This is a genomic window from Nitrospirota bacterium (assembly GCA_035873375.1).
Lineage (GTDB): Bacteria > Nitrospirota > Thermodesulfovibrionia > Thermodesulfovibrionales > JdFR-85 > BMS3Bbin07.
On record JAYWMQ010000044.1, the window covers coordinates 1 to 44697 of the forward strand.

The window sequence follows — 44697 nt, forward strand, 5'->3', positions numbered from 1 at the left end:
TATGCCTATTTGCGCTTCCTCTTTGAAGAACTGCCCGGTGCCAATACAGAGGAAGATTACAGGGCTCTTCTGCCCCAGTACGTTAATCGTGGCTCCATCGTCCTTCTTGGTTAATCACGTGGGGTTTATTTGACGCTTACTGTGCAGATGGCAGACAGGTGACAGGAGAAATATCAAGCATGATAGATATCCAGTTTTCTGTATATCATTACAAAACGGATGATATATAACTACTGAAACACAGTAAGTACTTAGAAATCAAGAAAAAATCTGTTGCCCCTGCCTACCCGTTGACTTTTATGGTTTGATATTTTTCGTGGTGATTTTGGTTTTATACAGAAAACTGGATATTAACTGGTTAGAGCTTAATTGTCATGCGTGAACTATTTTTAGAAATGATCGAATTAATGGATTCCGCTCTCCAAGACTATGTAGGAGCCTTGCCCCCTCCCGCGAAGGTAAATATTGGTCCGGGATGGGTATATCGCTTTGAGAATAAAGATATACACCATGCAGTGGTGCTTAAGCTTGTTTTCGTCCTTAGTTCGTTACGTGCGGCAATGACCCTGCTTGATCATGGCTATGTATGCCAACAAGCCGCACTTCACCGACTAATTGATGAGGCAAACGAGGATATCCTATTCCTAGTTTACGCTGTTACAAACGATAAGATTACTGATCTGCATCAGCGTTATCTGGGGGCATTCTGGGCGGAGGAATTCGCTGATCATAGTGATCTAACCGGATCACATGAAAGCCGCCCGATGATTCCTCGTAAAAAAATCCGGGCCTATTTGGCGCAGATCGAGGGTCATCCGATGGACGTCAGCAGGGCTTCAACCCTCGCCAAAGTTATGAGCAAGACATACTCGGGGTTTGTACACGGCGCCGCACCGCACATTATGGAGCTTTATGGAGGTAACCCCGGAAGATTTCACACAAATGGGATGGTTGGAACTCCCAGGATTGAGGAATACGCCAACGATTTATGGAATTACCTTTATCGTGGCCTTCTTTCGTTAATCTTTGCTGCAAAGATGTTTGGTTCCCAGGAGCACGTCGATTTATTGGTTACGCGAAAGAAGCAATTTGAACAAGCTATGGGAAAAGACTATGGGCCTTAGCCGCTCTAACAATGCGGCCCAGTCCGACGCGCGTACCGCGCGCGGCTGGCCTTAATCGTTATCTGAACGGAAGTTATGAACAGTTTATTTATTAGTTATCCAATAACGGACAAAGATATTGTTGGGAACCTCCGGCATGAATTAAGCGAGTTCGGAGTCACTGCGTGGGCATATTCATATGACAAGACGTTAGGCGAAGATGTTTGGGAGGAAATAAAAAAATTAGTAAACCAAACAAAAGTAATGGTTTTTATTGTCTCAGACAACACTCAAAACGCAGAAGGACAAAAAAGAGAACTGGATTTATCTCTAAATAAATTTAATCTATTTCCTAAAGAATATGCTATTTTCCCAGTATTGGTTGATAACTATAAATTTGAAGACTTGCCTAAAGAGCTCAAAAAGATAACAATTAGCTCAAGTTGGGCATAAAAGGAAAGTGAAAAGGCTCCGGGGTCGCATCTTAAATATTAAGTTTTGATATTGCTGTGGGTTTCCTTACAAACAAATACTTAATATTTAATATTTGACCTGTACTCTTCTGTCTTAACCAAGAGCGCATTAAAACGAGTTCTTATGTCTGGAGAAATATCTATCATGGTAGATACACAGATTTCTTGTTATCATTACAAAATGCATGTTAACCAGCCTAATAAGTATAGAAAACCAACAAAATACTTGTCAATTGTTATTTCAATCATTTAAACTTTGTAAAAGTACAGAAAACTACATACTAACTGGTTATGGCAGAGAAAAAGGTGACATTTGAGACTTCTATACGCTATACTAATAATGTAATTACAATGTAACCACATTATAGGAGGCTTGAAATGTCTACTGTCAAAACTAAAGTCATAAGGATTGGGAATTCCAGGGGAATCCGCATTCCAAAAGCAATTCTGGATCAATATCATATCAATGATGAGGTTGAGCTGGAGACTAAGGATGATTGTTTGATCATTAAATCATCTCATACCGCAAGAGAAGGATGGGATATAGCTTTTCAGAAAATGCATAAAGATCAAGAAGATGTATTAATAATTGACGATAACATAAAAAATGAATTTGATGAGAAAGAGTGGGAGTGGTAGTTAATAGGTTTGATATCTATCTTGTTTCATTAGATCCGACCCTTGGAAGTGAGATCAAGAAGACAAGGCCATGTGTTGTAATATCTCCTGATGAAATGAACCATAACATCAAGACTGTAACTATTGCTCCTATGACGTCATCCACCAAGAAATATCCTACAAGAGTACCAATCGAGTTTCAAGGGAAAAAGGGACAAATTGTTCTTGATCAGATCAGAACTGTCGACAAGACAAGATTAATAAAAAAAACAGGACGATTAAAGAAGAACACATATGAAAAAGTAGCGTCTACTCTTCAAGAAATGTTCGAATTATAAGAAGCCCTAACAACAGCGTGGAGTTGAATGCAGACCAGTAGTGACTTTTTTAGGTAACAGCAGTTTATCTGAGAACTTTCGGGACGTTGTTGTGTACTATGCAAAACTATTGACAGACAAGAAAATAAAACTGCAGGATTAAGCGGACAACGGAAGGGACATCCTGTTGACCTCGTTGTCTTCTTACTTTTCCTTGTTATTATCAGATACGGCAAAGGTAGAAACTCCTACTTGGCAAGCAACCTCTGCCACTGGGATACCATAATAAAAAATCTGTTTGACAGTAATCTATTCTATCTGATATTGTTAATCACACAATAATTGAAAGGAGGTGAACCGGATTGAATGCAGTCTTTGATGTCAGGATTTTCAAGACGGGTTTTGGCTGAGGTAATGTTAAAAACCTGGTCGAGGTTTTCCGGCTGACGGGACTGTGCTATCTGTTGTTCACGCTCTTTAATTACTCACAGAACTTCTGATTTCCTCACACCTGTTATTCTCATCCTATATCTTCTGTCAGCCGGCAGAAAAACGTATCTCAATTATGAACATAATGCCGGGAACTGTTATTTTGTTCCTTGTAACACAACTCAAACAATTGAGGGGTACTGAACCGGCTGTTACTCATGGTCTGCAAAAACCATAGATCAGGGCAGACAAAAACGTGCTGGCAGATTCGATTCCCCCTCCCCCTCTCCGTACAAAAACGAAAAAATGGAGATATGAATGAAAATAAAAACAATCATCCTGGCAATTCTTCTTTTACTGGTATCAGGTTTATCATATGCAAAGGATAGACAGGGTATCGTAACATTTAAGATAAACCTGAATGCCCAAAAGCGTTCAAACAATGCAAGGTTGTGGCTTCCATATCCACTTTCAGGGGAATATCAGAGGATTGAAAACTTAACGATTGAGGGCAACTTTGATAATTCATCGGTATATCGTGAGCCAAAAAGTGGAGCTATCTATCACTTCAGCGAATGGCAGGGTGTTTCAGACGGTAAAAGACTGGTGATGAGTTTTAAGGTGAAGGCTGAAGAGAGAATTGTAAAGGATTTAAGGGATACAAATGACCCTGTGCCGGAAGAAGTAAAGAAGTATCTTAAATCGAACCGGTGGATACCAACAGATGGCAAGATAAAAGAACTTGCTGACAAAATAACAAAAGACGAAAAAGGCATCCTTGAGAAATCCAGAGCAGTCTATGACTGGGTTGTTGAAAATACACGCAGAGATCCGGGAGTAAAAGGATGCGGCCTCGGCATAGTTGAGCAGATGATGATTAAGCGAGGGGGGAAATGTGTTGATATCAGTTCAATATATATTGCACTTGCAAGGGCTGCCGGTGTGCCTGCAAGGGAGGTATTTGGCATCAGACTCGGTAAAAAAGCCGAGCAGGACATCACCGGGGGTTATCATTGCTGGGCAGAGTTCTTTCTGCCCGGGACTGGTTGGATACCGGTTGATCCTGCTGATGTAAGAAAGATAATGTTAGTTGAAAACCTGAGTTTAAATGAAGCAGAAAAATACCGGGAATACTATTTTGGCGCAGTTGATGAGTTCCGGATCACTCTTGAGAGAAGTGGAAGGGGATTAAACCTTTTACCACTGCAGGAGAGTGGCCCATTGAATTATCTTATGTACCCTTATGCAGAAATAGATGGAAAACCTCTTGATTCTCTGGATCCGAAAAGTTTTAGTTACACTGTCACGTTTAAAGCTATTTGAGCTGTCGAGATGTAGGACGTAATAGGCATGGTCAGCTCACCATCCGCGCCCTCTGCGGTGAAAAAGAAAACCACAGAGGGCGCAAAGGCGGTAAGAGCGTTACGGAGTTACCGGCATCGGTGAGGTCGTGAGGTCGAATACCTGAATGGGAGTAGTGGAGCAAGGCGCATAATAGCGGGGATTATCAACACATGCTTCAGATGTCGTGACACCCAACTGGTCAAAGATGTTACTTCCCCATGCCCACACAGTGCCATCCTTTTTAAGCGCAATAGTATGACTGCCTCCACCTGCGATGGCGGCAACATCAGTGAGTCCGGTAACCTGTAAAGGCGTGATGGAGCAAGTAGGGCCAAGCTCACATCTTTCGGTTGTTTCCGATCCCAGCTGGCCGTAGTCGTTTCTTCCCCACGCCCATACAGTACCATCGCTTTTAAGCGCAACTGTATGCTCACCTCCGACAGCAATGGCGGCAACGTCCGTGAGTTCGTTTACCTGCACCGGCATGATGCTATATATCGTTGGCCCGTCTCCCAGCTGTCCATAGTTGTTGCTTCCCCATGTCCAAATCGTACCGTCGGATTTAAGCGCAATGGTATGAAAGCTTTTGGTAGCGATAGCAGTGACGTTTGTGAGGTCAATTACCTGCACAGGTGTGGAGCTGTCTGTTTTCGTTCCGTCTCCCAGTTGGCCAGTGTAGTTGGACCCCCATGCCCATACCGTGCCGTCAGTTTTAAGCGCTATGGTATGATAAATTCCGGCAGCAACAACGGCAACCTCAGCAAGGCCGTTTACCTGCACCGGCGTGATACTGTCTAACGTCGTCCCGTCACCCAGCTGACCGGATCTGTTATCTCCCCACGCCCATACTGTGCCGTCAGTTCTAAGCGCAACTGTATGAGCATCTCCGGCTGCAACGGAAACAATGGAACATGTAACCGTTATATCGATTATGTCCGCGCCGTTTATTGTTCCGCTGCTATTATTAACGCTGCAAATCTGGCTATCCGGCTGGGTTAAAACCGTGACATCATAGGTCTCGCCATCGGCAAAAGTGGTAGAGAAAGTGAAATCACCGTTTGCCGTAATCTCAAGATCATCCCCACCGTTGTTTTGAAGAACAACCGTTTCACCATCGGCAAGCCCGCTTACTATGCCGCCCACGTTGTAAGAAACGCCGGAATAGTGATACTTATGATGTTCCCTTTTCATCTCCTTGGAACGCGCCTCTGCAACACCGCCGACAATCCACAAACCGGCAAAAAGAAGAACAAACAGACCTATAAAAATATTGAACCAGGTTTTTCTCATCTCGACTCTTCCTTGGATAAAGAACATTTAATTACAGGTGTATAGACTAAAGGCTGACGCACAGCGCAGGCGCTTGCGCCGCGTGAGACTGTCAGGGAATTTTGATTTGATTAAAGCAAAGACTGTGTAAGAGTCCACTCCCGGTGGCGGAGGCTCCGCTTCCATGGATGTGTGTGTCATGGGGGTTGTGGAACCCGCCCCCACGATGATATCCGAATAAACATGCTTTCCCATGCGTACAATTTGCGAATAATTGTATGTCATATTATCTTCCCGTAGGGGCAGGTTCCAAACCTGCCCTTTTTAATAAATTCCACCCATTTAAAAACCAGCACATAAGATTTATCCTCCAGCCTAAATACCTGACTTAAGGGCTTTCTTACCCTATACTCCCTCAGCGGTGAAGAAAACCACAGAGGGAGTATAGGCGGTAGGCGTTACGGAGTCACCAACACCTGTGCAGGTATTGCGCTACAATCGTACGTCTTGTGGCATTTTTCGGTTGTTTCAACCCCCAACTGTCCGAAATCATTTTTTCCCCACGCCCACACCGTGCCATCGATGTTAAGCGCGAGGGTATGACCATATCCGGCCGAGATGGCGGTTATGTCTGCAAGATCTCTTACTTCTACCGGGATGCTGCTACTAATGCTTGAGGTTCCATTTCCCAGTTGGCCGAAAACGTTACTTCCCCAGACCCACACCGTACTGTCGGTTTTCAGCACGACAATATATAGCGCCGATCTTCCTCCTTGCGAAATAGCAGTGACATCCGTTAAATCGGTCATTTCCACTGGTGTATTATTCCCCCATCCCCATCTCCAGAGTGTGCCATCGGTTTTAAGCGCGAAGGTAGTGCCTCTTCCTGCAAAAATGGCGGCAACGTCCGTGATGCCGATTACTTCTATTGGAGTAGTGCTGCAAGGAGTAGAATAGGTGCATGTTTCAGTCGTTGTTAGGCCCAGCTGACCGTCTCTATTATTTCCCCATGCCCACACCGTGCCATCCTTTTTAAGCGCCACGACATGGCTTCCTCCTACTGAGATGTCGACAATGTCCGTAAGGCCGCTTACCTGCACCGGAGTGGTGGTGATATATGTTGTCGTCCCATTTCCCAGCTGGCCATAGAGGTTTCCTCCCCATGCCCAAAGCGTACCATCGTCTTTAAGCGCGAAGGTATTCGAAGCACCTATGCCTCCTGTAGCAATGTCGACAACGTCTGTAAGGGCACTTATCTGTATCGGGACTGGGCTGTCTATCGTCGTTCCGTCTCCCAGCTGGCCGTATTTGTTATATCCCCACGCCCACACCGTGCCGTCGGTTTTAAGCGCAATGGAATGGCTCCCTCCGGCAGCGATAACAGCAATATTTTCTATGCCGGTTACCTCTACCGGGCTGGTACTACTTGTCGTAGTTCCGTCTCCCAGCTGACCAACACGGTTAGATCCCCATGCCCACACCGTGCCGTCGGTTTTAAGCGCAATGGAATGGCGCCCTCCGGCAGCGATGGCAACAACGTCCTTCAATATGTCTACGCATTTAATCTGTATGTCCGTTACGTCTGCGGCGTTAATCCTCCCACTGGCAACGCTGCATTTCTGGTCGAATGGTTGAGTTAAAACTGTTATATCGTAAATGTCCAGGTCCGTAAGCTCTGTAGCGAAAGTGAACGGACCGTTTGCCGTGATCGTGAGATCGTCTCCGTCGTTGTTTTGCAGTACCAGCGTATCGGTAAGACCACTCACACTGCCGCCAACGCTATAGGTGCCGGTTACTTTGCCTTCCCGTACCGGTATAGGCGTGAAACTGCAAGATATATCATCCTGAGCACCACATGTATCAGATGCCACTGCTCCTAATTGGTTGTTACTGTTACTTCCCCATGCCCACACTGTGCCATCGGTTTTAAGCGCGAGGGTATGGGAATATCCGGCAGCGATGGCGGCAACGGCAGTAAGTCCGCTCACCTGCACAGGTATGGTGGAACAGTAAATAGAGGAATAAGAGCGGTCGCCGCCTGATGAACAAACTTCAGTCGTTGTTACCCCCAACATGCCTGCACCGTTAGCTCCCCACGCCCACACCGTACCATCGGGTTTAAGCGCAAGGGAGAATCCCCATCCGGACGCGATGGCATCAACGTCCGTGAGGTCGCTTACCTGTACAGGCGTGTAGCTGTCATCTGTCGTCCCGTCTCCCAATTCTCCGAAATTATTACGTCCCCATGCCCACACCGTGCCGTCGGTTTTAAGCGCGAGGGTATGGGAATATCCGGCCGCAATGGCTGCGACGTCAGTAATGCTGGCCAGCTGGGGACTGTTAGTGTAGATACCTCCCCATGTCCACACTGTGCCGTCGGTTGTAAGAGCGTTGGTACGACGATCTCCGGCCGAGATGGCGGTTACATCCGTAAGCACAGGTTCCAGCTGATCAATTCCATTAATTTCCCACATCGTCCCATCGGTTTTAAGCACTATGGTAGAGGACCAGCCAGCCGCGATGGCGATTACGTCCGTAAGTCCGCTTACCTGTATCGGAGTGGTGGAGCAAGGCAAATAGGAGAAGCATGTCTCAGATGTCGTGACACCCAGTTGGCCTTTTTCGTTAGATCCCCACGTCCAGACCGTGCCGTCGGTTTTAAGTGCAACGGAATGGAGATATCCGGCCGCGATGGCGGTTACGTCCGTAAGGCCGCTTACCTGTATCGGAGCCGGGCTGTCTATCGTTGTCCCGTCGCCAAGCTGGCCGTATTGGTTACCTCCCCACGCCCACACCGTGCCGTCTGATTTGAGCTCAAGGCTATGGGAACTTCCGCCGGCAATGGCAACTATCTCCGTCTCATCCGCGCTGTCATGATCATGCTTGTGTTTCATACCCATTGACCCTATCTCTTCAGTGCAGCCGGCAATCCACAAACAGGCAAAAAGAAGAACAAACATACCCATAAACAAATTAAACCATCTTTTTCTCATCCCAAGTCCTCCTTATAATATAAAAAATATTTGAAGAAACAGAGCCAACCTTTCAAGTGGACAGACTAACGGCCGACGCTCAGCGCAGGCGCTTGCACCGCGTGAGACTGTCAGGGAATTTTGATTTGATTAAAGCTTTAATTAAAGCGAAGACTGTCGAAACCGATACGCATTAATACAAGGCTGTTAATATACTTCAACTTTCAGCCGGAATACCTGAGGTTACAAAAAGTGAAGACACAATAATAGCTCATCATTACCTCGCAAGTTCTATACCGTTTACGCAACTCTTTGATTTTATATGCTTTTTAGAATCTACCAGATTTCCTAAAGGAGAAAGTGTAAAGTTATCCGACGACGTTGAGCTGGAAAAATGACAAATTATGCTTGAGCTCTCTAATGGCAAAAGGCTTATCAGTGGCTATCTATAAGACGGGTTTACCGACACTAAAGACCCTTTTTCAGCAAGGCCCTCGCCTTCCAGGCCCATTTCCTGTCCAGTTTACGCTTGAAACGTGGGGCAGCTTTAAAGACCTCTATCGATTTTTTCAGATAACGCATGCCTTCTTCCTTCATACCCAGCTTCAACTTGACAAGACCCATCTGATAAAGCCCCCTCGAACTTGAAGAGTGTATCTTCTCAAAACTCTCAAGAAGCGGCAGCGCACTGCTGTAGTCGTTGTTGTCGATAAAGACCTCGGCCATCAAAAGATACGGCTCTCCGTATTTGAGTCCTGGTGAGGCCTCCAGGGCAGCGGCAACATATTCCCAGCCCTTCCGTATATCCCCGTTTTTTGCGATCGAGACACCGTAGTAGTAGTTGAATTCAGGATCATCAGACATCTTGTTTGCCGCCCTTTCAAAATATTCGACGGCCTTACCGTATTTTTTCTTCTCGAACATAAAAATGCCGAGTTCTTTCAGAGAACGGGCATCATGAGGATTTATTGCCACAATCCTCCGGAGTTCATTTATCCTTCCCGCTCTATTGAATGCCTTGAAAGGGTCGGGGACAAAACCGAAATAAGTCCTGTCTATAGTGAAAGATATGAGGAGTATCACCAGAAGCGCAATGATTGGGTTTCCCAGCATCCAGTAGAGGATATAGAAAAGGAAGAACTTGCTCATCATCTGCTTTCTCCCTGGACAGGCATTGCATTCCGCTGTGTAACACCGGTCCCTTTTTCCCTTCGTATGAGGTCGTTCCTCCTCACTCCTTCCGGAACCCTGATAATGACCACATCCCCGTTTCTCGCCGAGTTTATATCTGCCCCGTCCTTATCCTTCATCGAATCGATCTCAAAGTTTTTTTCTTCCAGTCCAGGGGAAAGGTATTCAACGGGGTCCCCCGCATCAAGTCTGTTCCTCAGGCCAACGCTTGCGGTATTGCCGTTGATATCAAGGATAGTCCCAACAAGTTCATGGCTCATTCTATACCCCTCACCGTCAAAATTATAATCTTCGTCCGGCTGTTTCCCAAAAAACATGCCTGTAGTATATCCCCTGCTGCTGAACATCGAGAGTTCCCTCAACCATCCCGGATTCAGTCTGTACGCGCCGCCGTCTTTCAGGGAATCAAGTGCCTCCCTGTAAGTCTTTACAACGCCCGCAATATAGTTTATTCCCTTCATCCTGCCCTCTATCTTGAGACTGTCAACGCCTGCCTCCGCAAGAACGGGCAGGTGTTCGATCATACAGAGGTCTTTTGAACTCATTATGAAGGTACCCCTGTCGTTTTCGAATACAGGAAAGAATTCTCCGTCTCTCTTCTCCTCCATCAGGGCATAGTTCCACCTGCAGGAATTCGTGCATTGACCCATGTTGGCGCTTCTGGATGCAAGAAAACTGCTGATATAACACCTGCCGGAATATGATATACACATTGAGCCGTGGACAAACACCTCCAGGCCTACAGACGTTTTCCGGCGTATCTCTTTTATTTCATCTACAGATAACTCGCGCGAAAGCACAAGTCTCCCGGCACCCATACCTTCCCAGAAGAGCGCTGATTCAACATTGGTGATATTGGCTTGTGTGCTTATGTGAATCTCTACTTCAGGCGCCTTTTTTTTGAACATCATGAAGAGGCCGGGGTCGGAAAGGATTACTGCGTCAGGCCCTACTTCCCTGAGGAGCTCAATATGTCCCTCAAGCCCGGCCAGGTCACGGTTATGCGGAAAAATATTGACTGTTACATATACCTTTACACCTTTTTCGCGTGCATACAGAACGGCTTTCCTTAGCTCACCGTCAGTAAAATTACCAGCCTTGCCTCTCAGGCTGAACCTTGAATCCCCGAGATAGACGGCATCAGCGCCGTAATGGATTGCGGTCTTGAGTTTTTCGAAATTCCCTGCAGGGGCAAGCAGCTCCGGAATCTTCATATCTGACATAACAGCAGGATCATGAACTCTGCGGTTTATCCAGGGAAACCTTTGGGCTCCGGCACTTTTCTAACGCAAGCCTTGCAAGCTCGTCGCATCTTTCATTCTCCATATGCCCGTTGTGTCCTTTTACCCAGACCCAGTCTATCTCATGTTGCCTGGACGCTTTAAGCAGTCTTTCCCATAAATCCCTGTTGAGAACTTCCTTCTTTTGGGAGTTCCTCCAGTTCTGTTTTATCCAATTGTCTATCCATCTGGTCATTCCTTTAACCACATAAGTCGAGTCTGTTGTGATCCTGATCCGGCAAGGCTTTTTCAGTGCCTCCAGAGCCGTAATTACCCCAAGCAACTCCATCCTGTTATTTGTGGTCATCTCTTCACAGGCGGACAATTCCCTGACTTTCTTACCTGATTTCAATATGGCTCCAAATCCTCCGACACCCGGATTACCGCTGCATGCGCCGTCAGCGTATAACTCGACAAATGGTTTCTCATCATCTCTCATGACTTCATATTTTAACTTTTTTGATGTTATTAATTCCAAATCAGGTTGATTTTCAGAGATTCTGAAATAAATTCAGAATGACATATATGCTGTATTATGATTTGATTGTAAAGAGTAGAAGTTCAGCTATTTTCAGACAGGATAAACAGGATGATGATAAAAACATAATGTAATGGTTTAGCAATGCAGTGCTAACAGCTTAAACTTAAAGAGAAAAAATATGTTGTTCCCGGCTAAGAAGCTGGCTGGCTGGCAAGCTAACTGGCTAACGGGCTGGCATGATATGTGTGAGTTGGAGGATGAAAAAAATTCCTGTGGTTTTTATACAACACTCTGTAATATAATAGAATGTTCAAAAACAAACAATAAATCTATCTGAGGAGGTTTTATTATGATCAAGGTTTACTATGATAAAGATGCAAACCCTGAGGTACTTAAGGGGAAGAAGGTCTGCATAATGGGTTACGGCAGTCAGGGACATGCCCACGCCAACAATCTCCGTGACAGCGGTATGGATGTAGTCATCGGCATCAGGAAGGGCGGAAGCTGGGCCAAGGCCGAGGCCGCCGGCTTTACTGTTATGACCCCTGCTGAGGCGTCAAAGGTGTCGGACATTATAATGATACTCCTGCCGGATGAGTATCAGGCAGAGATTTACAGGAATGAGATCGCCCCAAACATGAAGCAGGGGGCATACCTTACCTTTGCCCATGGGTTTAACATCCATTTTGGCCAGATAACACCACCGCAGGATACCAATGTCTTCATGGTTGCCCCAAAGGGCCCCGGACATCTGGTGAGGAACGAGTATACAAAGGGAAGCGGCGTGCCCTGCCTCATAGCCATTCATCAGGACCCTTCAGGCAACACAAAAGATATCGGGCTTGCCTATGCCTCAGCCATTGGAGGAGGAAGGGCCGGAATTATTGAGACCACTTTCAGGGAAGAGACCGAGACAGACCTCTTTGGTGAACAGGCGGTCCTCTGCGGGGGTGTTTCCGCACTAATACAGGCTGGTTTTGAGACACTCGTTGAGGCAGGCTATGCGCCGGAGATGGCATATTTTGAGTGTCTCCATGAGGTGAAGCTGATAGTTGACCTCATATACGAAGGCGGTATCTCAAATATGCGCTACTCTATTAGCAACACGGCCCAGTATGGCGACATCACACGGGGACCAAGGGTCATAAATCCGGCAGTTAAGGCAGAAATGCAAAAAATCCTTTCAGAGATACAGTCAGGCGAGTTCGCCAGGGAATGGATACTTGAGTGCAAGGCTGACAAACCCGTATTCAACGCCCTTACACAAAAGGGCAAGGAACACCCTGTAGAGGAAGTGGGCAGCCGCCTCCGCAGCATGATGCCGTGGTTGAAAAAAGAGAAACTTGTTGATAAGTCAAAGGCTTAGGTTAATTATCCGCCACCCTCTGTTCCCCCCGGTCAAGGGGGGAATTAAAGGGTGGGCAGAGGGAACGGGAATCACCGTTCTTTTGTCATTATTTATTATCCTCATTATACCTTCTCCCCCCCTGTATGCCGAACAGATAGAGCTTGGGATCATCCAAAACAGTGAACTCATAGTCCAGTTCGAGAAACCACTAAAAAATGCCGCAAAAGAAGTCGAGACTATCTATCCGGATATAAAGGCAGAACTGGAGAAGACCCTTGGGTGGAGAGTGACCTTCAGGCCAACCGTTGTGTTAATTAAAGATAGCAAAACATTCCGGAAGATGGCAGGTAACAACCAGTTTGTCGCCTTTGCCGTACCCCGGAAGAACTTGATAGTAATAGACTACTCAAAGATGAAGACACACCCCTTTACTCTCGAAATAACCCTTAGACATGAATTGTGCCACCTCCTCCTGCATCATTACATCAGGGAAGGAAACCTGCCCAGATGGCTTGACGAAGGCGTCTCTCAGTGGGTAAGTGGTGGCATGGCAGAGATAATTATGGATACACGGCGGTCACCCCTCAAGGATGCCGTCCTGTCAGGAAGATTTATCCCTATCAGTGCCCTTACAGCAGGATTTCCAAAAGACAAAAAGTCCCTCTTGCTGGCCTATGAAGAGAGCAAGAGCATTGTAGAATACATGGGCAGGAAATATGGCAGCAATGGAGTGCTTGAAGTACTGAATAACCTGAGAGATGGGGATAATGTGGATGCTGCGATTCAGAAGGCTTTAAAAATCCCGGTCCAGGAACTCGAAATAAAGTGGCATAATCAGCTTAAAAAGAGGATTACGTGGTTTACATACCTGAGCAGCAACCTTTACGAGATACTCTTCTTCCTTGCTGCCCTGATAACCGTAGCCGGCTTCATAAAACTCCTGATGAGAAAGCGGAATTACAAGGATGAGGAGGAGGAGGAGGAGGAGGAGGAAGAAGAGTGACTACTGCTTCACTGTCTCAACAGCAGGATGGGATGCAACACCTTTAAGTTCATTCATCAATTCATGTACTGACAGAATGCGGTCTACACGATAAGCATTGGTACCCACAGTATATAGCGGCTTCTCCTTGTCAGGGTTATAGCCGGCAGAACTTAACAGCCCGTTACAGATACAGAAGTGAGCCTCATTGCTCTCCCTTGCCGGACAGCGGGTATACCTGCCTTCCTCATCTTTTGTAAGAACATAGCCCTTATCACATTTTGGCTGACGCCCGCGCACCAGAGCTTCCTGATACATGGGTGACTGCTTAATCAACCTTATCGGTAAACCACAGGGCGAACCTGGCTTCATTGTCACAATTATATCGTCCTGATCGGCCTGAAGCAGGGCATCCTTGTATTCAGGCGTGGCAGAACTCTCTACAGTCCCGAGAAAACGTGTGCCCATCTGAACCCCGTCTGCTCCAAGATCCAGAAAACGTTTGATATCAGCATTTGTATAAATACCACCGGCAACAATTATCGGAAAATCACCGTACTGCCTTGCTACATCCTTAACAGGGGGGAGCAGGTTCTCAAGGAGATTCTCTTCAAGGTCAATTTGCTCCCACTGGAAACCCAGATGGCCACCGGCAAGCGGACCTTCCAGCACCGCAGCATCCGGCTGATACCCCTGGCGTTGCCACCTCTTGCAGATAATCTTGAGCGCCCTGGCTGATGATACAATAGGAATCAGGGCAGTCTGTTTAGGCCGTGTAATTGAGGGCAGCGACATTGGCAACCCGGCACCGGAAATAATCATGTCGGCACCTGCATCAACGGCACCTCTCACAGAGTCTTCATAGTGGCGTCCGAGTGCCACCATTATATTTATGCCTGCAATGCCGCCCTCGCTCTTGGCAAGCGAGATCTCTTCATAGACCGCCTCGTAGGTATTGTACTTCTTCCCGTTGCGCTTGGAGAGCAGCCTGTCAATAGCTGCACTGGAGATTATGCCAACCCCTCCCTCAGCTGCAACTGCACGAGCCAGTGGATAGAGGGAGACACCGATTCCCATGCCTCCCTGAATGATTGGCACATCTATTTTTTTATCTTTGATTTTCAATGGCAGAAACATATAAAATTTTCAGGTTAGATGTTGCTCAGATGCTGATGTATTTACAAGCCTTCGCTTGCCTTCTTTGCAACTATCTTATATCTAATATAATACAATCACACGTGATATTGCAACTTCTTTTTCCCCTCCCTACTCCCGAATAAATATAAACAGAGACACAGAAACCTGAGAGCTTCTCTATCAATACATGGAGACAAATGCCCTTATCCGTTTATACCCTGAATTTATTTCAGGGGTGACAGTTCTGGACTTTTGAGGATAATTGCCGCATTTTCCTTCCAAATTGACAAAAAAAGGAGATTCTGATACCCTGAAAAACAGGACACCTGTTAGAGGGACACAAAAAAACCTGGAGGACCTTAAATGAAAAACCTTCCTGTGGGCAAACTCAAAATGGAGCAGCTTGCAGGGCTTCTCAAAAGATACAAGGGAGCCCCGGATTCATCCGTAATTGTCGGCCCTGAGATTGGGGAGGATGCAGCAGTAATAGGAATTGGTGAGAATTTTCTGATAGCAAAGACCGACCCCATCACATTTGCCGTTGACCGGATTGGTCAATATGCAATAAACATAAATGCCAATGATATCGCCTGTATGGGGGGCAGACCCCGGTGGTTCCTTGTAACAATCCTCTTACCTGAAGACCGAACAGACGAGGCACTTGTTGAAGGCATCTTTTCTCAGCTCTCTGAGGCCTGCAAACAACTTGGCATAGCTATATGCGGTGGCCATACTGAAGTGACATACGGCCTCAAGAGACCCATAGTGGTCGGACAGATGCTCGGGCTGGTTTCCAGGGAAAGGCTGATCAGGTCATCTGGGGCCATGGCTGGTGACCATATCATTGTCACCAAGGGTATTGCAATAGAGGCAACAGGACTGCTTGCCCGGGAAAAAGAAGGGGAGCTCACAAACGTCTTTGATCGTAAATTCATTGATAGGTGCAAGGGTTTTCTAAAGACCCCCGGAATAAGTGTCCTCAGGGATGCAGAGACAGCAACCGCAGCAGGTGATGTCCATGCAATGCATGACCCAACAGAGGGAGGGCTTGCCACAGGCCTTCACGAACTCGCCACCGCTGCCGGAGTCGGGCTTGAGATATGGGCAGATGAGATACCTGTTTTCCCTGAAACAAAGGTTCTCTGTGACTTCTTTGGACTGAATCCCCTTGGCGTCATTGCCTCCGGAGCACTTCTGATTGCTGCCGCCCCATCCTCCTCAGAGCAGATAATCAGCTCCCTCAGGGCAGAGGGTATAGACTGTTTTCATATAGGTATTGTAAAGGGCAAATCCGAAGGATTAATAATGATACAGGACTCTGAAAGACTCCCTCTGCCCTGCTTTGAACAGGATGAGGTCTCAAAAGCATTCTTATAATCCGGGGGGCATGTCCACTTTAACCTGTATGATCACCGACACTCTTCGCATTTTTTTAATATTGTTCGCTTTTTTTTAAAACTGTTAACAGCACAAAAAATATGTTGACTAAACGGTAATACGGATATAACGAAAAATGCCAAAGCCTTGCAATTAAGCGGATATGCTTTAATTGCCTTGATCAGATACGGCCTCGCTCTTCCGACTTCGTTGTGTATGCATAAAAACCGCCCCATCTTCCAATAATGCAGTGACAGGGTTTTTCGACTCCGTTTGATATCATCGAGATATTTTTCCAGGATTACCTCTCTGGACCCTATATGGGCTGATGTAACCCACCGGAAACTGTCATCAGTTACGTAGTAATTCATGAGCAGTTCCTTTATATGGTAAAAATAGAATTCTTTACTTAAACGGATAAAAAAATCAAAATCCACATAATAAGACAAACGCTCGTCAAAGAGGCCCACCTTTTCAAAACAGGCTTTCCTTACAACAGAAGATCCAATCCCAATACCGTAAATTTGGTAGTTTAACGCCTTTCTGTAAAACTGTCCGTCTTCCGGCATAAAAGTGGGACTCTTCCATATACGTCTTTTTCCGTTTCTCTCAATTTCGCACATATTGCTGTAGACAACCCCGACACGTTTGGAGTGGTACCGAAAGACAGCCATCTGCTTCTCCAGTTTTTCAGGCAGCCATTCATCATCGCTGTCAAGAAAAGCAATAAACTCTCCCTTTGCTGTCAGGACGCCTGTATTTCTTGCTGCTGCCTCGCCTTTATTGCTTTCATGCCTGACATACCGTATATCCAGGGCACTGAAACTCCTTACAATCTCCTCCGTGTTGTCAGTAGACCCGTCATCCACAACAATTACTTCAAAATCCCTATAGGTCTGGTTCAGGATACTCTGAAGCGCTCTGACCAACAAATGCGCCCGGTTATAGCTTGGAACAATTACACTTACTGTGGGCGTATCTTTTTTGACGGTCATATCCATCCTTTTCTGTCATATTTTATTTCTCTATCGTCTACTATTTCATGAAACTTAACATTTCGGAATTTTTCTGAAAAATATCCTTGGCAAAAACTTTGTTCCCCGGAAGAGCAGCTTTAAACAGCCCTTGACATTTAAAGGAAAGAGCCTTATTGCCTCACACAAAAAAAATCTTGCTCTTCTCCAGTTCCTGTCCTTAATACAATGGGGAATTCCATGAAAAAGCACATCAGACATCTCCTTATTTGTTAAATTTGGAATCTCCGTACCCAACCTCCGCCTGTATGCCTTGTACTTCGCCAGATAATATGATGATTTCATCGTACTCTTCTTTGCTGGATCGTGAGACTGGGAATCGGATAAAACCCTGTAAAGATACAGGACCTTATCTACATAAAAGAAGCCGGTTACCTCCTCCATTTTCAGGGTTAAATCCTTGTCTTCTGCATACAATATTTTGTCATCATATCCTGGAGTTCTAAAATATGCATCCTTCCTGAATGTCCTGAACGGACCAACTATATCGTATCGCAGAATCGTTCTTCTGTCAGGGATTTGAGGCAAGGCCGTGCAAAAACCCTTTTCAACCGGGTTTAAATCCCGATCGCAAAAAACAAAATTGGAATAGATGAAACCACAATCCGGATTTTTAACATGGGCTTCATACATCTTTTCAAGCGCATCTTCGTCTAAAGCATCATCACCATCCAGAATACCTAAAATCTCTGCCCTCGATTCATTAATCAATCTTTTTAATGTCCCGATATAGCCAATATTCCGGCTGTTTTTAAAAAACCTTACCCTGCTGTCACTCAAATATGTTTTAATAATTTCCACGGATTTATCAGTAGAGCAATCATCAACTATCACCAGTTCCCATTCTTTAAACGTTTGGTTGATAACAGATTCTATTGCACTGCCAATAAACTGACCATTATTATAACTTGCCATCAGGACCGAAAACTGAGGGTTTTCATTTTCTTTTCCTTTATGTTTATACATAGAAGTCCACATTATTCTGTGGTAGTGTCAGTGAAGTGTAGGGGAACTAACGAGTAGTACAAGCAGCCTGTCTCCCCCTGGATCAAGCTAACTGAATGAAGTGCTAAATTACAACAATACAAAGCTTTTATATTAATTTTAATATAAAAAAGTGGAAATAGCAAATTCTGTTTCATTTTTCAATACGAATTCAGACAGCCTTTATTAAAGGGTCTTTAACTTAAGAAACATCATATATTCTAAGCCTTGAAATTATCGGGGTAAGGAAAGAGACCTGAAAACAACGGGTTAGATTGCATGAGAAAGGCGGCAATCAATACAACCCTGGGGTAGAAAATACCAAAAGACCGTCCGCAGCCTTGACAAAGGCTGACATGAATGGTAAAGTTTTACCACATCTAATGTCGAAAGAAACTTTGGATAACCGGACATTTGGTTATTTTCCCCTTTACGAATACGGTGTCATAAGCAGAAACTATTCCCTGGGCTTCCTCCTTATCTTTGCATTCTGTGCCGTGTTTCAACTATCCAGGAACAGAAACAACCTTCTTGCGCTTTCAGGTATCCTGTTTCTCCTTTCCCAGGTCCGTGCCTATGCCCTGATTATCTCAATCGTTATGGGATTAATGCTGGTTTTTGAAGCTCTCATTGATACAGATCTGAGGAAAAGCCTCTTTAAAAGGAAATGGATAGTAGTTGCCGCTATATCCATATTTGTCTTTGGTATCATAATTTCAATTCTGCAGCAACTCCTCCCACCTGATTCCAGTTCCAACGCTGCCGGAGGTTGGCGTCTTGGGATTGACCTTAAAGAGATGGGAAGAGCATTCACAATTATATGGAAGGCTTACGTTCCGATCCCAAAACCCAGACTTCACTTCTGGGGGTCTAATATAATAAGAAATCACCTTCTGCAATTTGTATTATCTTCTCTCTTTTTCTGTTATTTTATCCTGTTGTTCGTTCGAAAGCCTGCGATATTGTTTTTATATTCGGTTGGAACCCTCGGAATTGTAGCAGTCAGTTACGCAAAATTTTATGGTTACATACGGCAACGTGGACATTTATTTATCCTGCTTGTTGCGTGTCTATGGCTCTCCGCATATTACCCTAACAAAAAGATACGATTAAAATTTATTAACAGTTTAAGTAATTTCTGTTTAAAGTATAAAAACAGAGTCATCATATTTATTTTAGCTGCTCAACTTGTAGCCGGTATATTTGCCGGTGGTCTCGATCTGCTCTATCCCTTTTCCGGAGGCAAGGCAGCGGCAAAATACATTAAAGATAAACAAATGCAGGATATGCTACTTATTGGTGACGATGAATCAGCCATAACCGTAGCGGGTTATCCTAAAAAAAAATCTATTATATACGAGATGACAGGGTCGGCTCTTTTGTTACCTGGGATAAGAAGAGAGTTGCTGTCTGGGAGAAAAAGCAAAAACTGGACAGGCAGGAAGTTCTGACAATAGCAGAAGCCCAGATGAGGCGATACAAGAAGGATGTATTACATATCCTGAATTATCAACCGGCTGTTCCAGCCTCCGGACCGGAGAAAGCCGGATACCGTCTGGTAATGATCAAGGAGGTTACCGGAAATATTGAACCCGATGAACAGTTTTACCTGTATACTCTAAAAAATGACTGATTATGATAAAATAAACATATCAGATGCGGAAGAGGCTTCTGTTAATTGATGCTTTTTCTCCCTTCTAAAAAACCGGGAGGTAAATTTCTTATCCCATTATGATTAGAAACTTCACTAAAATATTTGCATTGTTTTCAAAGCGTGAGAGACGGCAGACCTGCTGGTTATTCTGTGGCATTTTGATTATGGGTTTGACTGAAATTACAGGCATCGTCTCCATTGCTCCCTTTATGGGGATTGTTTCAAACCCGGAGATAATCCATACAAACAAATACCTGAGTCAGGTCTACAATGCATTGGGGTTTTCCAGTTCAAACCAGTTTCTTTTTTTTAGCGGAGTAGCAGTTCTGGCAGTACTCGCCTTCGGCAATGGATTTTCATCCTTCATTACATGGCTATTATTACGCTTTACGTTTTTGCAGGGGCATTCGCTCTCTACCCGGCTTCTTAATAAATACCTCAGCCAACCATACGTCTTTTTCCTCAATCGCAACACAGCGGATTTAAGCAAAAACATTCTCATGGAAGTTCATCGTGTAATTGGCGGAGTGCTGATGCCGGGCATGCAGGTATTAACCAAATTAGTTGTTGCGTTGAGTATACTTGGATTGTTGGTAGTGGTAGACCCATTACTCGCTGTAACTGTAGCCGTTGTGCTGGGAGGCGCATACGCAACTGTCTTTGGACTTGTACGCATGAAATTGACCAGGATCGGCAAGACCTCTGCTGAAGCAAGAACACAGTGTTTTAAGGTTGCAAGCGAGGCGCTGGGAGGGGTCAAGGATCTAAAACTCTTTGGCCGGGAATCTGTCTTTCTCCAGCGCTACTCAAACACATCACGTCAGCTTGCAGGTTATGAGGCCACAAGTCAAATGCTGTCTCAATTACCCAGGTATGCGCTTGAGACAATTGCCTTTGGGGGGATACTGCTAATCGTGCTGTACCTGATTGGAGTGAAACAGAATGCTGGAACGGCATTACCCCTGATCTCGTTATATGCCTTTGCAGGATACCGGCTTATGCCGGCATTACAGCGAATATTCATCGGAATGACAACTATCCGGTATAACCTCCCTGCGCTGGATATTTTACACAACGACCTTATCCAGCAGGATGCCGACTCAGGCCCGGCTTTTGATCATGCTGAAACAACGCCTCCATTGAAATTTCAAGACAGGATAGAGCTCCGTGATATCGTATATTACTACCCCAATACGTCCACACCTGCAGTTAATAACCTGAACCTTGTGATCAAGTCTAAAACAACCGTCGGATTTGTTGGGATTACGGGATCCGGAAAAACTACAACAGTGGATATTATTCTGGGGCTGCTGTCACCAACTAAAGGGCAACTTATTGTTGATGGTACCGAAATTACCCCGTCAAATCTTCGCAGCTGGCAGAAAAACCTCGGATATGTTCCGCAGTCCATTTACCTTACTGATGATACCGTTATTCGCAATATTGCCTTTGGAGTCAGAGACGAGGATATTGATAACAAAGCCGTGGAACGGGCGGCACAAATTGCGAATCTGCATGATTTTATCATGCGTGACTTGCCCGATGGTTATCATACCCTGGTCGGCGAACGGGGGGTCAGGCTGAGTGGCGGACAACGCCAGCGGATCGGGATTGCCCGTGCGTTGTATAATGACCCCGAGGTACTCATTTTTGATGAAGCAACCAGCGCACTGGACGGGATTACTGAAAATGCCATCATGGAGGCAATACAAAACATATCCCGCAAAAAAACTATTATCATGATTGCACACCGTTTAACGACCGTTCAGGAATGCGATGTGATTTATATGCTTGAGAAGGGTAAAGTTATAGCCAAGGGAACTTATTCTGAATTGATAGAGTCGAGCTCACAGTTTCGCAAGATGGCTAATGTCACGAACCCGGGACCGGCTCTTTGAAAACATTTCTCTTCCATCGTTCAGCTGTCAAGGGGAGGGTTAACAATGGCACCCTCATCCTTAATCAGCCCCTGTATCCTTACAACCCTCCCTTCCACCTCAAGCCTCCCTTCAGCAAACAGCCTTATTGCATAAGGGAATATCCTGTGTTCATACTTTAAAATTCTCCCAGAAAGGCTCTCCTCTGTATCGTCGTTATAGACGGGCACAGCAGCCTGTATTATCACAGGCCCTGTATCCATACCTTCATCAACAAAATGGACAGTGCAACCGGAGAGTTTAACACCGTAGTTGACCGCCTGTTTCTGTGCATGGAGTCCCGGGAAGGACGGAAGCAGTGCCGGATGGATGTTCATTATCCTCATTGGAAATACATCAATGAGGGGTTTTCTTACAACCCTCATAAAACCTGCCAGGACAACAAGTCCCACACCCCTTTTTACCAGCTCATCCGCAACAGCCGCATAATATCTATCCGGCGAAGAATAATCCGCAGGCCTCATAACAAGACCGGCGATTCCGTTATCCTCTGCCCGCTTTATTGCATAAGCAGCGGGATGGTCCGTAATAAGGACCTCAATCCTTGCTGTCAGATAACCCGTTTTGACGGCATCGATTATTGCCTGGAAATTTGAACCTCTTCCTGATGCAAGCACACCTATTTTCAACATGGATAACACCCCGTAAAAAAGCCTTAACGAGCAATTTTATTGTATATCCATCCAATCAGAAAACCACTTACCAGGCCATCCAGGAAACCGTAGACAAGGCCGATAAAACTGCCCACCGGTGAGATTGAATAACCTGGATAGATCGACTCTGCAAGGGTCTGAAGAAAAAGCCTTCCATACCCGGTGTGGTAACTGATCCATGTGGTAAAAAAGAGCGCACCACCCCATACAACTCCAAGCGCCACACCAAGTGCAAGGGGTTTAAGCTTCATCTTTATCCTCCGGCCTTAAACTCTCGTCATAAAGGGCCTTTTGACTAAGACCATACTGTTGCGCTATCGTCCTTGCCGCTTCTTTGCGTCTCAGCCCCTTCTTCATCAAACTCCATACCTCAGGGATTGCGTCTTCCACTGTGATACCCTCCACCACTTTACCCTCAAGCACCAGCACATACTCACCAGCGATAACCTTCTGTTGAAGTTCCTCGATCAAAACGGATAACTTCCCCCTCAATACCTCTTCATTTAATTTGGTCAACTCATGACAGACGGCACAGTACCTGTCTCCAAAGACCTCATAAATATCGTTTAACGAGTCCAGCAATCTGTGAGGGGCCTCGTAAAAGACAATGGTCCTGTGTTCAAGCCTGAGTTGCTCAAGCATCTTTACCCGCATATTATGTTTTGGCGGCAGGAAACCCGGATATACAAACTCCCTTGCCGTTATCCCTGATATTGAAAGGGCCGCAATTAAAGCGGAAGGACCCGGCACTGCAACAATATTCAGCCCCTCATCTATTGCCGCTCTTATCACCACCTCACCGGGATCGGAGATACCGGGGGTCCCTGAGTCTGTAACAAGGGCAACATCCTGCCCCTCTTTGAGCCTTGCAATCACTGCTTCCGCCTTTGCCTTCTCCTTGGCCCCCCAGTAACTGATAAGCTTCTTTGATATGCCGTAACGGCTAAGCAGTTTTCTTGTATGTCTTGTATCCTCTGCCGCTATAACATCCACCTCTTTTAATATCCTCAGAGCCCTTAAAGTTATATCCTCAAGGTTTCCTATCGGTGTTGCAACTATATAAAGTATACCATTCATTTTCTATCAATCTTCCAGCCACAAAGCTCACAGAGAGCTCAGAGAAAAGACATCGGGATTTTAAAACCAGTTTCATTAAATATCTGCGTTTATCTGCGAAAATCTGCGGCTAACACAGTCTTGATTTCTGTTTTTTTCCAAACCCTGTATCCCGGTTAAATAATGTCGTAATTATTTATTTTAAAAATCTGTCCTTAAACCTGTTCAGCCACATAATATGGCTCTGCTCCTCGTCTATTATTTCATCAACAATCCCTTTTTCCTTAACGCTCTTTCTCAAACCAAGAAAATAGAGCAGGGTCTCTTTTTCAAAGGCCAGGGCAAAGTCAACCGCATCCTGAATACTCTGTATCTCCTTCATCCTTACAAGGGCCTTGTCTGACCCGAGAAAGAAACCCGACTCCACAAAGGCTCTCATATACTCGGATACATCCTCCCACCCCTCTGTCTCCTCATCGCCAATACTCTCCTGCAGGCTTTCAAACCTCTGTTCGTGTATCCGTTCCTTTTTGGCAAGGGTTTCAAAGAGGTCTTTAAGTTCTACCCTGTCTTTAAACCTTTCAGCCATTGACGAATAAAAATCATATCCCAGTTTTTCAGTCCTTACGGCCTGCTCAACAATCTCCCTGACGGAAAAACCCTCTTTTCCCATAGCCTGTCCCTCCTTTAAATGTTCATTTCTGCAAACTGTTCAGATTAGCCTCTCCTTTTTCATCATTATCATTTTCAGACAAATATCTCCTTAATCTTTTGTCTACACTGATTATATTCCCGGCATCATCCCCCCTCAGCTCCCAGGTATAATCACCCCTTGACGTCCTCTTCAGGACAATCCTTACAGGCTTTTTTGGCGTAAGCTGGATAATCCCGGGATTGACGGTTTTGGTGAAGGGACTCTCTGATTCAGAGCTGTTCCGGCTGCATCCGGGGAAGAAAAGAATCAGAGCAATACAAAAGAGCAGAAACTTTAAACCCGGGATTTTAAACCTGCGACTTTCAATATCTGCCATCAGTAGCTCCTGTATTTATTCGTGATCGGGAACCGTCTGTCACGGCCAAAGGCCCTTGGTGTAATCTTTATACCAGGGGGTGCCTGCCGCCGTTTATATTCACTCCTGTCAATCATGTCAATAACCCTTTTTGTACACTCCACCTCGCAGCCAAGGTTTATAATCTCATCAAAACTCCTGTCCTCCTCAATGTAGGCCTTAAGGATCGGGTCGAGCACCTCGTATGCAGGAAGGGTATCCGTGTCCTTCTGCTCAGGCCTTAATTCAGCAGATGGCTCCTTCCACAGCACCCTCTCGGGTATAAGTGCCTTTCCAGCCTTCTCATTTATCAACTTCGACAGTTTATAGACAATGGTCTTCGGGACATCTTTTATTATTGCAAATCCGCCCGCCATGTCACCGTAAAGTGTTGCGTAACCAACAGACATCTCTGATTTATTCCCGGTTGTCAGGACAAGCCATCCAAACTTGTTGGACATGGCCATGAGGAGGTTCCCCCTTATCCTTGCCTGAATGTTTTCTTCTGCGACATTGGGGGGCAGGTCTTTAAAAAAAGCGCTGAGTACTTTGAGGTAAGACTGAAATATTTCGTCTATCGGGATCTCCGACACCTCTATGCCAAGGTTTTCTGCGAGCTTGAAAACATCCTCCCGGCTCTCCCCGGAAGTATAAGGTGAGGGCATAAACAATCCTTTTACCTGTTTTTTCCCAAGGGCCTCCACTGCAATTGCTGCCACAAGGGAAGAATCTATCCCCCCGCTCAGACCTATTACAATGTTTTCAAAACCGTTCTTCCGCACATAATCCCTTGTACCAAGAACAAGTGCAGAATAGACCTCTTCGATCTCGCTGCAAGGCAATGACGGGCTATATTTGTACTTCACGCTCCTCTGTATAACCCTGTCATGTACAGGCATGATAGAGACGGTATCCTCGTGGAGGGCAAATACCTCCTGACGCCTTCTCGGATCATGAAGTCTCCTCATGAATACGGCATCAAGGTTCAGGTCTATTATTATCAATTCCTCGTCGAACTGCCTCCCCCTGAAGAGCAGGTTCCCACACTCATCAAATATCAGGCTATGACCATCAAATACAAGTTCATCCTGTCCACCGACCATATTCAGATATGCAATGATTACAGAGCTGTCCGATGCCCTTGTCGAGAGCATTTTCTCTCTGAAACCTGCCTTGCCAATATGATACGGTGAGGCGTTGATATTCACTATAACCTCTGCGCCTGCAAGTGCCTGTGTCCTTGAAGGACCGTCAGGATACCATATGTCCTCGCAAATATTGACCCCCACAAGGGTATCACCAAGCTTGTAGACCGGGGATTTGTCACCAGCCTGAAAATATCTCATCTCGTCGAAAACACTGTAATTCGGGAGATACATCTTGTGATATACATGGACAACCTCTTTATTGTGTACGATAGCGGCGGAATTATAGATATCAGATGTCCTGTCAACAAAACCCACAACAGCCACTATATCCCCGACTGAACTCCTGATCTCGTCAAGGGCAGACAGGTTATCATCAATAAATTTGGGTTTCAGCAGAAGGTCCTCAGGAGGATAGCCTGTGACGGCCATCTCTGGAAAAGCCACTATATCCGCTCCAGCCTCCGCTGCCTTCTGAATATTACGGACGATCTTCCCGGTGTTACCCTCAAGGTCACCGACAGTGGTATTAATCTGTGCAAGGGCCAGTCTTAAAGTTTTCATACTGAAAATAATTATAGTCTTTGGGACAGGCTTTTGGCAATCGAAAACCAGCACCCTCAAGAACAAAAACAGCCCCGGCATGATGACACGGAGAATCTGGATACAGGCAACGTTTGGTTAAAAAGAAAGGTTTGTTGTAAAATAGTAATTTGGAATATCTCCTGATAAAATAACAATGTTCATCATAGTGGCAAGGGATACATGAATAGCTTCCTCAGTATACTCAGAAACAAGTGGAATGTGGTTGAAAGGGAATCGGAAATTTCAGACCTCGGCTTTCTGATTCTCAGGGTCATTGTCCTTGCTGGCGGGTATGGCTGGCTGAAATTCTCAGAGATACACGAAGAGAACATCGGGATATTTTCCTCAATACTTAAATATTTTATTGCATACTGTTTTTTGATTTATCTGCTGTTATTTCTGAAATTTGAAAAAAAAAGGGCAATCTATGTCCTCTCACTGGTCTTTGACCTCTCATTTGTTTATCTCCTGACAAAATATTCCGGAGGGTTTGGCAGCAGCTTCTTCATCGGATTTTATCTCCTGACAGCCCTTCACTCTTTCTATTATGGATACCTCTTCGGCCTTGGGGTTGCCGTCATATCAACCATCACTTACATGTTCAGCGGCAATTTTGACTTCACCGCCCTGCACTGGACCGAGTTTTCCTTGCGGGCATCTTTCCTGTTCCTGATAGCATTGCCCCTCGGCCTGCTGTCAGAAAAGTTGAGAAGGGACAAGGAAGAGATTGAAAAACTGAACCGGGAGCTCCTCAAATCAATTGACGAACTGAGAAAGTTGCAGCATAAACTCATAGAGGCTGAAAAACTCTCTGCACTCGGCAGGCTCACCGCCGATATTGCCCATGAAATAAGGAACCCCCTGACCGCCATCGGTGGTTTTGCAAGAAGACTCGAGAAACGCATAAAGAAAGGCACAAAGGAAGAGGAATACGCAAGGTTGATATCCTCGGAAGTGGAAAGGCTTGAACGGATACTGAAGGATGTGCTCAGTTTTTCGAGAGAGGCAAAATACCATCTGAACTACGAGAATATCAATAACATCGCATCAGAGACTCTAAAAACCTTCCAAGATTTATGCAAGGAACGCGGTGTTGAGCTAAAAAGCGAATTAGCTTCAGACCTGCCAAAGATCCTGATAGATAAAGATCAGGTCATACAGGCCCTCAACAACCTTGTTATCAATGCCGTTGATGCAATGCCAAAGGGAGGCACCCTGACGATCAGAACGCGCATGGAACAAAAAAACTATATTAACTATGTAGTTTTTGATATAATCGATACTGGTAGTGGTATTCCCAAAGAGAAGCTGGAAAGACTTTTTGAGCCTTTTTATTCAACCAAGCAGGTTGGACAGGGTACGGGGCTGGGGCTCTCCATATGTAAAAAGATTATGGATGAACACAGGGGTTTTATAAAGGTCTCCAGCACAGTCGGAGAGGGATCAATCTTCAGCCTCTATTTTCCGTATGTGCCGGCAAGTGATGCATTCAAGACACAATGCTGGGAATATAACAAATGCGGGGTTGATAAAGCAGGGGATAGCGATGAGAGTGTCTGTCCGGCTTATCCTAATTACGGAAGGATCTGTTGGGGGGTGGCAGGAACTTTTTGCGAGGGAAGAGCCAGGGGCATATTTGCGCAGAAGATAGGTGATTGTAAAAAGTGTGAATTTTATAATAGAGTTGTTACAAGAAAGGATCTTTAATGGAAACCATGAATAATGTAAAAAACAGGGCAAAGCCGTTTGAGTTCATGCAGTGCATAAGTATCCTGAAGTCAACAGCAAAGAGGGCAAAGAACCTGCGCGAACTGAGAGACCTGATTGCTACTGTCAGCGAAGAATCAATATTTCATCATACCTGTCAGTACTTTCTGAAGGGTAGGATACGTGAATACACAAATGATTTTGCTCACTGGGTAGGTGAGTCCCTTGAAGAGAGCGCACTGGCGGAACAACTCTCAAGCATTGACCCCTATGAGTTCAAAAGCATCTCTGAACTAAGAACCGCCATCCTTACTGTAATAGACAATTACCTGGAAAATTTTCCGGAGCCAAGGGAGGCCCTGGCCGGAGAAGAGTTCTATTTTAATGAAACCATTACCATTGTCTTCCCCGCCCACATAAGGGCAAGAAATCTCGCTGAGTTCCTTATTGCAATCAGATACATTGACGGCGCATCTATTTACTATCACTTTCACGAGGCAAGGACACGTCTTGGCGGAGGGATTGATGACTTTTCAAAATGGTTTGATGAAGTGCTGGGTGAACAGGAACTTGCAAAAAGACTGTGGGCCATTGACCCGTTCATGCATAGCATCGAAGGGATCAGGGAGCATATAGTGGAGATCGTTAATGAGAAGGTTAAAAAGGATATGGAAATTACGGGAGTTGAGGAATGATAGCTAAATATGCCGGAATAGCACCAAAGGGCGATTTAATCCTTCTGCAAAAGCTGGGAGAAATATTCCGAGAAAAGTCTTTTCTGCATATAAATTCCACACGTACTGGTGGTGGTGTTGCCGAGATACTGCAACGGATGATACCGATACTGAGGGACCTCGGCATTGATGCAAGGTGGGAAATAATAGAGGGTGATGAAAGGTTTTTTGATATAACAAAAAAGATTCACAATGCCCTTCAGGGCAACTTTGAGGCCATAACGGATGAGATGTGGCAGTACCACTACGAGGTCAATAAGAGGAACGCCAAAAAGCTCAATCTTGAAGCAGATGCTGTTCTGATTCACGACCCACAACCTGCTCCACTGATTGAATTCAAGGTTCAGGATTACTCCGAATCCGACAATGTTCCATGGCTGTGGCGATGTCATATTGATGTCTCAAATCCAGTGCAGGAGGTTTGTGATTACCTCAGGCAATATTGTGAAAAGTATGATGCTGCCATCTTCTCCGTCTCAAAGTTTGCAAGGTCAATGTCAATAGATGAGTTCATTATTCCCCCATCCATTGACCCGTTAAGCGAAAAAAACAGGGACCTGACTGAGGACGAAATAAGGGAAACACTTGAAAAATATAAAATACCGGCTGACAGGCCGATAATGCTGCAGGTATCAAGATTTGACAGATTCAAGGACCCCATCGGGGTTATAAAGGCATACAGGATCGTCAAAAAATACAACGACTGCATCCTGATTCTCGCAGGCAGTCCTGCAAGTGATGACCCCGAGGGAGAGATCGTCCTGAACGAGGTCCGGGAATATGCATCCAATGACCCTGACATACACATACTCCTGCTTCCGCCATTCAGTGACAGGGATATAAACGCCTTGCAGAGAAGTGCAACCGTGGTATTGCAGAAATCACTCAAGGAAGGCTTCGGGCTAACGGTCTCCGAGGCAATGTGGAAGGGAAAACCGGTGATAGGAGGGGCTACAGGTGGAATACCCCTGCAGATTGTGCATGGGTTTACCGGTTTCCTCGTCCATACATCAGAGGGAGCAGCGTTCAGGGCAAGGCAGTTCCTGAACAACCCGGAAATGGTGAAAAAGATGGGTGAAAGAGGTAAAGATTATATAAGGAATAACTTCCTTATAACGCGGCAGGTACGCGATTATCTTTCCGTCTGGTATGCGATTAAAAACAATGAAAAATCGGTTCTTGAACTGTGAAATCCAAAAGGTTAAGGACATTTATAGAAGATAATTTCATAGACAAGGGTCTTTTTATTATCTCAAACAGGGAACCATATATTCATAAAAAGACCCTTAAGGGCACTAAAGTGGATAAACCCGCCGGGGGGCTCACATCAGCCATGGATGCAGTTCTGAAGGCAACCGGAGGCACATGGATAGCATGGGGCAGCGGCAGCGGGGATAAAGAGGCGGTTGATGAAAAGGATTGCATTGCAGTCCCTCCGGAAAACCCATCCTATACGCTTAAAAGGGTCTGGCTGCCCAAAAGGGTATCAGAGAATTACTATCATGGCTATTCCAACCAGGTCCTATGGCCCCTCTGCCACATCGCTCTCGACAGGGTCTACTTCAGAAGGAGATTCTGGGAGGATTATGAAAAGGCAAACCACCTGTTTGCTGAAGCCACCCTTCAGGAGGTTGAAGATGATTGCGTTGTCTGGATCCATGATTATCACCTCTGCCTCGTCCCACGAATCCTGAGAGAGAAGAAACCATCACTCACAATAGCCCATTTCTGGCACATACCGTGGCCTGACTGGAGTGTATTCAGGGTATGTCCTCAATCCACACAGATACTGGAAGGCCTGTTAGGTAATGATATTATCGGGTTTCAGATACCCTTATTTGCCAAGAACTTTATGGACTGCGTAAAAGAGACCCTTGATGCAGAGATCAACTATGACGAATCAACCGTTATATACAGGGGACAGACCACAAGACTGAAGGCATTTCCGATAAGTATTGATTACGATAGATTCAATTCAACAAGCCATTCAAAAAAGGTCACTACTTTAATGAAAAAACTGAGGACAAAGTCCAATCTGCCTCAATACACAGGGGTCGGTGTGGACAGGCTTGAATATACCAAGGGTCTGATAAAGCGGCTGCAGGCGTTAAGCCTCTTTTTTGACAAATACGAGAGATACAGAAAAAAATTCACCTTTCTGCAGATTACGGTTCCGACAAGAATGAAGGAACCCTACATCAGTTATCAGAGAACTGTAGAGAAGCTGATAGAAAAGATAAACAAAAAATATGCAACCGATGACTGGAAACCGATTATCAATATCAATAAAAAGCTTGATCATACGGAGCTTGTTGCATATTACAGAATGGCCGACATTGGCCTGATCAGCTCGATATACGATGGGATGAACCTCGTAGCCAAGGAATACATAGCCTCTCAGGCCGATGAAAAAGGCGTGCTTATACTGAGCGAATTTGCCGGAGCAGCAGATGAACTGGAGGGCGCTATCCTTGTAAACCCCTATGACATAGAAAACTTTGCAGACAGCATAAGCAGGGCTTTGAAGATGCCGGAAAAGGAAAAGAGAGAGAGGATGAGGCTCCTGAGAAAACAGGTGGAGGAACACGATATATACAAATGGATACTTGACATCTTCCATGAGTTGACGATCATATCCTCAATGAAACACAACCAGTGTCAATACCTCTTTGACCACGGCAGCCTGATAAAAGAAAAACTTGCCCGTCATAAACTCTTTCTCTTCCTCGACTACGACGGAACCCTGACCCCTATAGTTGAATCCCCTGAAAAGGCCGTTCTCCCGGAAGAGATACGCTCTCTTATTGTGAAGCTGAAGGAACGGTTTCCGGTTGCCATAATAAGCGGCAGAACACTTCAGGACGTCAGAGAGCGGGTCGGCATCGAGGGACTGGTTTACGCAGGTAATCACGGCGCAGAGATATGGGATGGGGAAAAGACGTTTATCAGCCCTGAGTTTTCAGTCAACAAGGATCAACTGAAGGATTTCTTAAACAGGTTGAGTGAGGCACTCTACCATATTCAGGGTGTTTTAATAGAGGATAAGGGTATCACTGCAAGCATACATTACAGGAAGGTAAGGATCAAATACCTGGGAGAGTTTCTGAATATATTCTGGAGTATAGCAAACGATTACAAGGATGTATTCAGGATTACTTCAGGCAAGAAGGTCTTTGAGATAAGACCGCTTAACGCTTGGAACAAGGGCGATGCAGTCAGGTGGATATGGGAGAATCTGGGAAAAGAGAGACTGCCGGTCTATATAGGTGACGACACCACGGATGAGGATGCCTTCAGGGTATTAAAGGGCAACGGTATCTCCGTCTGTATCGGCTGCAGTCCTGAGGCCGACTATTACCTGAAGAGCCAGAAAGATGTAAAGGAGTTTCTACAGTTTTTGCTGTCATGAAAAAAACTGTCATGAAAAAGACAAAAAAAATTTCAACAACGGCATATCCGTGGTATACAGACCATTATCTGTTCGTAGTTTTGGGGTATTCCGTATTACTGCTCCTCTTGCTGCCGCTGCTTGCCGGCTGTGTATCAAAAAAGGAGCCCTCAGGAGACGGGATGACCACGATTGTCTTCAAGCACGGCAAGATCGCAGGCGACCCCGCCCTCTTCAGGAAATTAATAGAGAGGTTTGAGGCCCGTAACCAGGATATAAAGGTAAAAGACGAGGCCCTTCCCGCATCCACAGACGAGCAGCATCAGTTCTACGTAATAAACCTTGAGGGCAAGAGCTCGGACTTTGATGTCCTGAGCATGGATGTCATCTGGGTGCCTGAGTTTGCAAGGACCGGCTGGCTGAGGGACCTGTCAACCCTTATCCCCAAAGACAAACGGGATGAGTTCTTCCCCGGGCCCATGCAGGCCGTTACCTACAAGGGCAGCATATATGCCATACCCTGGTATATTGATGCAGGCCTGCTCTACTACAGAAAGGACCTTCTTGATAAATACGGTTTTTCGCCACCGAAGACCTGGCAGGAACTCGTAAAGACCGCCCGCAGTATCATGGAGAAAGAGCCTCAGGTATACGGCTTCATATGGCAGGGCAAACAGTATGAAGGACTCGTCTGCAATGTCCTTGAATACTTCTGGAGCAACGGCGGAGATGTGCTGAAAAACGGCAGGGTGGTTATCAACAGCCCTGAAAATATAGAGGCATTACAGTTCATGGTAGATCTGATAAGGAAATACAAGGTCACTCCTCCGCTTGTAGTCACTGCAATCGAGGAGCCCACAAGACATATTTTCGGCAGTGGCAGGGCACTCTTTATGAGGAACTGGCCCTATGCCTGGAACATCTTTCAGAGGGAGGACTCCGCAGTCAGGGGAAAGATAGGGGTATCAAGGCTGCCGTCATTTCCCGGTAAATCCTCTGCATCAACCCTTGGCGGGTGGCAGCTCGGGATAAACAGGTATTCAAAAAACCCGAAGGCCGCAGAAAGGTTTGTTAAATTCCTCACATCCCCTGAGTCCCAAAAGACCCTTGCCCTCACAATCGGCTACAAACCTACAAGAAAATCACTGTACAGAGATGCGGACCTGATAGCACAGCAGCCCTTTATTGCAAGCCTTTACGATATATTTATGACGGCAAGGCCAAGACCCGTAACACCCTACTACATGCTTATCACCCAAGTGATGCAACCCGAATTCAGCGCTGCCCTCTCCGGCATAAAGACCCCTGAAGATGCATTAAAAACAGCCCAGATACAGATCGAGCGAATACTCGGAGCAGAATAATGCGCGATGAGGAAAGGGGAAGATGGTTCGTAATGCCTTCTCTTGTCCTGCTCTCCATTGTCACGATATATCCCCTGATATATGTACTGTACCTGAGTCTTCAGAGGAGACTGCTGATATTCGATGTCTCAAGGTTTATAGGTATTGATAATTATCTCTTTCTCCTCAAAGACGACAGGTTTTTTAATGCCTTTAAAAACACACTGTACTTTACAATAATGTCGGTTACACTGGAGCTGTTGCTCGGCCTTGCAATAGCCCTCCTCATCAACAGGTCCTTCAGGATGAAGGGTCTGATACGTGCAATTGTCCTCATCCCGTGGGCAATACCCACGGTTGTTTCTGCAAAGATGTGGGAGTGGATTTACAATACGGACTTCGGGATACTGAATTATCTCCTGGGTGTAAAGATAAACTGGCTCGGAAGTCCCTTCTGGGCCATTAATGCAGCGGTATTCATGGATGTATGGAAGACCACACCCTTTGTGGTAATCCTCCTTACCGCAGGACTTCAGGTCATACCAAAAGACCTCTACCAGGCCGCCAGGGTGGATGGAGCAGGAAGGTGGGACATTTTTACAAGGATAGTCCTGCCGCTCCTTAAGCCCGTAATTCTGGTGGTCCTTATATTCAGGACACTCGATGCCTTCAGGGTCTTTGATGCCATCTATGTACTGACAGGGGGCGGTCCGGCCAACACAACCGAGACCCTGTCGATATATGCATACAAGGTCCTCTTTCAGACGCTTCAGTTCGGCTATGGCTCCACCCTTGCCGTAGTAGTCTTTCTCTGCACAGGGGGGATCAGTATATTTTACATAAGGCTCCTCAGCAGGGGGGTCAAATTATGAGAAGAGCCCTCTTCTACCTCCTGATAATCCTTCTGGCCCTTTACTGCGCGGGCCCACTTCTGTGGCAGTTTATTACAAGTCTGAAGCCTGACACTGAACTGACAAAACTCCCCCCTATCCTGCCCACCTCCTCGACAATGGATAATTACATCTCCATCTTTAAGGGGAACCCCTTTTTAAGGATTATCCTCAACAGTGCAATCGTTGCAGCATCAACCACCACGCTCTCCCTGATCCTCGGCTCCCTCTGCGCATTCGGCCTTGCAAAACTCAGGATCGGTTATAAGGGCCTGATCCTCGGGTTTGTCCTTTCAGTCTCCATGTTTCCGCCGATAGCAACAGTGAGTCCACTCTATCTCATAATCCGGGCCCTCGGTCTCAGGGACACGCTCTTTGCATTGATAATCACCTATACCACGTTCTCCCTGCCCCTGGCTATCTGGGTGCTCACAAATTTCTTCAGGGAGATTCCTGACGAGATATACCTTGCTGCCCGGGTGGATGGATGCACACCGTTTCAGGTCTTCTACAAGATCATGCTGCCACTTGCAGCGCCCGGCATCTTTGCAACGGCAATACTCGTATTTATATTCTCATGGAACGAGTTTCTCTTTGCCCTCACATTCACATCCACTGTTGCGTCAAGGACAATACCGGTAGGGATTGCACTCTTCCCGGGGCTTCATGAAGTGCCGTGGGGCGACATTGCAGCCGCCTCGGTAGTTGTCACCATCCCCCTGATAATACTCGTATTTGCATTCCAGAAGAGGATTATCGAAGGACTCACAGCAGGCTCGATCAGGGGATAGGCCCGGAGCGGCATCACACGGGACGGTACAACCTCTATGACCTGAACTTCGGTCTCTTGCCGGCCTCAAGAACTTTTTTCCGCAGCCTCACGGATTGAGGGGTTATCTCCACTATCTCGTCTTCCTTGATGAATTCTATGGCCTGCTCAAGGCTCATCTGCCTTGGCGGGACCAGTTGCAGTGTATCATCAGCAGCAGCGGCACGCATATTTGTAAGCTTCTTTTCCTTTGTGATATTCACATCCATATCATTTTCCCTCGAATTTTCACCCACAACCATACCCTCGTAGACTTGGGTGTTTTCCTTGATAAAAAGGGTTCCTCTGGGCTGTATGTGAAACAGCGCATATGGGGTAGCCCTTCCCGACCTGTCGGCAACAAGTGCACCTGTCTTTCTTTTAGTTATGGGACCATGCCACGGTTCGTATCCGTCAAACAGATGGTTGGAGAGGCCTGTCCCCCTTGTGTCCGTCAGGAACTGGGATCTGAACCCGATCAAACCCCGGGAGGGAATCCTGAACTCAAGGACGGCCCGGCCATGTCCATTATTCTGCATCTTCAGCATCTTGCCCCTCCTTATCCCGATCTGCTGGGTCACCACACCGACAAACTCTTCAGGCACATCTATTACGAGCAGTTCCATCGGTTCATGCAGGACACCGTCAATATCTTTTGTTATGGTCTCAGGCATTGATACCGAGAGCTCATATCCCTCTCTCCTCATCATCTCTATAAGTATTGCAAGCTGCAGTTCTCCACGCCCCATCACCCTGAAGGAATCGGGATTCTCAAAATCCACCTTTATGGATACATTGTAAAGCAGTTCCTTTTCAAGGCGCTCCCTCAGTTTTCTTGACGTAACATACGTGCCTTCCTTGCCGGCAAAAGGAGAGGTATTTACGGAAAAGGCCATTGATATGGTCGGTTCATCCACCTTTATTCTCGGCAGAGGCTTTGGTCTCTCTATATCCGTAATCGTATCACCTATGGTAATCCCCTCTATCCCGGCAAGCGCGACTATATCGCCGGCAGTGGCCTTTTGTGTCTCCACCCGGTCGAGTCCATCAAAGGTGTAGATAGAGGTTATCCTCGTCTTTACCGCCTCGCCCCTGTTATCAATCATGGCTACATTATCTCCAACCCTGACAGTGCCTGAAAAAACCCTCCCAATGGCAAGCCTGCCAATATAATCGTTATAATCAATATTGGTTACAAGGAGCTGCAGGATACCTTCGCTGTCACCTTCCGGAGCAGGAATTGTCTCAAGAATAAGGTCAAAGAGCGGCTTCAGGTTTTCTGATTCATCATCCATGCTGAGCTTTGCAATCCCGTCCCTGGCAATTGCGTACACAACCGGAAAGTCCAGTTGATCTTCCGAGGCATCCAGGTCAATAAACATATCATATATCTCATTTAAAACTTCCTGAATCCTTGCGTCAGACCTGTCAATCTTGTTTACAACCAGGATCGGAATCAGTTTAAGTTCGAGCGCCTTTTTAAGAACAAACCTGGTCTGCGGCAGTGGTCCCTCTGATGCATCAACCAAAAGCAATACCCCATCCACCATCTTCAGGATTCTTTCAACCTCGCCACCAAAATCAGCATGTCCGGGCGTGTCAACGATATTTATGATTGTGCCGTTATAATCGACAGCAGTGTTTTTGGCCATAATGGTAATCCCCCGCTCCCTCTCAAGGTCAATGTTATCCATAACCCTTTCGCGGACCTTTTCGTTGGCTCGAAATACACCTGCCTGTCTTAGCATTCCGTCAACAAGGGTTGTCTTGCCATGATCAACATGTGCAATAATTGCAATATTTCTTAAATCTTCACGTTTCATAATCCTGTCCTTTATATCCATATCTTTAATCCTCTTCCTTTTATGTTAAATTTTTTCTTCTTCAAACCATTCCGAAAACATTCAATGCACTTTTAAAAAACTCAACTTTTCTATCTGTCATTCCGGCAGTCCTTAAGCCGGAATCTGTTCTTTGGTAATGCTTTCCGGATGCCCTTAACGCTTCCGGCGCATGACGACAAAAAGACATTTATGCACAAACCCTATACAGGCAGATATGCCCTTGGGTTCAGCTCAAGCCCGGCTATGTCTCCCTTCGTATAATGAAGATATCCTGCAGCGGCAATCATTGCAGCATTATCCGTGCAGAGTGCAACCGGGGGGACATAGAGCTCTACCCCTGTCCTTTCCGCCATCTCTTTCATCGCAGCCCTGAGCTGCCGGTTTGCAGCCACACCACCTGTCAGGGTTACGCTTTTTATGCCCTCCTTTTTAACAGCATCTTCCGCCTTTTTAACCAGCACATCCACTACAGCCGACTGAAAAGACGCACAGACATTCTGTATAAGAGACTCGTCTGAAGAATTATTCAGAGAAACCTTTTCTATATAATTCCTGACAGCCGTTTTGAGTCCACTGAAACTGAAGTCATAAGTCCCTGGAATAAGCGCCCTTGGGAATGGTATTGACTCCGGGTCCCCCTTCCCTGCAAGCTCATCTATTAACGGCCCCCCTGGATAACCGAGCCCGAGCAGCTTTGCAACCTTGTCATAGGCCTCACCGGCAGCGTCATCCCTCGTCCTGCCGAGCTCCCGGTAAGAGCCAAACCCATCCACCCTTATCAGGGAAGTATGTCCTCCGGAGACTATAAGACTGAGAAAGGGAAAGGCCGGTCGCTGCTCAAGGAGAAAGACGGAAAATATATGTCCTTCAAGGTGATTCACACCGATAAGGGGAAGCCCCTTTGCATATGCAACTGCCTTTGCAAAGGAACACCCGACAAGGAGAGAGCCTATCAATCCAGGGCCCTGGCAGACAGCAATGCCCGAGAGGGTCTCAAGCCTGACAGAGGCCATCTTCAGGGCCTCATCTACCACAGGCCATATCATTTCAATATGGCGCCTTGATGCAAGCTCAGGTACTATACCGCCGTACTTTTCATGTATCTCTGCCTGTGAAGAGACCAAGTTGGACAGAATACGACTGCCATCAACCACTACGGAAGCAGAAGTGTCGTCACAGGAAGTGTCTATGCCAAGAATATATGTCATCCAGTCATTATGTCTTAACCCCCTACTGCCTGATTATTACCGTTCCTGCAGGCGGAGTAAACAGGAATATTGAATCCTCCAGAACTCTATTAATCTTTACATCCATAAGTATAATCTCTGTTTTGTTGCCATATCGGTCAAGAAATCTTATCTTCTCCAGTGGAAATTCGTTCTCTGAAAGTACTAATTCTACGGATTCAACAACCGTTTTTTTCCCCTTTGGGGTCATAAAAATATGTCCCGTCCTGCTTTTCAGATCGAAATTATTCTCCAGTTCATCAAGGTCCAGCAGTATTTTCAAGGGAGAACTGCTCAAGCCATAACCACCCATTGCTGAGACAAATGCCTGGGATTCGGAAGGCTGTGCAATAATCATCTCCTTACCTGTTAAATAAACCTCATCCGTACTTCCTTTCGTATACTTCCATCTCATCCTGTCAGGGATTTTCAGATAAAACATCCCCTCAAAAATCTCTTCTTTTTCAAGGTCCTTTATATATGTAACCTGTCTGAATCTGCCCTCAAGTGTCCGGAGATCTTTATAAACAGCCTTCAGCTTTGTTAACGGCACCCCGTCTGCAGATATCGCAGGGAAAGGCAAAATCAAGGAGACGGCCATAAAAAATGTAATGTACCTGACAGTATGCAGACAATGCCTCATTATCCCTTCCGTCCTCATAATAACTCCAATGTAACGAAAAAACTACGGGAAGACGAGAAAGGTTGACAGGATTGAGTCTGAACGATTTTCAGAATTACATAAGACTCATCCGGATGATGAGGCGTAATACTGTCCTCGGAGCCGGGCTGGACGCCCGTCGAGAATGAGTGAAGACTCAATCATGTCAACCTTACAACCGCTCCATTTTGTTTTTCGCTAACAACTTCCCGGGTTTCATTAATAAATGGTATATATGTATAATATCTGAAATGCTGCAAAAATAAAAAGTGAGGGGTTTTTAAATAAACTCGTGAAGGCACTGATCTTGAGTGGGGGCAAGGGAACAAGACTCCGTCCACTTACACATACCATGGCAAAACAACTGGTACCCGTAGCCGGCAAACCAATACTGGGTTACGTCCTTGAGCATATAGCAGCTGCAGGGATAAAGAGTATCGGCGTGATTATATCTCCTGAGACCGGGGAAGAGGTAAAAGGTTACATCGGCACCGGCAGAAAATGGGGAGTTAAGATCACATACATCCCGCAGACTGCTCCCCTCGGCCTTGCCCATGCAGTAAAGACAGCAGAGGATTATCTTGGCAGGGAGAGCTTTGTAATGTATCTTGGCGATAATCTCCTGAGTTACGGGGTAGCCGATGCAGTAAAGAGGTTCAGGAAGGAACAGGCAGATGCCCTTATCTTCCTTAAGGAAGTGGAGAACCCCAAACAATTCGGAGTAGCTGAACTCAGTGCTGACGGAGGCATAAAGAGGCTGATAGAGAAACCATCAAACCCTCCTTCCAACCTTGCCCTTGTCGGCGTATATATATTTACTGAAAAGATACATGAGGCCATAGCCGGAACCAGACCATCCGACAGGGGAGAGCTTGAGATAACTGATGCCATTCAGGAACTTATACGTATGGGCTGTCCCGTCAAAAGCGAGATACTCGACGGCTGGTGGCTCGATACCGGTAAGAAGGACGACTTGCTCCAGGCAAACTCCATAGTCCTTGATGAATACATAAAGCGCTCCTTAAGGGGTAAAGTTGACACCAAGTCCCAGATAGCCGGCAGGGTTGATATCGCTGAAGGCACTGTCGTAAAAAACTCCAGAATCAGGGGACCCGTACGGATAGGAAAGAAGAGCATAATCGAAAACTCCTTTATCGGGCCATTTTCAAGCATTGGTGACAGGGTAAGGATATACAATTCCGTCATAGAACATTCCGTTATCCTTAACGATTCAATTTTAGAGGGAATCGAAAGGCTTGAGGACAGCCTTATCGGAAGGGGCACCAGGGTTTTACACAGCAACCAAAGGCACAAGGCACTGAGATTAATGGTTGGTGACGACTCGACGATAGAGATATAGCCATGAAATTCGAGGAAGGCTCAATAAAGGATATAATAATAAAACCCCTTAACGTCTTTACCGATCAGAGGGGATGGCTCACTGAATTATTCAGGGATGACGAGCTGCCAAAAGGGTTTCAACCTGCCATGGGTTACGTATCTGTCACACATGCAGGCGTGACAAGGGGCCCGCATGAACATATCGAACAAACAGACTACTTCTGCTTCCTTGGCCAATTCTCCCTCTACCTCTGGGATAACAGAAAAGACTCTACAACATATTTGAGGAAAATGATAATCGAGGAGACCCGGAACAGGGTGATTATCGTTCCACCGGGTGTGGTACACGCTTACAGGAATACAGCAGATGAAGACGGTCTTGTCCTTAACTTCCCTGACAAGCTTTATGCAGGCCGGGAAAAGAAGGAGAAGGTTGACGAGATAAGATTTGAAAATGATCCCAAAAGTCCTTTTCAGGTATGGAGTGTGAAATGAAGATCTTTGTGACAGGCGGATGCGGATTTATCGGCTCCAACTTCATCAGATATATTTTAAAAAAATACCCGGACTATGAAGTGGTGAATCTTGACGCCCTCACCTATGCAGGAAACAGGGAAAACCTGAGGGATATTGAAGCAGACCAGAGGTATCAATTCATCCATGGAAGGATAGAAGATACCAAAACTGTTTCAGGTGCACTGAAAGGCGCTGACCTTGTCGTTAATTTTGCAGCAGAAAGCCATGTGGACCGTTCCATCATAGACACCCAGCCCTTCCTCATGACCAATATCGTCGGCCTTCAGGCACTTATTGACAGTGTCAGAAGAGCAGGCATACAGAAATTCATCCACCTCTCCACTGACGAGGTATACGGCAGTCTGGAAACAGATGACGGCATCTTTACCGAGGAGACCCCCCTTGCCCCAAACTCCCCCTATTCTGCTTCAAAAGCTGCCGGCGACCTCCTTATACGTGCCTGCGTCAAGACTTACGGATTTCCCGCCATCATAGTCAGGCCATCAAATAATTACGGTCCCTTTCAGTACCCGGAAAAACTGATTCCACTCATGGTAACCAACCTGATGGATAAAAGACCGGTACCTGTGTATGGAAAAGGTGAAAACATCAGGGACTGGCTCTATGTTGAGGATACATGTACGGCCATAGACACGATTATGCACAGGGGAAAGGCCGGAGAGGTATATAATGTAGGCGGCGGAAGCGAGAAAAGGAATATTGAAGTGGTAAAAAAGGTGCTCTCCCTCATGGAGATGGGGCAGGAATATATAGAATTTGTTTCTGACAGGCCGGGGCATGATTACCGTTATGCCATTGACTACTCAAAACTCAGGAATGAACTCGGATGGACCCCTGAGGTTGATTTTGATATTGGCATTGAAAGGACCATCCTGTGGTATATGGAGAACCAGTGGTGGTGGAGACCGCTTAAAGAGAGGCTTTCAGATGAAAGCAAGGGATTCTGGAGTGGTCAGGGATGAGGGTCCTTGTCACCGGTGCAAACGGGATGCTTGGAAGAGACCTCATGGCCGTGCTTGAAAAAAGACACGAGGTCATATCCCTTGACCTTGAAGGACTTGATATAACAGACAGGGAGGGGACACATCACACCATCTTCTCCATCAGACCGGATATCGTGGTAAACTGTGCAGCCTACACAAACGTGGATATGGCAGAGGATGAAAAGGAGACGGCCTTCAGGGTCAACGGCCTTGGGGTACAGAATCTCGCCATTACCTGTAATGAACTGAAGATCAGGCTCTGTCATATAAGCACGGACTATGTTTTTGACGGCACAAGCACAAGACCATATACCCCCCTTGACAACACATCAGCCGTAAATGCCTACGGTGAGACCAAGCTTGCCGGAGAACGGTACATCCAGTGGCTGATGCCCGAGTTCTATATAATCAGGACAAGCTGGCTCTACGGCCAACACGGCAATAATTTTATCAGGACAATTCTGCGGCTATCCGGCGAAAGAGACGAGATAAAAGTGGTTTCCGACCAGAAAGGCTCACCTACCTGGACCGTAACCCTCTCGGAAGGCATCTTGAAGGTTATTGAATCAGAAGTCTTTGGAATACATCATATAACCGACAGGACAGCAGGGGGTATCAACTGGTATGAACTTGCCGCTGAGATTATAAGGCTTTCAGGTGCTTCCGTAAAAGTTATTCCCATATCAACAGATGAATATCCAACCCGCGCAAAACGTCCGTCATATTCAGTCCTTGATACGTTTCACACAGAAGTCTCCACAGGCTTCAGCCCCCCGGACTGGAAGACGTCACTCGAAAAATTCATTCACATCCTTAAAAACCAGTCAGATGTTTCCTCTTCCTGATAAACCAGATACTCAAACCCCTCAGGGTCCTGCAGCCTGAAGTACCGCCGCCTCTTTCCTGTATTAAAATCCTCTGTTACCCACTTCTCCATAACCTCTACTTCTATGACCCTGTCATCAACATGGAGTGTAAGAGGCCTTTCGTCCACCTTGCCGCCTGAATATGCAGAGACCCTGATTTTCCTGTCCATATAACTATTGTACCCTTTCAACCCCTAAAATGAGTTAGAGCAACCTGACGGCCGTTTCATCCCTCTTTTTCGCTAATCCCCTGTATTGACAAAGCGTTAGGCTTATGTTATTTTAAAATTTAAATACAGGAAGAACAACACTGGGAGGAAACACTTAAAATGAACACTGTTAAGACATTTATGCTGCTGACCATAATGACACTCTTCTTTGTCTGGATCGGCGGCTTTTTAGGTGGCAGAACAGGAATGACCTTTGCCATCATCTTCGCTGCAGGGATGAACTTTTTTGCATACTGGTTCAGCGACAAGGTTATCCTCAAGATGTACAAGGCACATGAAGTTAGCGAGGCAGAGGCCCCTGAGCTTTACTCCATTGTCAGGAGACTCACGCAGAAGGCGGGAATGCCCATGCCAAAGGTCTATATTATCGATGCAGATCAGCCGAATGCCTTTGCAACAGGGAGGAACCCTAAACACGCGGCCGTGGCTGTAACAAACAGTATCATGAGACTCCTGAGTCGTGAGGAACTGGAAGGTGTGATCGGGCATGAGCTCGCTCATATCAAACACAGGGATATACTCGTCAGCAGTGTTGCTGCAACCATTGCAGGAGCCATAAGCTATCTTGCCCAGATGGCACAGTGGGCTTTCATCTTCGGTGGTTTCGGGCGTGGCAGTGACGAAAGGGGCGGAAATCCATTTGTTGCACTGATAATGATGATCGTAGCCCCAATTGCTGCAATGATAGTGCAGATGGCAATATCGAGGTCAAGAGAATTTGCCGCTGATACCGGTGGTGCAAAAATAACAGGCAATCCGAGGTATCTCGCAAGTGCGCTGAGAAAACTTCATATGGCATCAGAGCTGATTCCGATGAATGCAACCCCGGCCACCTCACACCTTTTTATTGTAAATCCACTCTCTGGAAAGAAGGTTGCAAAACTGTTCAGCACCCATCCCCCGGTTGAAGAGAGGATTGCACGCCTTGAGGCCATGAGTCTGTAAACATCTTTTTGTCATACCCCGAATGCATTCGGGGTATCCTGAAAGCATTTAAAAGATGAGATTCCGGCTTAAGAATTGCCGGAAAGACAAACTAAAGAGGAGATGACCCAGATTGACTACAGTTTCTGATACCGGATTTTTCAAGACAGGCTTTGGCTGAGGAGAGGCCATAAACCTGGTCCAGGTTGTCCGGCTGACGGAACTGTGATCCCTGCTGCTCACTCTCTTTAAACCTTCACGCTGATTCTGTATTTTTTCACATCTGTCTTTACCCCCATCACAGATATTGCTGCAACAATCCAGCAGCCGGGAAAAACCCTGTCTTAATCTTTGTCTGTCCATAAACTCACTTATTCCGTCATTCCCGCAAACAGGCGGTGTCACACTTGTCACCGCTATGGATTCAGGGCATGCCCTGATACTTGTTTATTGTCATCCTGAACTTGTTTCAGGATCTGTTTGAAACGTAACATTTTGAGGGGTATGGAACTGGCTGTTCCATCTGGTCTGCAAAACCAGGATCAGGGCTAAAGAAAATGCCCTGGTGGGTTCGATTCCCACTACCCCTCTCCATATATTAAACCGGCAAATAAATACAGAATTTTTAGCTGGTTAAAAGTTTGTTGCACAAACAGAAAAAAAACGATATATGTCATTCTGAATTTATTTCAGAATCTCTAAGAATCGATGACTTATGAGACGCAGTCTGTTCGCCTTGCCAAGCCTGAAACAATACTGAAACAAGTTCAGCACATGGTTCAGAGCCTGCCCTGAAT

Annotated in this window: 41 protein-coding genes and 1 tRNA gene; 24 read left to right on the forward strand and 18 right to left on the reverse strand. The window is 45.9% G+C overall.

What is annotated here, in order from left to right; all coding sequences use genetic code 11:
* The first annotated feature begins 374 nt into the window (after nucleotides 1-374).
* From VST71_09640 to VST71_09660, 5 genes are all read left to right on the forward strand, one after another.
* On the forward strand, nucleotides 375-1124 hold the full coding sequence (locus VST71_09640; protein ID MEC4685977.1) for a hypothetical protein: 750 nt from the start codon (nucleotides 375-377) through the stop codon (nucleotides 1122-1124).
* 75 nt (nucleotides 1125-1199) lie between these two features.
* A complete protein-coding gene (locus VST71_09645) occupies nucleotides 1200-1556 on the forward strand; it encodes a toll/interleukin-1 receptor domain-containing protein (protein MEC4685978.1) in 357 nt (118 codons plus the stop codon).
* Nucleotides 1557-1954: 398 nt separating this feature from the next.
* The gene (locus VST71_09650) at nucleotides 1955-2215 is read left to right on the forward strand and encodes an AbrB/MazE/SpoVT family DNA-binding domain-containing protein (protein MEC4685979.1); all 261 of its coding nucleotides are present in this window, start codon (nucleotides 1955-1957) and stop codon (nucleotides 2213-2215) included.
* The gene (locus VST71_09655; protein MEC4685980.1) at nucleotides 2203-2532 is read left to right on the forward strand and encodes a type II toxin-antitoxin system PemK/MazF family toxin; all 330 of its coding nucleotides are present in this window, start codon (nucleotides 2203-2205) and stop codon (nucleotides 2530-2532) included. Before VST71_09650 ends, VST71_09655 begins: the two co-directional genes overlap by 13 nt.
* A 1029-nt stretch (nucleotides 2533-3561) precedes the next feature.
* Nucleotides 3562-4263, forward strand: a complete 702-nt coding sequence (locus VST71_09660; protein MEC4685981.1) for a transglutaminase-like domain-containing protein — start codon at nucleotides 3562-3564, stop codon at nucleotides 4261-4263.
* A 99-nt stretch (nucleotides 4264-4362) separates the two neighbouring features.
* Here the strand turns inward: VST71_09660 and VST71_09665 are convergent, their stop codons facing one another.
* The 5 genes from VST71_09665 to rnhA all read right to left on the reverse strand — a co-directional run bounded on the left by VST71_09665 (nucleotide 4363) and on the right by rnhA (nucleotide 11435).
* A complete protein-coding gene (locus VST71_09665; GenBank protein ID MEC4685982.1) occupies nucleotides 4363-5574 on the reverse strand; it encodes a hypothetical protein in 1212 nt (403 codons plus the stop codon).
* A gap of 437 nt (nucleotides 5575-6011) precedes the next feature.
* Complete coding sequence (locus VST71_09670) at nucleotides 6012-8546, reverse strand: RCC1 repeat-containing protein (GenBank protein ID MEC4685983.1); 2535 nt, start codon at nucleotides 8544-8546, stop codon at nucleotides 6012-6014.
* A 447-nt stretch (nucleotides 8547-8993) separates the two neighbouring features.
* The gene (locus VST71_09675; protein ID MEC4685984.1) at nucleotides 8994-9677 is read right to left on the reverse strand and encodes a hypothetical protein; all 684 of its coding nucleotides are present in this window, start codon (nucleotides 9675-9677) and stop codon (nucleotides 8994-8996) included.
* Nucleotides 9674-10930, reverse strand: coding sequence for a U32 family peptidase (locus VST71_09680; GenBank protein MEC4685985.1), 1257 nt, complete (start codon nucleotides 10928-10930; stop codon nucleotides 9674-9676). The genes VST71_09675 and VST71_09680 overlap by 4 nt, the downstream gene beginning before the upstream one ends.
* A gap of 19 nt (nucleotides 10931-10949) precedes the next feature.
* On the reverse strand, nucleotides 10950-11435 hold the full coding sequence (gene rnhA / locus VST71_09685; protein MEC4685986.1) for a ribonuclease HI: 486 nt from the start codon (nucleotides 11433-11435) through the stop codon (nucleotides 10950-10952).
* A gap of 394 nt (nucleotides 11436-11829) precedes the next feature.
* Between rnhA and ilvC the strand changes: the two genes are divergently transcribed.
* A complete protein-coding gene (gene ilvC / locus VST71_09690) occupies nucleotides 11830-12843 on the forward strand; it encodes a ketol-acid reductoisomerase (GenBank protein MEC4685987.1) in 1014 nt (337 codons plus the stop codon).
* Nucleotides 12844-12925: 82 nt separating this feature from the next.
* On the forward strand, nucleotides 12926-13828 hold the full coding sequence (locus VST71_09695) for a peptidase MA family metallohydrolase (protein MEC4685988.1): 903 nt from the start codon (nucleotides 12926-12928) through the stop codon (nucleotides 13826-13828).
* On the opposite strand, the gene VST71_09700 is transcribed toward VST71_09695, so the two are convergent.
* A complete protein-coding gene (locus tag VST71_09700; protein MEC4685989.1) occupies nucleotides 13829-14944 on the reverse strand; it encodes a nitronate monooxygenase in 1116 nt (371 codons plus the stop codon).
* A gap of 363 nt (nucleotides 14945-15307) precedes the next feature.
* On the opposite strand from VST71_09700, the gene VST71_09705 reads away from it, so the two are divergent.
* Complete coding sequence (locus tag VST71_09705) at nucleotides 15308-16321, forward strand: AIR synthase family protein (protein ID MEC4685990.1); 1014 nt, start codon at nucleotides 15308-15310, stop codon at nucleotides 16319-16321.
* 32 nt (nucleotides 16322-16353) lie between these two features.
* On the opposite strand, the gene VST71_09710 is transcribed toward VST71_09705, so the two are convergent.
* Together VST71_09710 and VST71_09715 are read right to left on the reverse strand one after the other, a co-directional pair.
* Nucleotides 16354-17316, reverse strand: a complete 963-nt coding sequence (locus tag VST71_09710; GenBank protein ID MEC4685991.1) for a glycosyltransferase — start codon at nucleotides 17314-17316, stop codon at nucleotides 16354-16356.
* A gap of 54 nt (nucleotides 17317-17370) precedes the next feature.
* Nucleotides 17371-18321, reverse strand: a complete 951-nt coding sequence (locus VST71_09715; protein MEC4685992.1) for a glycosyltransferase family 2 protein — start codon at nucleotides 18319-18321, stop codon at nucleotides 17371-17373.
* Between the two features lie 416 nt (nucleotides 18322-18737).
* On the opposite strand from VST71_09715, the gene VST71_09720 reads away from it, so the two are divergent.
* The 3 genes from VST71_09720 (at nucleotide 18738) to VST71_09730 (ending at nucleotide 21891) form a co-directional block, all read left to right on the forward strand.
* The gene (locus VST71_09720; protein MEC4685993.1) at nucleotides 18738-19790 is read left to right on the forward strand and encodes a hypothetical protein; all 1053 of its coding nucleotides are present in this window, start codon (nucleotides 18738-18740) and stop codon (nucleotides 19788-19790) included.
* A 17-nt stretch (nucleotides 19791-19807) separates the two neighbouring features.
* Complete coding sequence (locus VST71_09725; protein ID MEC4685994.1) at nucleotides 19808-19972, forward strand: hypothetical protein; 165 nt, start codon at nucleotides 19808-19810, stop codon at nucleotides 19970-19972.
* 185 nt (nucleotides 19973-20157) lie between these two features.
* Entirely contained in the window at nucleotides 20158-21891 is a 1734-nt protein-coding gene (locus VST71_09730) for an ABC transporter ATP-binding protein (GenBank protein MEC4685995.1), read from the forward strand.
* Between the two features lie 20 nt (nucleotides 21892-21911).
* On the opposite strand, the gene purN is transcribed toward VST71_09730, so the two are convergent.
* The 6 genes from purN to VST71_09760 all read right to left on the reverse strand — a co-directional run bounded on the left by purN (nucleotide 21912) and on the right by VST71_09760 (nucleotide 26397).
* A complete protein-coding gene (gene purN / locus VST71_09735) occupies nucleotides 21912-22562 on the reverse strand; it encodes a phosphoribosylglycinamide formyltransferase (GenBank protein MEC4685996.1) in 651 nt (216 codons plus the stop codon).
* Nucleotides 22563-22585: 23 nt separating this feature from the next.
* Nucleotides 22586-22834, reverse strand: a complete 249-nt coding sequence (locus tag VST71_09740; protein MEC4685997.1) for a bacteriophage holin — start codon at nucleotides 22832-22834, stop codon at nucleotides 22586-22588.
* Nucleotides 22824-23660 carry a 16S rRNA (cytidine(1402)-2'-O)-methyltransferase gene (gene rsmI / locus VST71_09745; protein MEC4685998.1) on the reverse strand — a complete coding sequence of 279 codons (837 nt, stop codon included), beginning with the start codon at nucleotides 23658-23660 and terminating at the stop codon, nucleotides 22824-22826. Before rsmI ends, VST71_09740 begins: the two co-directional genes overlap by 11 nt.
* 175 nt (nucleotides 23661-23835) lie before the next feature.
* Complete coding sequence (locus VST71_09750) at nucleotides 23836-24312, reverse strand: ferritin family protein (protein MEC4685999.1); 477 nt, start codon at nucleotides 24310-24312, stop codon at nucleotides 23836-23838.
* A 22-nt stretch (nucleotides 24313-24334) separates the two neighbouring features.
* A complete protein-coding gene (locus VST71_09755) occupies nucleotides 24335-24670 on the reverse strand; it encodes a hypothetical protein (GenBank protein ID MEC4686000.1) in 336 nt (111 codons plus the stop codon).
* Entirely contained in the window at nucleotides 24670-26397 is a 1728-nt protein-coding gene (locus VST71_09760) for an NAD+ synthase (GenBank protein ID MEC4686001.1), read from the reverse strand. The genes VST71_09755 and VST71_09760 overlap by 1 nt, the downstream gene beginning before the upstream one ends.
* A gap of 201 nt (nucleotides 26398-26598) precedes the next feature.
* Between VST71_09760 and VST71_09765 the strand changes: the two genes are divergently transcribed.
* The 7 genes from VST71_09765 to VST71_09795 are packed head-to-tail and all read left to right on the forward strand — an operon-like array spanning nucleotide 26599 to nucleotide 35271.
* On the forward strand, nucleotides 26599-28125 hold the full coding sequence (locus tag VST71_09765; GenBank protein ID MEC4686002.1) for an ATP-binding protein: 1527 nt from the start codon (nucleotides 26599-26601) through the stop codon (nucleotides 28123-28125).
* An 8-nt stretch (nucleotides 28126-28133) separates the two neighbouring features.
* Entirely contained in the window at nucleotides 28134-28820 is a 687-nt protein-coding gene (locus tag VST71_09770; protein MEC4686003.1) for a DUF5752 family protein, read from the forward strand.
* The gene (locus tag VST71_09775; GenBank protein MEC4686004.1) at nucleotides 28817-30049 is read left to right on the forward strand and encodes a glycosyltransferase; all 1233 of its coding nucleotides are present in this window, start codon (nucleotides 28817-28819) and stop codon (nucleotides 30047-30049) included. The genes VST71_09770 and VST71_09775 overlap by 4 nt, the downstream gene beginning before the upstream one ends.
* Nucleotides 30046-32268 carry a bifunctional alpha,alpha-trehalose-phosphate synthase (UDP-forming)/trehalose-phosphatase gene (locus VST71_09780; GenBank protein ID MEC4686005.1) on the forward strand — a complete coding sequence of 741 codons (2223 nt, stop codon included), beginning with the start codon at nucleotides 30046-30048 and terminating at the stop codon, nucleotides 32266-32268. Before VST71_09775 ends, VST71_09780 begins: the two co-directional genes overlap by 4 nt.
* 11 nt (nucleotides 32269-32279) lie before the next feature.
* On the forward strand, nucleotides 32280-33611 hold the full coding sequence (locus VST71_09785) for an ABC transporter substrate-binding protein (GenBank protein MEC4686006.1): 1332 nt from the start codon (nucleotides 32280-32282) through the stop codon (nucleotides 33609-33611).
* Entirely contained in the window at nucleotides 33611-34462 is an 852-nt protein-coding gene (locus VST71_09790; GenBank protein MEC4686007.1) for a sugar ABC transporter permease, read from the forward strand. Before VST71_09785 ends, VST71_09790 begins: the two co-directional genes overlap by 1 nt.
* Nucleotides 34459-35271, forward strand: a complete 813-nt coding sequence (locus tag VST71_09795; GenBank protein MEC4686008.1) for a carbohydrate ABC transporter permease — start codon at nucleotides 34459-34461, stop codon at nucleotides 35269-35271. The genes VST71_09790 and VST71_09795 overlap by 4 nt, the downstream gene beginning before the upstream one ends.
* A gap of 34 nt (nucleotides 35272-35305) precedes the next feature.
* On the opposite strand, the gene typA is transcribed toward VST71_09795, so the two are convergent.
* The 3 genes from typA to VST71_09810 form a co-directional block, all read right to left on the reverse strand.
* Entirely contained in the window at nucleotides 35306-37132 is a 1827-nt protein-coding gene (gene typA / locus VST71_09800) for a translational GTPase TypA (GenBank protein ID MEC4686009.1), read from the reverse strand.
* Between the two features lie 200 nt (nucleotides 37133-37332).
* Entirely contained in the window at nucleotides 37333-38340 is a 1008-nt protein-coding gene (tsaD, locus tag VST71_09805; protein MEC4686010.1) for a tRNA (adenosine(37)-N6)-threonylcarbamoyltransferase complex transferase subunit TsaD, read from the reverse strand.
* A 22-nt stretch (nucleotides 38341-38362) separates the two neighbouring features.
* Complete coding sequence (locus VST71_09810) at nucleotides 38363-39019, reverse strand: outer membrane lipoprotein carrier protein LolA (GenBank protein MEC4686011.1); 657 nt, start codon at nucleotides 39017-39019, stop codon at nucleotides 38363-38365.
* 292 nt (nucleotides 39020-39311) lie between these two features.
* Here VST71_09810 and VST71_09815 point away from each other — a divergent pair, with 292 nt between their 5' ends.
* Genes VST71_09815 through rfbD form a run of 4 tightly spaced genes read left to right on the forward strand, consistent with a single transcriptional unit; the run spans nucleotide 39312 to nucleotide 42725 of the window.
* Entirely contained in the window at nucleotides 39312-40379 is a 1068-nt protein-coding gene (locus tag VST71_09815; GenBank protein ID MEC4686012.1) for a glucose-1-phosphate thymidylyltransferase, read from the forward strand.
* A 2-nt stretch (nucleotides 40380-40381) separates the two neighbouring features.
* Complete coding sequence (locus VST71_09820) at nucleotides 40382-40855, forward strand: dTDP-4-dehydrorhamnose 3,5-epimerase family protein (protein MEC4686013.1); 474 nt, start codon at nucleotides 40382-40384, stop codon at nucleotides 40853-40855.
* On the forward strand, nucleotides 40852-41859 hold the full coding sequence (gene rfbB / locus VST71_09825) for a dTDP-glucose 4,6-dehydratase (GenBank protein ID MEC4686014.1): 1008 nt from the start codon (nucleotides 40852-40854) through the stop codon (nucleotides 41857-41859). Before VST71_09820 ends, rfbB begins: the two co-directional genes overlap by 4 nt.
* Entirely contained in the window at nucleotides 41856-42725 is an 870-nt protein-coding gene (rfbD, locus tag VST71_09830) for a dTDP-4-dehydrorhamnose reductase (protein MEC4686015.1), read from the forward strand. Before rfbB ends, rfbD begins: the two co-directional genes overlap by 4 nt.
* Here rfbD and VST71_09835 read toward each other — a convergent pair.
* On the reverse strand, nucleotides 42686-42916 hold the full coding sequence (locus tag VST71_09835) for a hypothetical protein (protein MEC4686016.1): 231 nt from the start codon (nucleotides 42914-42916) through the stop codon (nucleotides 42686-42688). The two genes, rfbD and VST71_09835, sit on opposite strands and share 40 nt — an antisense overlap.
* A 159-nt stretch (nucleotides 42917-43075) precedes the next feature.
* On the opposite strand from VST71_09835, the gene htpX reads away from it, so the two are divergent.
* Both htpX and VST71_09845 read left to right on the forward strand, forming a co-directional pair.
* Nucleotides 43076-43921 (forward strand): zinc metalloprotease HtpX, encoded by an 846-nt coding sequence (gene htpX / locus VST71_09840; protein ID MEC4686017.1) that lies wholly within the window; start codon nucleotides 43076-43078, stop codon nucleotides 43919-43921.
* Nucleotides 43922-44397: 476 nt separating this feature from the next.
* Nucleotides 44398-44494 (forward strand) — tRNA-Cys (locus VST71_09845).
* Nucleotides 44495-44697: the final 203 nt, after the last annotated feature.

Bases quoted from the DNA above. Each gene is read 5' to 3' on its own strand.
- rfbB (MEC4686014.1), top strand. From the start codon at position 40,852: ATGAAGATCTTTGTGACAGGCGGATGCGGATTTATCGGCTCCAACTTC.
- VST71_09670 (MEC4685983.1), bottom strand. From the start codon at position 8,546: ATGAGAAAAAGATGGTTTAATTTGTTTATGGGTATGTTTGTTCTTCTT.
- htpX (MEC4686017.1), top strand. From the start codon at position 43,076: ATGAACACTGTTAAGACATTTATGCTGCTGACCATAATGACACTCTTC.
- VST71_09835 (MEC4686016.1), bottom strand. From the start codon at position 42,916: ATGGACAGGAAAATCAGGGTCTCTGCATATTCAGGCGGCAAGGTGGAC.
- VST71_09790 (MEC4686007.1), top strand. From the start codon at position 33,611: ATGCGCGATGAGGAAAGGGGAAGATGGTTCGTAATGCCTTCTCTTGTC.
- VST71_09820 (MEC4686013.1), top strand. From the start codon at position 40,382: ATGAAATTCGAGGAAGGCTCAATAAAGGATATAATAATAAAACCCCTT.
- rnhA (MEC4685986.1), bottom strand. From the start codon at position 11,435: ATGAGAGATGATGAGAAACCATTTGTCGAGTTATACGCTGACGGCGCA.
- VST71_09645 (MEC4685978.1), top strand. From the start codon at position 1,200: ATGAACAGTTTATTTATTAGTTATCCAATAACGGACAAAGATATTGTT.
- tsaD (MEC4686010.1), bottom strand. From the start codon at position 38,340: ATGACATATATTCTTGGCATAGACACTTCCTGTGACGACACTTCTGCT.
- VST71_09680 (MEC4685985.1), bottom strand. From the start codon at position 10,930: ATGAAGATTCCGGAGCTGCTTGCCCCTGCAGGGAATTTCGAAAAACTC.
- VST71_09760 (MEC4686001.1), bottom strand. From the start codon at position 26,397: ATGAAAACTTTAAGACTGGCCCTTGCACAGATTAATACCACTGTCGGT.
- VST71_09795 (MEC4686008.1), top strand. From the start codon at position 34,459: ATGAGAAGAGCCCTCTTCTACCTCCTGATAATCCTTCTGGCCCTTTAC.
- VST71_09700 (MEC4685989.1), bottom strand. From the start codon at position 14,944: ATGTTTCTGCCATTGAAAATCAAAGATAAAAAAATAGATGTGCCAATC.
- VST71_09785 (MEC4686006.1), top strand. From the start codon at position 32,280: ATGAAAAAGACAAAAAAAATTTCAACAACGGCATATCCGTGGTATACA.
- VST71_09715 (MEC4685992.1), bottom strand. From the start codon at position 18,321: ATGTATAAACATAAAGGAAAAGAAAATGAAAACCCTCAGTTTTCGGTC.
- VST71_09710 (MEC4685991.1), bottom strand. From the start codon at position 17,316: ATGACCGTCAAAAAAGATACGCCCACAGTAAGTGTAATTGTTCCAAGC.
- VST71_09730 (MEC4685995.1), top strand. From the start codon at position 20,158: ATGGGTTTGACTGAAATTACAGGCATCGTCTCCATTGCTCCCTTTATG.
- VST71_09750 (MEC4685999.1), bottom strand. From the start codon at position 24,312: ATGGGAAAAGAGGGTTTTTCCGTCAGGGAGATTGTTGAGCAGGCCGTA.
- VST71_09665 (MEC4685982.1), bottom strand. From the start codon at position 5,574: ATGAGAAAAACCTGGTTCAATATTTTTATAGGTCTGTTTGTTCTTCTT.
- rfbD (MEC4686015.1), top strand. From the start codon at position 41,856: ATGAGGGTCCTTGTCACCGGTGCAAACGGGATGCTTGGAAGAGACCTC.
- VST71_09770 (MEC4686003.1), top strand. From the start codon at position 28,134: ATGAATAATGTAAAAAACAGGGCAAAGCCGTTTGAGTTCATGCAGTGC.
- VST71_09775 (MEC4686004.1), top strand. From the start codon at position 28,817: ATGATAGCTAAATATGCCGGAATAGCACCAAAGGGCGATTTAATCCTT.
- VST71_09705 (MEC4685990.1), top strand. From the start codon at position 15,308: ATGAAAAACCTTCCTGTGGGCAAACTCAAAATGGAGCAGCTTGCAGGG.
- VST71_09755 (MEC4686000.1), bottom strand. From the start codon at position 24,670: ATGGCAGATATTGAAAGTCGCAGGTTTAAAATCCCGGGTTTAAAGTTT.
- VST71_09725 (MEC4685994.1), top strand. From the start codon at position 19,808: ATGAGGCGATACAAGAAGGATGTATTACATATCCTGAATTATCAACCG.
- VST71_09650 (MEC4685979.1), top strand. From the start codon at position 1,955: ATGTCTACTGTCAAAACTAAAGTCATAAGGATTGGGAATTCCAGGGGA.
- VST71_09810 (MEC4686011.1), bottom strand. From the start codon at position 39,019: ATGAGGACGGAAGGGATAATGAGGCATTGTCTGCATACTGTCAGGTAC.
- VST71_09640 (MEC4685977.1), top strand. From the start codon at position 375: ATGCGTGAACTATTTTTAGAAATGATCGAATTAATGGATTCCGCTCTC.
- purN (MEC4685996.1), bottom strand. From the start codon at position 22,562: ATGTTGAAAATAGGTGTGCTTGCATCAGGAAGAGGTTCAAATTTCCAG.
- VST71_09740 (MEC4685997.1), bottom strand. From the start codon at position 22,834: ATGAAGCTTAAACCCCTTGCACTTGGTGTGGCGCTTGGAGTTGTATGG.
- typA (MEC4686009.1), bottom strand. From the start codon at position 37,132: ATGGATATAAAGGACAGGATTATGAAACGTGAAGATTTAAGAAATATT.
- VST71_09765 (MEC4686002.1), top strand. From the start codon at position 26,599: ATGAATAGCTTCCTCAGTATACTCAGAAACAAGTGGAATGTGGTTGAA.
- rsmI (MEC4685998.1), bottom strand. From the start codon at position 23,660: ATGAATGGTATACTTTATATAGTTGCAACACCGATAGGAAACCTTGAG.
- VST71_09675 (MEC4685984.1), bottom strand. From the start codon at position 9,677: ATGATGAGCAAGTTCTTCCTTTTCTATATCCTCTACTGGATGCTGGGA.